Raw genomic sequence first — 55241 nt, 5'->3', positions numbered from 1 at the left:
GACTCTTACCGACGCCCGCGGCGCCGGAAATGACGACTCCGGACAGTTCCGGAACCTGGAGCGCCGCCCTGATTCTGCGCAGTTCCTCCGAGCGGCCGGTCAACGGCCACGACAGGTACACCTTCACACAGTAAAAGCGTTGCGCCTCCGCACGGGGTGAAGTCCGGTGATTGCTCGGCCCGGGTTTCCCTGGACCCGGACTATGCGACCCCGACGGTCACCGAGTCCGGAGCGGAGACGGTCGCCGAAGTCTCGGCCTGCACCCGGGTGTCCCACCAGTTGTCGGGCTGAGCGGTAGCCCAGCCGTTGACTGCCTCGAGCGCGGCGGCCAGCGACACCAGCAGCGGTTCGCTGTTCGCCGGTCCCATCAGCTGCACGCCAATCGGCAGTCCCTCGGCGGTGAAACCCGCAGGCACGTTGATCGACGGCCAGCCCAGCAGGTTCCACGGCCAGGTAGCGGGGCAGGCGCGAATCATCGCCCGATCGGTGGCCAGCCCGCTCAGACCGTCGAACGCGTCGACCCGCGGCGGCGGGAGCGCGGTGGTCGGCGCGAGGACCACGTCGGCGATGTTGAAGATCCAGCCGACCCGCTGCCGCGTGACGGCCTCGTGGGCGCGGGCCTTGCGCAGGATGTGCTCGGAGAGCACCCGGCCTGTCCGCGCGTTGGCCACCGTGCGGCTGTCCCAGCGCGAACCCGGTCCCAGCCGGTCCATCCACTGCGGGATGCCGGCGGTCGAGCGCGCCAGGAAGTTCCACGACATGCGCAGGTCGTAGTCGGGGTCCGCGGCGATGACCGTGTGGCCCAGCTCCTCGAGTTGCGCCGCGACCGACTTCATCGCCGCGCGGATCTCGGGGTGCAAGCGCGCGCGGAAGACGGTGAACGGGAATTTGGTCGAGAACGCGACGCGCAACGGGCCGGGGGCCCGTGACACGTAGTCGGAGACCCTCACCGGCGGCGGGGTGTGCAGGTCGCCGGGGGCGTTTCCCGACGCTGCGTCCAGCACCAGCGCGGCGTCGGCGACCGTGCGTGCCAGTACACCGTTGACGGTGATGCCGTTGAACGCCTCGGGCAACGGTGAGGTGGAGATCCGTCCGCGCTGAGGTTTGATGCCGACCAGGTGGGTCCACGCGGCGGGGATGCGCACACTGCCCGCCCCGTCCGAGCCGATCGCGGCGGCGACCAGGCCTGCCGCGACGGCCGCGGCGCTGCCTCCTGACGAACCTCCCGGCGTGTGCTCGCGTGACCACGGATTACGGGTGTGCCCGAACGCGGGCCCGCTGGTGAACGGCCACTGGCCCAGCTCGCAGGTGTTCGTCTTGCCGACGATGACGGCGCCGGCTGCGCGCAGTCGGCGGACCACCTCCGCGTCGGCCGAGGCGTCGACCACCTCGCCGTCGGCGCCGAACCGGGTCGGGACACCGGCGACGTCCACGTCGTCCTTGACCGCGATCGGGATGCCCAGCAGAGGCAGGGTCGAATGACCCTGTCCCGCAGCACGTTTGCGGTCGGCTTCAGCCGCCTCGGTGAGCGCGGATTCCCGTAGGACGACCCGGAACGCGTTCAGTGTCGGTTGGCTGGCTTCGATCGCGTCGAGAGACTGCCGAACCAGCTCGACCGACGTGATGCGGCCGCTGGCGAGGGCGAAGAGCTGGTTCCCGAGAGTCGGGAACCGGGTGTGCGGAGCAGGGGAAGCAGCCATCACTGACAAGAGTATCGGCGCTGCGAACCCGATATCCATCCCCAACAGTGGAAGACTGGACGGATGCGTCTGTACCGGGACCGAGCGGTGGTGCTCCGTCAGCACAAGCTCGGGGAAGCCGATCGCATCGTGAGCCTGCTCACGCGCGATCACGGGCTGGTGCGCGCGGTGGCCAAGGGGGTGCGGCGCACCCGCAGCAAGTTCGGGGCGCGGTTGGAACCGTTCGCGCACATCGACGTTCAGCTCTATCCCGGCCGCAATCTCGACATCGTCACCCAGGTGCAGGCGATCGACGCCTTCGCCTCCGACATCGTCAGCGACTACGGCCGCTACACCTGCGCGTGCGCGATGCTCGAGACCGCGGAGCGGATCGCCGGTGAGGAGCACGCCCCGGCGCCCGCGCTGCACCGTCTCACGGTCGCCGCCCTGCGCGCGGTGGCCGACGGAGCCCGACCGCGCGAACTCGTGCTCGACGCCTATCTGCTGCGCGCGATGGGGATCGCCGGGTGGGCGCCCGCGCTGACCGAATGCGCACGGTGCGCCGCGCCGGGTCCCCACCGGGCCTTCCACGTCGCCGCCGGCGGCAGCGTGTGCGTGCACTGTCGGCCCTCGGGTTCGGCCACCCCACCCCAAGGGGTGGTGGATCTGATGGCCGCGCTCTACGAGGGCGATTGGGAGCATGCGCAGACCTCCACGGCGGCGCACCGCAGCCAGGCCAGCGGACTGGTGGCCGCGCACCTGCAGTGGCATCTGGAGCGACAGTTGCGGACACTGCCGCTCGTGGAGCGGGTGGAGCGGAAGAGCGGGCAGACCATCAGGCAGGATGTGGCGCATGGCAACGGAACGGACCGGGAGGCGGAAGGGCAAGAACAGCTACCCACAGCTGCCCCCGGCGCCTGAGGATTATCCGACGTTTCCGGACAAGTCCGCCTGGCCGGTGGTCTTCCCCGAGCTGCCACCCCGCACCAACGGCAAATTCGCGCGCCCTCCGCAGCACACGTCCAAGGAGTCGGCTCCGCAGATCCCGGCCAACCAGGTGCCCCAGCACGTCGCGGTCGTGATGGACGGGAACGGCCGCTGGGCCACCCAGCGAGGGCTGGGGCGCACCGAGGGCCACAAGATGGGCGAAGCGGTGCTGATCGACATCACCTGCGGCGCGATCGAGCTGGGCATCAAGCACCTCACCGTGTACGCGTTTTCCACGGAGAACTGGAAGCGCAGCACCGAAGAGGTCCGATTCCTGATGGGGTTCAACCGCGAGGTGGTGCGCCGCCGTCGGGAGAACCTCAACGACATGGGCGTGCGGATGCGCTGGGTGGGCTCTCGGCCCCGGATGTGGCGCAGCGTGATCAAGGAGTTCGACATCGCCGAGGAGATGACCGTCGACAACGACGTCATCACGATCAACTACTGCGTCAACTACGGCGGGCGCACCGAGATCGTCGAAGCGGCCCGTCAACTGGCCCAGGAGGCCGTCGACGGCAAGATCAATCCGGGACGGATCACCGAGGCCGGGTTCGCCAAACATCTGCACCGCGCTGACATCCCCGACGTGGACCTGTTCATCCGGACCTCGGGGGAGCAGCGGGCCAGCAACTTCCTGCTGTGGCAGGCCGCCTACGCCGAATACGTGTTCCAGGACAAGCTGTGGCCGGACTACGACCGCCGCGACCTGTGGGCGGCGTGCGAGGAGTATGTCCAGCGCAACCGGCGTTTCGGCAGAGCCGAATGATGTACCTGAGCGGCAGGGCCTGATGGAACTCGTCGAACGGCTGCCGGTGGTGTTGGCCGAGATCCTGCCCGTGCAGCGTGAGGACGACGGCGCGCTGATGGTGCCGCACGAGCAGACGTTCGCGTCGCTGCGGGTGGTGACGATCGCCGAGGGTCTCGAGATGGTGTCGCTGACGCAGGTGCTGGCCTGGGATCTGCCGCTGACCGCGACAGTGCGGGCGGAGGTCGCCAAGCATGCGCAGGACACGTTGCTCGGCACGGTGTCGCTGGTCGAGAAGATCGGTGCGAAAGGGGCAGGCGGCCCGCGCAAGACCGGGGACGTGCTGCTGCGCTACAACTTCCCGGCGGCCGGGCTGACCGACGATGCCCTGCGCACCCTGGTCATGATGGTGCTGGCCACCGGCGCCGACGTCCGGCGCGCACTCGTGGCCTGAGCCCTGCGGATCAGGGATTGATGGTGTATTCACCCAGTTGTCGTCCCCAGATGTATTCACTCGCAGACGGTCGTCCCACGTCCAGGTGGTTGTAGGGCGCCAGGGATGCTCCTGTGTCCATCACGAGATAGGGCGCCGGGAACAGTTCGCGGGTGATGGGTTGCCAGCAGCCTGGCCGGCCCTCGGGACCGCCCCGCGCATTGACCCGCGGGAGATTGTCCGGGTACACGTACGGGTTGGACGGCCCGACGAGTATGTCGTGAAGTTTCAGGCTGTAGCCATTGGCGCCGCCGCCGAAACGACAGAATTTGGGTTCGCTGTCGTGGAAGTTCCGAATCGTGCAGAACAACGCCGGACTGTTTCTGTCGAGCGTTTCACTGGTCGGAATCAGATCCGTGACGGTTCGCCGCACGAATGGATCTGCACGCTCGATGACGTCGCCACCGGTGGCGCCGAATCCGACCGCGGCCATTAGGGTGCGGTTCAGATCTTCGCGCTGTGCAGTCAGTGTGCGCGCGGTGGTGACGGCTTTGTCGAGCCCGGTCAACACATCGGGCGCCGCGTGGGCATACTGGTCAGCGAGGTCGGCTAGCAGCTCGATATCCCGATCGACATCGTCCATTCTCGGATTGATCTCTGCGAGAACGGTATCCGCGTCATCGATGGCTGCGCCGATTCGATCGCCCCCGCCGTTGATCGCGCTGGCTGCTGCTGTCAGCGTCGCATTGAGTTTGACGGGATCAATCTGCTGGGCGATCGCAGTCGTGGTCTCGAACAGCGTGTTGAATTCGGTTGTCACCGACGTGACCCGGGTTTCTTCCGCATCGGCGAATCGAGCCGCGACAGGATGCTGCGGTGCGCTGATGGACACGTACTTGTTCCCGAATATCGTGCTCGAGACGATCTCGACGTCAGCATTGGCTGCGATCAGGTCGACGTAGGAGGGGTCGATGTCCAGCGTCAGTCTGGCAGCTGGAATTCCATGGTCGTCGATGTGGGCGACATCCCTCACGCGCCCCACCGTGACGCCGTTGTAGGTGACCCGCGCTCCGCTCTCCATCGCCAGACCTGAACGGTTCGTGATGAGCCCGACTGAGACGGCCGGGGTGAAGGCGCCCTTGAATTGCATCATCACCAAGGCGACCACGACCGTCGCGCACACCGCAGAAACGCCGGCCGCCGTCCGAACCGGGGGGTCTGTGCGCCACCGGACCAACCGACGTTGCCAGTAAGAACGCACGCGACGCCTCTCGTTGATGTAGTCGACGCTCATCAGATCCAACCGAGCTGAGCACTGAGCGATCAAGATCATTACATACAACCAACCGGTCGGTTGAGGGATGTGCTGAGGGTCACGAGCCACCGACGAGTTCCAGTCCGAGCTAGGGTCGCTTACGTGCGCATCGCCCTGATCTTCATCGGCATCGTGGTCGCGCTGTTCGGCACCCTGTTCACCCTGCAGGGTGTCGGTGTGGTCGGCGGCAGCCCGATGAGCAACACCACCACGTGGTCGATACTCGGCCCGATCATCGCGATCGTCGGGATCGCCGTCGCGGTCCCCGGGTGGCGCAGGGGCCGCTAGCTAATTGCCGGCCGCCCGGCAGCGGTCGCAGACGCCGAAGATCTCGATCGTGTGGGTGACATCGGAGAAGCCGTGCTTGCGTGCGATCTCGGCCGCCCACGTCTCGACTTCTCCGGCGGAGATCTCCACGGTGGAGCCGCACCGCCGGCACACGAGGTGGTGGTGATGGTGCTGCGAACACAACCGGTACACCGATTCGCCGGTGTCGGTGCGCAGTGTGTCGACCGCTCCGGCAGCGGCCATCTGCTGCAGTGTGCGATAGACCGTGGTCAGGCCGACGCCCTCGCCCCGTTTGCGGAGCTCGTCATGAAGCTCCTGAGCCGACCGGAAGTCGTCGAGGTTCTCCAGGAGAGCCGCGAGCGCGGCACGCTGGCGCGTCGAACGGACCGCCCCGGTCACGACGCCTCCTCGGCCGCGTGTGTCACTGCGGCAACGACGATCTCGGCCAGATGGTCGTCGACCAGGCGGTAGAGCACCTCCCGGCCGGACCGTTCGCCGGCCACCACGCCGGCGGCCTTGAGGATGCGCAGGTGCTGGCTCACCAGAGGCTGTGGCACGTCGAGCGCGTCGACGAGCTCGTGCACGCATCGTGCTTCCTCGCGCAGCTGCAACACGATCGCGATGCGCACCGGAGCCGCCAACGCCCGCAGCAGATCCCCGGCGGTGTCGAGGACCGGCCTCGAGGGCAGGTCCGAGGGTGGAGTCCCGGTGTGCGCGTGTGACTCGTCACCGATACTGGAAACGGTTTTCATTAGGGCTCACGATACATGCAGACCCGTGCATGTCAATCGACTCCCGTCGCGCAAGCTGGTCCGCCGACCTCGCTACGCTGTGAACCCGTGGCTCCGACTTCGATCATCGACACTGTTGCAAACCTGGCCAAGCGGCGCGGTCTGGTCTTCCAATCCGGTGAGATCTATGGCGGAACCAAATCGGCGTGGGACTACGGCCCGCTCGGTGTCGAACTGAAGGAGAACATCAAGCGGCAGTGGTGGAAGTCCGTCGTCACCGGCCGCGACGACGTCGTCGGTCTGGACAGCGCGATCATCCTGCCGCGCCAGGTCTGGGTGGCCTCCGGCCACGTCGAGGTGTTCAACGATCCGCTGGTGGAGTGCATGAACTGCCACAAGCGACACCGGCAGGACCACCTGCAGGAGGCATACGCGGCGAAGAAGGGTGGAGAACCCGACGCCGTCCCCATGGCGGAGATCGTCTGCCCCGACTGCGGAACCAAGGGGCAGTGGACCGAGCCCCGGGACTTCAACATGATGCTCAAGACCTACCTCGGCCCCATCGAGTCCGAAGAAGGTCTGCACTATCTGCGTCCGGAGACCGCGCAGGGCATCTTCGTCAACTTCGCCAACGTCGTCACGACCGCGCGCAAGAAGCCGCCGTTCGGTATCGGCCAGATCGGCAAGAGCTTCCGCAACGAGATCACCCCGGGCAACTTCATCTTCCGCACCCGCGAGTTCGAGCAGATGGAGATGGAGTTCTTCGTCGAGCCGTCGACGGCGCCCGAGTGGCACAAGTACTGGATCGAGACGCGCCTGCAGTGGTACATCGACCTCGGTATCCGGGCGGAGAACCTGCGCCTCTACGAGCATCCGCTGGAGAAGCTGTCGCACTACAGCGCGGGCACCACGGACATCGAGTACAAGTTCGGGTTCTCGGGCAACCCGTGGGGTGAGCTGGAAGGCGTGGCGAACCGGACTGATTTCGACTTGTCCACTCACGCAAAGCATTCCGGGGCCGATCTGACGTTCTACGATCAGGCGAGCGACACCCGGTACACCCCCTACGTCATCGAGCCGGCAGCCGGCCTGACCCGCTCGTTGATGGCGTTCCTCGTCGACGCCTACACCGAGGACGAGGCGCCGAATGCGAAGGGCGGTGTCGACAAGCGCACGGTGCTGCGGTTGGATCCGCGGTTGGCCCCGGTGAAGGTCGCGGTCCTGCCGCTGTCGCGGCATGCCGACCTCTCGCCCAAGGCGCGGGATCTGGCCGCGGAGTTGCGGCGTTCGTGGAACGTCGAATTCGACGACGCGGGTGCCATCGGCCGCCGGTACCGCCGTCAGGACGAGATCGGCACGCCGTACTGCGTGACCGTGGACTTCGACTCGCTGGAGGATCACGCCGTGACGATCCGAGAGCGCGACGCCATGACCCAGGAGCGCGTGGCGCTCTCCGAAGTGTCGGACTACCTCGCCGTCCGCCTCAAGGGCTGCTGAGTTCTCGCTTCAGGCTCGAGTGCGCGAAATCTGTTGCAGCGCCCAGCTGTTACCGTCCGGGTCGGCGAAATGCGCGTATTGCACGCCCCCGAGATCCTCGATCTCGGAGACGTCGACGCCACGATCGCAGAGTTGTCGGCGGGCGTCGACGACGTCGTCCACCACCAGGTGCAGGTTCTGCACGCGGGGGGCATCGGGGTCGGTCATTCCGATTCCGATCACGATGGAGCAGGCTGACCCGGGCGGGGTCAGCTGGACCACCCGAAACCCATTGCCGGGTTGCACATCGTGGTCCAGGACGAAACCCACCCGGTCGAGGTAGAACGCTTTGCTTCGTTCGACGTCGCGGGTGGGAAGCGGGATCAGCTCCAGACGCATGTCCATGGAGCTTCTTCCGTCAGGCGATGGATCATCGGCGAGGTGCTGGATGCGGTCGAAGCTGTGCGCGACGCCTTCTGACATGCCGGACTGCAGCGCCACATCACGGGCGTGGGTGCTGGGGAAGAGCATCCTCATGGTGAGCACGGTGCTGTCGCCGTCGGTTGCGAGCGTCAACGTGTTGACCGACTCGCCGTCGAAGCCTTCCATCCGCTCGGTGGTCACCAATGTCTGGGGTGCGATGATCTCGAGAAACTCGCCCTGAGAGCCGAATTCGTTGCCGTGGGTGTCGCGCCACCGGTAGTGGTAGGCACCTCCGATTCGCAGATCCACCTCGCAGCGCACCATCGTCCAGCCTGGCGGGCCCAGCATCCACCGCTCGATCAACGCGGGTTGGGTGTGGCAATCCCAGATCATCTCCTGCGTCGCGGTGAAGGCACGGGTCATCACGATCTCGCGGTCGGACGGAGTGGTCACCTGTACGGGGGTGGGCATCGTTGTCACTCCTGGGGTCTCATGTCGTCGAGCATTTCCTCGAGACGCGTGTAGTTGGCTTCCCACACCGTGCGGTACCGCTCGATCCACGCGTTGGCTTCCTGCAACGGGGCGGGCTGGATGCGGCAGGGCCGTCGTTGCCCGTCACGCCCGCGTTGGATCAAACCGGCATGCTCGAGAACTTTCAGGTGCTTGGAGATCGCCGGCTGGGTCATCGCAAAGGGCTTAGCGAGCTGACCCACGGTTGCCTCACCGGTCACCAATTGGGCGAGAATGGCCCGCCGTGTTGGGTCGGCAAGCGCGGCAAAGGTGGCATCGAGGCTTGGGAGCATCATCGGCTTCGATAACCGAACGGTTTCATAACCAACTAGTAATATATGCCGATCGGAATGTCAACGGGGCCATGCTGACGTAGGAGCTAGAAGCGGCCGCCGCCGCCGCTCATGCCGCCCCCGCCGCCGAACCCGCCACCTCCGCCGCCGCCGAAGCCGCCGCCGAAGCCTCCACCGCCGAAACCTCCACCGAAGCCGCCGCGCATGGCGCCGGAGAGCACATTGCCCAGGATGATGCCGCCGATCACCGCGCCCATCTGACTGCCGCTCCCGCCGCCGCCGTAGGGTCCGTTGAAGTGCTGCTGCGCGGCGACCACGTCGTTGTTGGCCAGCTGCTGCGCCTGGGCGGCCAGCATCGCCGCGCCGTTGGCGTGCGCGATCGCCTCGGTCAGATTGCTCGTCCGCTTGTCCTGCGCCGCCTGCAGTTGGCGCACGGCCTCAGACAGCCGGGTCCGGGCTTCGGGGCCGACGACGCCGCGTCGAGTGTCGATGTAGTCCGACACCGCCCGCACCCGCGACTGCGCGGTGAACAGCGCCTGGTCGTAGGTCCGCGTCAACCGCGCGATGGTTTCCCGCTCCTCGGCCACGTCGGCGAGTAACCGGTCGAGTTCAGCGTCGGCCTGGGTCAGCCGTGTGAAGGTGCCCAGCGGATCGCGGGCGCCGTCACTCTGCGCGTGCGCCACCGCAGCGACGGCCGCGTCGCGGGCCGCGCTGAGCTGCGTGGCGACGGCGATGTTGCCTTGCGCGAGCTGGGTTCCCGCGGCCGTGATCCCGTTCTGCGTGTCGGCGATCGCCGCGGGCAGCCCCGCCACCGCCCGGTTGATGTCGGTGGCGGCACTGTCCACCGCGTCGAGCATCGTTCGGGCCTGGCCCAGCGCGGCCTCGGCGGCGTGGATCGCGTCGACGAGCCCGCCCTGCCGATCTGCCGGTCGCGCGACCAGGGCGCGCCCCGTGTCGATGTTCTGTTCGGCGAAGGTCAGCCGTTGCCGCGCCTCGTCGATGTTGTCGGCCACCGAAACCAGAGCGGTTTCTGCGAATTGGGACTTCAGACGTGTGAGGGTCTGACTCGCCGGCTCGATGCGCGCCGTCAGGTCGACCACCTGCTGGGTGAGCCCATCGAGCCGGCTGGGCGCGTTGATGACCAGATCGCGCAGCTGTGCGAACGCCTCCCGCTGGGCTTCGAGTTCCCGGTCGGCCTTGGCCGCGGCCACGACGACGCGGGTCAGGAGATCGCGACGCTGCTGCGGCGTCTCGGGAATCGCGTCGTCCAGAATGTGACGCACGTTGAGGGACTGAGCCAGCGTGGTCTTGGCCGCGGCCACCGCAGTCGTGAACGCCTCGGTGTCCTTCTCACCGAATTCCTCCACCGCAAGCGCCAATTCGCTCTCGCTGGTGCGCACCGCATTGTCGACCTCGACCACCATGCGGCGCGACAGCGCGTCGAGAGCCTCCAGCGAGACACCGGCAAGCGCGGCCGGGTCGGACGGATCGACGCGCAGCGCGGCGGCGATCTCCGCCTCGCGGCGCTTGGCCCGTCGCCGGCGCTGCCAGATCAGCAGGACGATGACGCCGAGCGCGATCACGCCCAGCGCGATGACCAGACCCAGCCAGCTGCCCTTCGACGTGCTGGTGGACGCCAGCCCGTTCGCGGCGGCCACCGCGGCGCCCGCCCAGTCCTGTTTGCGCAGAAGCGGTTCCACGTCGTCACGACGCAGCGCGTCGATGTCCACGCTGCCGACCGCCTCGGTCGGTGCCAGCAACGCGTACGCCCGGTCGACGGTGGCGACGGCGAGGATGGCGTCCGAGGTGCCCAGATCGCTTTGCCGGTACGTGGCCTGCGCCCAGCTCTGCGCGTCCTGATTCGAGAAGCTGTCGACATAGACCACCCACAACCGGATCCGACGATCGTTGTATAGCGAGTCGATCGCGTTCTGCACCTGCGTGGTTTGCGCGGGATCGAGCGCGCCCGCCTGATCTGTCAGATACGTCGGCAGGCGCAGCGGCGGGGTCGCGGACGCCCCCGGCGCGAGCAGGCCCGCTGCGATCCACAAGACGGCGAGCAGGCCGAGCGATCGAGCAATGCGCATGCCCTCAATCTAGTGCTCGCGCGGCTGGCAGACTGTGCCTCGGTGAACCAACGAGAGCAGGCCGGCTACGACGCATGCGACCGCGAGCGGCGAGTGGCCGAACACGCGAAGAGCGCTGCGCTACCCGGGACCGGGGCCGAGCACCGCTCGGACTTCGCCAGGGATCGCGCACGCGTGCTGCATTGCGCTGCGCTGCGTCGGTTGGCCGACAAGACCCAGGTGGTCGGCCCCCGGGAGGGTGAGACGCCACGCACGCGCCTGACGCACTCCCTCGAGGTCGCGCAGATCGGCCGCGGCATGGCGATCGGGCTCGGCTGTGACCCCGACCTGGTCGACCTCGCCGGGCTGGCGCATGACATCGGTCATCCGCCGTACGGGCACAACGGGGAACGCGCGCTCGACGAGATCACCAAGGCCTTCGGCGGCTTCGAGGGCAACGCGCAGAACTTCCGGATCCTGACCCGGTTGGAACCCAAAGTCCTTGACGCGCAAGGTCGCAGCGCAGGTTTGAACCTGACACGCGCCGCCCTCGATGCGGTCGCCAAGTATCCGTGGCCGCGGATCGGGGAACGTCGCAAGTTCGGCTTCTACGGCGACGACATGGCCGCTGCCGATTGGGTGCGCGCGGGCGCACCCGCCGAGCGGCCCTGCCTGGAGGCCCAGGTCATGGATTGGGCCGACGACGTCGCCTACTCGGTGCACGACGTCGAAGACGGCGTGATGAGTGGGCGCATCGATCTGCGCGTGCTGGCCGACACCGATGCAGCCGCCTCGCTGGCCACCGTCGGCGCCCAGTCCTTTCCGACCCTGACCCCTGCGGATCTGATGGCCGCCGCCGAGCGGCTCTCCCGTGTCCCGGTGGTGGCGGCGGTCGGCAAGTTCGACGGCACGCTCGCCGCGTCGGTGGCACTCAAGACCCTCACCAGTGAGCTGGTCGGGCGGTTCGCGAACGCGGCGGTCACGGCCACGAGGGCGGCCGCAGGACCGGCACCGCTGCGGCGCTTCGACGCCGACCTCGAGGTGCCCGCACTGGTGCGGGCCGAGGTGGTCCTGCTGAAGACGCTTGCGCTGCAATTCATCATGTCGGACCACCGGCACCTGCAGATCCAGGCCGATCAGCGCATCCGGATCCAGGAGGTGGCGCTGGCCCTGTGGGGGCAGGCGCCGGGCAGCCTCGATCCGCAGTTCGCCGCCGAGTTCACCGCCGCCGCCGACGACGGCGCCCGGCTGCGGGTGGTGGTCGACCAGATCGCCTCGTACACCGAGGGACGGTTGGAACGAGTGCACGAAGCCCGGACGCCGCGCCCTCTAGACTGACCGCGTGGTGGGCGACGGTACGCGGGGACGGGGCAGGATCCCGGATCGCGACATCGCCGCCATCCGGGAGCGGGTCAACATCGACGACGTCGTCGGCGACTACGTGCAGCTGCGGCGCGCCGGCGCGGATTCCCTCAAGGGGCTGTGCCCTTTCCACGACGAGAAGTCGCCGTCGTTCCACGTCCGTCCCAACCACGGCCACTTCCACTGCTTCGGCTGTGGCGAGGGCGGCGACGTCTACGCGTTCCTGCAGAAGATCGAGCACGTCAGCTTCGTCGAGGCCGTGGAGCTGCTCGCCGATCGTGTCGGCTACACCGTCACCTACACGGGCTCATCGACCACCAACGTCCAGCGTGACCGGGGGAGTCGCAGCAGGCTGCTCGCCGCCAACTCCGCCGCGCAGGAGTTCTACGCCGAGGCGCTGCAGAGCGCTGAAGCTGCGCCGGCCCGGCAGTACCTGATCGATCGCAACTTCGACGCCGAGGCGGCAGCGAGGTTCGGTTGCGGGTTCGCCCCGTCGGGGTGGGACACGCTGACCAAACACCTGCTGCGCAAGGGTTTCGAGTTCAAGGAACTCGAAGCTGCCGGCCTGTCGCGTGAGGGGCGCCGCGGACCGATGGACCGGTTCCACCGCCGGCTGTTGTGGCCCATCCGAGCCAGCGGCGGAGAGGTGATCGGCTTCGGGGCGCGCCGGATCTTCGACGACGACCAGATGGAAGCGAAGTACGTCAACACCCCGGAGACCGTGCTCTACAAGAAGTCGGGGGTGCTGTTCGGGCTGGACCTGGCCAAGCGCGACATCGCCAAGTCGCACCGCGCCGTCGTCGTCGAGGGTTACACCGACGTGATGGCCATGCACCTGGCCGGGGAGACCACTGCGGTCGCCTCGTGCGGCACCGCCTTCGGTGACGGCCACCTCGGGTTGCTGCGCCGGCTGATGATGGACGACAACTGGTATCGCGGCGAGCTGATCTTCGTGTTCGACGGTGACGCGGCGGGGCAAGCGGCGGCGCTGAAGGCCTTCGACGGGGATCAGCAGGTGTCCGGAAAGTCTTTCGTCGCCGTGGCTTCCGACGGGATGGACCCCTGCGATCTGAGGCTGAAGTCCGGTGACACGGCGCTGCGGGACCTGGTGGCGCGCCGCATCCCGATGTTCGAATTCGCGATCCGCAGTCTGATCCCGGCTGGTGACGTGCTCGACAACGATCCGCAGGCTCAGGTCGACGCGCTGCGCAGGTGCGTCCCGCTCGTCGCGCGGATTCGGGACTACGCGTTGCGGGACGAATACGCACGACGGTTGGCAGGCTGGACCGGCTGGCGCGACGAAGCGCAGGTGCTGTCCCGGGTTCGCGAGGAAGCCGGCAAGCGCGGCATGCCGGACCGGTCACGCCGACGGGCGGCGGCCGATCAGGCGCAGGTGAGCAAGCCGCGCCCGGCCGACGATGCCAGCCGGCCCAACCCAGCCGATCCCGCGCTGTGGCCGCAGCGCGAGGCGCTGAAGTCGGGGCTCCAATACCCGGCGCTCGCCGGTCCGGTCTTCGACTCGTTGGCCGCCGAGAGCTTCACCCACCCCGGGTACGCCGCGGTACGCACGGCGATCGAGGCTGCGGGCGGCACCGCCGGCGGGCTGACCGGTGCGCAATGGATAGAAGCGGTCCGCGAACAGGCGGCCAGCCCGGCCACGGCGAGCTTGGTCAACGAACTCAGTGTGGAGGCGATCAACGCCGACGACGAGCGGCTGCCCCGCTACATCGGCAGTGTGCTGGCGCGCCTGCAGGAAGTGTGGATCGGCCGTCAGATCGCCGAGGTCAAGTCGAAGCTGCAGCGGATGTCGCCGGTGGAGCAGGGCGACGAGTATCACGCGCTGTTCGGGGACCTGGTCGCGATGGAGGCCTACCGGCGCAGCCTGCTCGAGCAGGCAAGTGGTGACGACCTGACTGCATGAATCGCCCTGCCGGGTTATGGTGTGTGCGTCAACAGTCGGGGAGAAGGCGAGTTGTCAGTGATGTCCGTGCCCACCATTCGCACCCATGCAGCGCGCCTGATCGTCGGCGCCGTCGCTGCGGCGGCTGTCGCCGTCCCGCTGTACGCCTCGTTGAGCAGCCCCGATGCCACCGCGCAGGCCGGCCCGAAGTGCCTTGCCTGGTTCGGCAATCAGGAAGACGGCCACTGCCTGGGCTACTCGAACGGTACCCCCGCGGCGATCGGCACCCCGGGCGTCGCGTTCGGCAACGGCGGCATCACCACCGGCCCGCTGCTGCCCGGCACGTCGTTCAACTCCAACTTCGGCTAGCGCTTCTCGCCGGCTGCCCGCCGTTCGACCTGCCCCGGCCCGAACACTTCGGTGCCGGCGTCGATCGGCGTCACTTCCACCATCGTCGGGTCGGGGGACACCCGTTCCGCGATCTTCCGTCGTCCTGCATCGATGACCGCCCGAGCGGCTGGGCTGCCCGTGACGGCACGGTAGGTGCCGGCGAGCTGTTCGTAGCGCTGGCGTCCGGCCTTGGTGCCCAACACATAGCCCACGGCCGCAACGGCGACATACCCGATCACAGGACTCCTCCACAGCGTTCTCGCGAGGCGGCGCAACCCGATCCCGCGCCACCCATCTGGTGTCCATCCTGCCTCACGCACGGGGCTGCGCGCCCGGCCGGCAACGCATTGGCAACCGCGTCCCGCCATAGGCTAGAGTGCTCTCTGGCCCGCGGCGCACAGTCTGCGGGAGTGCAATCCCCTGTAGCTCAATTGGCAGAGCATTCGGCTGTTAACCGAAGGGTTGCTGGTTCGAGTCCAGCCGGGGGAGCCACGCACGCGCACGATGAGTGTCGCGCCAGCGGGCAGTCTGATCTCCATGGGAAAACTCATCTACGGCTTCACCGTCTCGGTGGACGGCTACATCGCCGACGCGAAGGGTTCCATCGACTGGAGCGAGCCTAGCGACGAACTGCACCAGTACTGGAACGACTTCGAGCGCGAAACCGCACTGTCGTTCTACGGTCGGCGGCTCTACGAGCTGATGTCGGCCTACTGGCCGACTGCCGATGAGGCCCCGGATGCGACGCCGATGATCGTCGACTTCGCCCGCGTCTGGCGGAACATGCCCAAGGTGGTGTTCTCCCGCACCCTGGGGGCGGTCGACTGGAATTCCCGCCTGGAGCGTGGTGATCCCGTCGAGGTGGTCCGCGCTCTGAAGGCCGAGACCGACGGCCAACTCGAGATCGCCGGTGCGACGCTCGCCGCGCCGGTCGTGCAGGCCGGTCTGGTCGACGAGTACCGGGTCGTCCTGGCGCCCATCGCGGTGGGTGGTGGGATGCCTTTCTTCCCGACCCTGCCGTCGTGGATTTCGCTGCGGCTGGTGGAGAACCGGACGTTCCCGGGCGGCACGGTGCTGCTGCGCTACGAGGCCACCTGATGCCCTCTGTCAAAGCCCACACCTGAACCTGGCCGCACGATCTAATGGACTGGTCGTCCGTCTCCCGGCCTGAATTCAGCATTGAGGAAGCAAGCCATGACAGATATGTCGGAGCACCTACCCACACCCGAGGGCTTCCGGAGGAAGTCGGCTCACGTCGACCGGGAGTTCGCGGATGCTCGCCGGTACCTGTCGACGTTGCATGCCGACGACAATGACGGGTTGCGGGCGTTGATGCTCGAGATCCACGGCAGTGACCGAGGCATGAAGGTACTGGCAGCAATGGCGGTGTTGGCCCTCGATTTCGCCGAGCTGGCCGCCGAAGGTCTCGGAGGCGACGTGCAGAGGTGGCTCGACGAATCCACGTGGGCTGAGGACACCGCGGAGAACCTGCGCGACCAAACCGAACTCGGCGGCGAGGGCTGAGCGAAACGCTTCCCGCGCCTCCTGCTCATCGATCAGGGGTCGGAGTGTAGCCACGGCCTGCCTATTGTTGGACCCATGCGTTTTTCGCCTGCCCTCGCGGTGACGAGCACAGCGCTGGTGGCGGCGTGCGGGTGGAGCCCGCCGAGCCCAGCGCCGACAAGCACTCAAGCGTGCGGCCCCGGGCCCGGTGTGCAGGCGGTGTCCACCGAGATCTCGATGCTGCCGCCGGCCTCGTGGACGGAGACCGCGCGCGGGCACGCCGCCGACTGCCGCTTGAACTGGGTGGTGGTCAGTTCCGGCGCCGCCTCCGACAGCCCTGCGCAGGTGCTGTTCTTCGACGGCGAGAGAGGCATCGGATCGCCGACCCCGGACCCGCGGCCCTACATCAACGTCGTCGCCCAAGGCGACCACGACGCCAGCGTGCACTACCAGTGGCGGCAGGGTTCCGATCCGGCGTGCTGCCCCACCGGGGTGGGGTCGGCGCGCGTCACCCTCGAAGAGGGCAGGTTGACGATCCTCGACCCGATACCGGGGCCCTGACTCAGATCACGCCCGCGCTGGTCGCGTCCTGGCGGGTGTGATCGTCGGCGTCCGGAATGTGTTCGGGGTGCAGCATCTCGGCGTAGCGCAACCGCTCCGGGATGCCGAAGCCGTCGACGAGGAGCTCGGCGTAGGGCCGCAGTCGCTTGCAGCGGTCGTTGATCGCGCGTGTCACCGCTTTCGAGCGCTCCGTGGACAGGAAGCGGTGCTCGACGAACCACGACTTGTCTTCTTCGATCACCGTCAGCGCGTACAGATCGCACACCAGGCTGAGGATCTCGCGCGCCGTACGGTCGTGGCAGGAGTCGATGCCCGCGACGAACGCCTCGAAAACGATGCGGTCGATGTGGGACTGCGCGACGTGGAGCACATGGTCCTGCACCGAGTTGAACGCCTCGAACGCGCTCATCTCCTTGGACTTGCTCTGCAGCCTCCGCGCCACCGACGCGATCATGTACTCTTCGCGGTCTTCGAGCATCTTGGCCTGCGTGCCGCGGTTGAAGAGGCTGCCTTCTTCCTCGTTGTCCTGCCGGGAATCGATGACCGTCTGCATGATTGTCTGCGCTGCAGTGCGTTTCAGCACGCGCTCCCCGGCGAACCGAGCCGCGAAGCCGACCCATTCGACGGGACTCATGCCCTTGATGTCGTCGGCGTAGGCGGTCAGCAGCTCCTTGGCCACCAGCTGGAACAGCACGTGGTTGTCACCCTCGAAGGTGGTGAACACGTCGGTGTCGGCCTTGAGCGCGATGAGCCGGTTCTCCGCGAGATAGCCGGCGCCACCGCATGCTTCGCGCGCCTCCTGGATGGCCCGGGTGGCGTGCCAGGTGTTGGCAGCCTTCAGGCCCGCCGCCCGGGATTCCAGCTCGCGCTGCTCCTCGGGATCCGGATCGTCGGCGGTCTGCAGCTCGTGACACTTGGCCACCAGCTCGTTCTGTGCGAACTGCAGCGCATACGAGCGGGCGATCAACGGGAAGAGGCGACGCTGGTGGACCAGGTAGTCCATCAGCAGCACCTCGCCGCCGTCGGGGTCCGAGAACTGACGACGCTGCAGCGCATAGCGCGTCGCGATGTCGAGTGCGACGCGGGCGGCGGCGCCGGCGCTGCCGCCGACGGTCACCCGGCCGCGGATCAGCGTGCCGAGCATCGTGAAGAAGCGTCGGTTCGGGTTCTCGATCGGGGAGCTGTAGGTCCCGTCCGCGGCGACGTCGGCGTACTTGTTGAGCAGGTTCTCCCGCGGGACGCGGACGTTGTCGAACTGGATGCGGCCGTTGTCCACACCGGGGAGGCCGCCCTTGTAGTGACAGTCCGAGGTGATGACGCCGGGCAGGTCGTTGCCGTCCTCGTCACGGATGGGCACGACGAAGCAGTGCACGCCGTGACCCTGTCCGTCCGGAGTGATCAGCTGAGCGAAAACCGTTGCGAAGCGGGCAGTTTCGGCCGCGCCGCCGATGTAGTCCTTCCGCGAGGACGGGGTGGGGGAGTCGATGACGAACTCTTCGGTCGCCGGGTCGTAGGTGGCGGTCGTCTCCAGGGACTGGACGTCGCTGCCGTGACCCGTCTCGGTCATCGCGAAGCACCCGAGGACCTCGAGGTCGATGAGCTTCTTGACGTAGGCCTCGTGATGGCGTTCGGTGCCCAGGTTCTCGATCGCGCCGCCGAACAGGCCCCACTGCACACCGGCCTTGACCATCAGCGACAGATCGCTCATCGCGAGCATTTCGATCTGCGTGACGGCGGCGCCGACGTCGCCGTTGCCGCCGTGCTCCTTCTTGAAACCGTCCTCGGCGGCGCCTCGCGACGCCATGATGCGCATCTGCTCACCGACCTTGGTGCGCGCGATGACGGTGTTCGGGGTGTAATGCGGTCGGAAGATGTCGTTGCTGAGTTCCTTGCGCATCGCGTTCTTGGTGTCTCGCCAGCGGCCGTCGAGGCAGTTCCGCAGATACTCCGCAGTGGTGGTCATATATCGACGGTAGCCCGCGAAACCTCTCTACAAACTGTGATGTCACAAACCGGTCGGAACCTGCCGTGACGGGAGCCCGGGGCGCGGCGTTGAATGTCGCCATGACCGAGTCGCCGGGGGAATCACTGGGAGTTCACGTTCAGGATCATCGGCACGCCGATGTGACCGGCGGGTGGCTGCGCGCTGCCACGTTCGGGGCGATGGACGGCTTGGTCAGCAACACCGCGTTGATCGCCGGGGTGGCCGCCAGCGCCTCGGCGCAGACTGTCGTGATCAGCGGGGTGGCGGGGCTGCTCGCCGGGTCCTTCTCGATGGCTCTCGGTGAGTACACGTCGGTGACCACGGCCAACGAGCAGATCGATTCCGAGGTGCACGTCGAGCGCAAATCGTTTGCGCGACAACCGGAGGCGGAGCAGGCCGAGTTGGTGGCCAAGCTCGTCGAACTCGGGATGTCCGCCGAGACGGCGACCAAGGCGTCAGAGGAGATCCACCGAGACGATCACAAGGCGATCAACTTCCACCTGATCCAGGAGCTCGGGGTCGACCCCCGGGAGAAGCCGTCACCCTGGCTCGCCGCCGGATCGTCGTTCGTGATGTTCGCCGTCGGGGCGATCATCCCGCTGATCCCCTACCTGCTCGGCTACGAATCGCTGTGGGCCGGTCTGGCTTTCGGCGGGTTCGGGCTGATGCTCGCGGGTGCCGCGGCAGCCCGGATCACCCGCCGCTCACCGATCGCGGGATCGGCTCGGCAGCTGACGTTCGGGGCCGTCGCGATCGCCGCGACCTACCTCGTCGGGCACCTCATCGGCGTCTCCGTGAGCTGAGCGCTCAGCTCTCGTTTCCGACGGTGACGGCCTGCGCCTCGTCGCGCAGCTCCTCGAGCTCGGACTCCTCGTCGTCGATGTGGGTCAGGTGTGTCCGCGTGACCGTCAGGACGGCGGCAGCCAACAGGACCGCGCCCGCGCCGACCCAGAACGGCAGGTGCACGCTGACCTTTTCGCCGAGTACGCCGGCGAGCCACGGGGCGACAGCGGCGCCGGAGAACCGCATGAAGCTGTAGGCGGCCGAGGCGACACCCCGCTCCACGGGGGCGGCTTTCATCACGGTCTCGGTGATCAGCGTGTTGTTGATGCCGATCCACAGGCCGGCGACGACGACGCAGGCGGCGAGCACCGGCTTGCTGTCGGTCCACACCGCCATCGCGGCGAGCGTGACGGTCATCAGCAGCAGGTTGACCACCAGCGTGCGCACGGTGCCGAAGCGGTGCTGCAGTCGCGGAGCGACGAACACCGACGTGAATGCCAGGGCCAGACCCCAGCCGAAGAAGATCAGCCCGATCTCCTGAGCTCCCATGTCGAGGGGGAACGGCGTGAATGCCAGCAGCGTGAAGAAGCCGAAGTTGTAGAGCAGCGCGGTGACCGCGACGCCGAGCAGCCCGCGGTGCGCCAGCGCCCGGAACGGATCGGCGAGTGTGGTGGCCCGCGCCGCAGGCGGTGTGGCGGGCAACAGGAACGTCGTCACCAGCAGCGCGATGGCCATCAGAGCGGAGACGCCGAAAAAGGGCCCGCGCCAGGAGATCTCACCGAGTACACCACCCACCAGTGGGCCGACGGCGATGCCCAGCCCCAGGGCGGCTTCGTAAAGGATGATTGCCTGGGCGACCGACCCGCGCGCCGAACTGACGATCGTCGCGAGCGCGGTGGCGATGAAGAGCGCGTTGCCCAGTCCCCACAGCGCCCGCCAGCCGACGATGCCCATCACGGTGTCGGAGAATCCGGCGAGCCCCGCGCCGGCGATGATGATCACCAGGCCGATCAGCAGCGTGCGCTTGGGTCCGATACGACTGGACACCACGCCGGTGATCAGCATCGCCACGCCCATCACGGCCATGTAGCTGGTGAACAGCAGCGAGACCTGCGAGGGCGAGGCGTTCAGGTTGTCGGCGATCGGTTTGAGGATGGGGTCGACGAGACCGATTCCCATGAACGCGACGACGGACGCGAAGGCCACGGCCCAGACGGCCTTGGGTTGGCGCCACATCTGTGTGTCGGCAGACACCGGCGAACCACTCCTTTCGGTGGAAAACAGATTCAGTGCGACTTCTGTTCGGTGCGAGAGGCGGACGTGGCCTCGTCGATCAGGCGGTGCATCACGAGGACCGCCTCGGTCAGGCAGGCCCGGTCGGCCTCGCTGAGCCGGTCGAGATAGGGGTCGACGGCCGCGCCGCGATCGGCTCGCGCCTGACGCAGGGTGTCCTTGCCGCGCTCGGTGATGCGGATCAGGACGGCCCGCGCGTCGTGCGGGTCTGTGGTTCTCGTCACCATTCCGGCGTCCTCGAGACGCCGCACCTGCGTGGTCATCGTGGGCTGCGAGCAGTGATCGAGAGCGGCCAGATCGGAGATCCGTGCCTCGCCGCGGTCGTCGATCGTGGACAGCAGGCGGGCTTGGGCGAACGGGAGGGGGATGCGAACTCGCTGGTTGGCCATCCGGTTGAGCCGTGCCACCACCGAGAGCAGGTCGGAACCGAGCGTGGAGGACATGCCCTCCATGATTGCATAGAATCCCTATGCAATCCACCTGGGGTACCCGACTGGCAGAATCATGAGATGACCTCGGCCGCCTCGCAGCGCACGCCGCGACGGTCGGGCTCCCTACAACCGGTGGAGCTCGCACAGGCCGCGGTGATGGCGGCCCTGTGCGCCGCCATCGCCATCATCGCGGTGGTCGTGCCGTTCGCGGCCGGCCTGTCGCTGCTCGGCACGGTGCCGATGGGGCTGCTCGCCTACCGCTATCGCCTGCGGGTCGTGCTGACGGCAACGGTCGCCGGTGGGTTGGTGGCGTTCCTCATCGCCGGCATGGGCGGCTTCATGACCGTGGTGAACTGCGCGTACATCGGGGGACTGACCGGCATCGTCAAACGGCGCGGTCGTGGCACTCCCACCGTGGTGGCGTCCGCGCTCATCGCCGGCGCCGTGTTCGGCGTGTTCATCGTCGGGGCCCTGGCCCTGCTGAGCCGTCTGCGCACGCTGATCTTCGACTCGGTCACCGCCAACATCACGGGCGTGGCGGCGATCATGCGTCGCATCCCCCCACTCGAGGACGCTGCAGCGCGCCTCGAGCGCGACTTCGCCACCGCGCTGCACTACTGGCCGCTGCTGTTCTTCGTCATGGGTGTGTTCTCGATCGTCTGGGTGAGCCTGGTCGGCTGGTGGGCGCTGTCGCGGGTGATGGCGCGCCTGCTCGGCGTGCCCGATGTGCACAAGCTCGAGACGCCCGCCGACAACGGCCCCGTCGGCCCGGTTCCGCTGCAGCTGCGCGACGTCCGCTTCCGTTACCCCGCAACGCATCGCGACGCGCTCGGGCCGGTGTCACTGGATGTGCAACCCGGCGAACACGTCGCCGTCACCGGGGCCAACGGGTCGGGCAAGACGACGCTGATGCTCGTGCTCTCCGGGCGCGAACCCAGCGCAGGCGCGATCGAGCGTCCGGGCAGCGTCGGATTGGGCAAGCGCGGCGGCACCGCCGTGGTGATGCAGCATCCCGAGAGCCAGGTGCTCGGCACACGCGTCGCCGACGACGTGGTCTGGGGTCTGCCCCCGGGTACGAGCACCGACGTGGACCGTCTTCTCGGCGAGGTCGGCCTCGACGGTTTCGGCGAACGGGACACCGGCGGGTTGTCCGGCGGCGAACTGCAGCGGCTCGCCGTGGCTGCCGCGCTGGCCCGCGAACCGGCGCTGCTGATCGCCGACGAGGTGACCAGCATGGTGGACCAGCAGGGCCGCGACGGCCTGATGTCCGTCCTGTCCGGGCTCACCCGAGCACACGGAACCTCGCTGGTGCACATCACGCACTACAACGACGAGGCCGAGGCCGCCGACCGCACGGTGGCGCTGACCGGCAACGGCGCCAACGCCGACAACGTGACCGGACCGGACATGGTCGAGACCGCAGAGGTGCACGCACCCCGCCCCGAGGTCGACCCAGGTCATCGAGCCGGCCCGCCGGTGCTCGAGCTGCGCGACGTCGGCCACATCTACGGCGACGGCACCCCCTGGGCCAAGACCGCGCTGACCGGCATCGACTTCTCCGTGCACGAAGGCGACGGCGTGTTGATCCACGGGCTCAACGGTTCCGGGAAGTCCACGCTGGCCTGGATCATGGCCGGGCTCACCGTACCGAGCCAGGGCGAGTGCCTGCTCGACGGCAAGCCGGTGTCCGAACAGGTTGGCGCTGTGGCGATCTCGTTCCAGGCGGCCCGGCTGCAGCTGATGCGCAGCCATGTCGCGTTGGAGATCGCCTCGCTGGCCGGCTTCTCCAAGTACGACCAACAGAAGGTGACCGAGGCGCTGGCCACCGTGGGTCTGGACCCGACGCTGGCTTCTCGACGGATCGATCAGCTCAGCGGCGGCCAGATGCGCCGCGTCGTGCTCGCCGGCCTGCTGGCCCGGTCCCCGCGCGCACTGATCCTCGACGAACCGCTGGCCGGCCTCGACGCCGCCTCCGCCGTGGGGTTGGTACGTCTGCTCGAAGATCTGCGGAAGCGCAGAAGGCTGACCGTCGTGGTGATCTCCCACGACTTCGCCGGGCTGGAAGGTCTGTGCCCGCGCACGCTGCACCTGCGCGACGGAGAACTGGCGACCGTGCCCACCGCGGCCGGGGGTGTCGCATGAGCGCGACCCGTCCCCGTCGTCAGGTCGTGCTGCTTCGGCCGGTGCCGGGGCGCACCGTCATCCACGACCTGTGGGCGGGCGCGAAGCTGATCATCGTCGCCGGCATCGGGGTGCTCCTGACGTTCTATCCCGGCTGGTTACCGATCGCAGCGGTGGCCGTGCTGGTGCTGGTGTCGGCCAGGCTCGCCCGCATCCCGCGCGGCGTGCTGCCGTCCATCCCGCGGTGGCTGTGGTTCCTCGTGGCACTGGGCGGGTTGACCGCCACGTTCGCCGGTGGCAGTCCGGTGATGTCGGTGGGATCGATGGAGATCGGGTTCGGCGGGCTGCTGAACTTCCTGCGCATCACGGCGCTGTCGATCGTGCTGCTGGGGCTCGGGGCCATGGTCTCCTGGACCACCAACGTCGCTGAGATCGCCCCTGCCGTCGCCGCACTCGGGCGCCCGCTGCGACCGCTGCGCGTCCCCGTCGACGACTGGGCGGTGGCACTTGCGCTGTCGCTGAGGGCCTTTCCGATGCTGATCGACGAATTCACCGTGCTGTACGCGGCCCGTCGGTTGCGACCGCCCGATGTCGATGTGCACCGGCGCGGCCGACGCAAGCGGTGGGCCGCGGAGCTGATCGATCTGCTCGCCGCCGCGATCACTGTCGCGCTGCGACGAGCCGACGAGATGGGCGACGCGATCACCGCACGTGGTGGCGCGGGCCAGATCTCGGCCGCGCCATCGCGGCCGGCCCGCCGCGACTGGGTGGCTTTCGCGATCGTTGCCGTGGTGTGCGGCGCTGCGCTCGCGCTCGAGCTGATGGTCCTTCCCACGAGCAGCGCGCGTAACTGACCCACTACGGTGAAGGGCGTGAGCGCGCCCCGAACCATCGACGCCGATTTCCTGGCGCTGCCCCGGCAGGCACTCGCGGATGCGGCTCTGGCCGCGGCGGTCCAAGCCGGGGCCAGCTACGCCGATCTGCGCATCCACGCCATCACCACCGAGACGATCGGGCTGCGTGATCACGACGTGGAAACCGCCGTCGTCGACAGTGAGATCGGTCTTGCCGTCCGCGTGATCGTCGACGGCACCTGGGGTTTCGCCTCTCATGCCGAGCTGAGCGTCGAAGCGGCCGCGGACACCGCTCGCCGTGCCGTGCGCGTCGCGACCAGATTGGCCCCGCTGAACGCCGAACGCATCGAGCTCGCTCCCGAGCCGGTGTACCGGGACATGACGTGGGTGTCGAGTTACCGGATCGACCCGTTCGAGGTGCCGGTCGAGGACAAGGTCGCCGTGCTCGGTGACTACGCGGGCCGGCTGCTCGCCTCCGACGGTGTGGACCACGTGTCGGCACGGCTGCACGCGGCCAAGGAGCAGACGTTCTACGCGGACACGTTCGGCTCGTCGATCACGCAGCAGCGGGTGCGGGTGCTGCCCAACGTGGAGGCCGTGGCCGTCGACACCGCGGCCGGCACGTTCGAGACCATGTCCACGCTGGCCCCGCCGACCGCACGCGGGTGGGAAGCCGTTGCCGACGACGACATCTGGAACTGGTCCGACGAGCTCGCCGGGCTGCCCGCGCTGCTGGCCGAGAAGGTCAAGGCACCCAGCGTGGTGGCAGGCCCCACCGATCTGGTGATCGATCCGACCAACCTGTGGCTCACCATCCACGAATCGATCGGGCACGCCACCGAATACGACCGCGCCATCGGCTACGAAGCGGCTTATGCCGGCACCTCGTTCGCCACCCCCGACAAGCTGGGCCGCATGATCTACGGATCGCCGGTGATGACCGTGACGGCGGACCGGACCACCGAATACGGCTTGGCGACCGTCGGTTTCGACGACGAGGGAGTGCGTGCGCAGAGTTGGGACCTGGTCCGAGACGGACTCTTCGTGGGCTATCAACTGGACCGGGTGTTCGCTCCCCGGCTCGGCGTGGGCCGCTCCAACGGCTGCAGCTATGCCGACTCGGCGCACCACGTGCCCATCCAACGGATGGCCAACGTCTCGCTGCAGCCCGCTGCCGAGGACATCAGCACCGACGATCTGATCGCGCGGGTGAACGACGGGATCTACATCGTCGGCGACAAGAGCTGGTCGATCGACATGCAGCGCTACAACTTCCAGTTCACCGGGCAACGCTTCTTCCGGATTCGCGACGGAAAACTCGACGGGCAGGTCCGCGACGTCGCCTACCAGGCGACCACCACCGACTTCTGGGGTGCGATGGAAGCCGTTGGCGGACAGTCGACATGGCGTCTCGGCGGTGCGTTCAACTGCGGTAAGGCCCAACCCGGTCAGGTGGCGGCCGTCAGCCACGGCTGCCCGTCGGCTCTGTTCCGAGGAATCAACGTGCTCAACACCCGCGAGGAGGCGGGCCGATGAGCGCAGCGAAGAAGCCAATGGAGACGGGCCGATGATCAGCGCGCAGCAGGTGGTCGACGCCGTGTTGGCCGAAGCGACCCGCCTCGGCGGCGCCGACGAGACCGTCGTCGTCGTCACCGACCGCGTCGACGCGTCACTGCGGTGGGCCAACAACACCATGACCACCAACGGTGAATCCACCAGTCGCACCACCACGGTGATCTCGGTCGTGCGTCGCGGTGAGGACGCCCACGTCGGGTCGGTACGGTCCAGCGCCGTCGACCCGTCCGTCATCACCGCACTGGTGGCGGCCTCGCAGCAGGCGGCCGCTGCCGCGCCACCGGCACGGGACAGCGCCCCCGCGCTGGCCGCAACAGATGCGCCGCCCGACTGGGACGCACCCCTCCCCGGCACCAGCGCCGACGTCTTCGCCGGTGTCGCAAGCGATCTGGCCCGCGGATTCCGCGGGAGTGACACGCTCTTCGGGTACGGCCGCCATGTCGTCGAGACGACGTTCGTGGCCACCTCCGGCGGGGTGCGCCGCCGCTTCACTCAGCCCACCGGTTCGGTGGAGATCAACGCCAAGCGGGACGGGGCCAGTGCGTGGGCAGGGGTCGGCACCCCCGACTTCGCGAACGTCTCCACCGATGCCCTGCTCGCGGAACTGGACACCCGGCTGTCATGGGCGCATCGCACCATCGACCTGCCGGCGGGGCACTACGAAACCCTGCTGCCGCCCTCGACTGTGGCGGACCTGATGATCTACCTGACCTGGACGATGGGCGGTCGGGGAGCGCAGGAGGGCCGCTCGGCGCTGTCGGCGCCGGGTGGCGGAACGCGCGTGGGGGAGAAGCTGACCGATCTTCCGCTGACGCTCTACTCGGATCCGTATGCGCCGGGTCTGGAATGCGCCCCGTACGTGGCGGTCGCGACGTCGTCGGAGCGGGCATCGGTGTTCGACAACGGTATGGCGATCGACCGGGTCGACTGGCTGCGCGACGGCGTGATCAACGCGTTGGCCTACCCGCGCGCCGCGGCGGAAGAGTTCGGCGCCCCTGTCGCCGTGGGAGCCGACAACCTGCTGATGACCGGCGGCGCGAGCACACTGCAGCAGATGATCGCCGCGACCGAGCGCGGCTTGCTCCTCACCACCCTCTGGTACATCCGCGAGGTCGACCCGTCGGTGCTGCTGCTGACCGGCTTGACCCGAGACGGCGTGTACCTGGTCGAGGACGGCGAGGTCACCGCCGCGGTGAACAACTTCAGGTTCAACGAGAGCCCTCTGGACCTGCTGCGGCGGGCCACCGAGGCCGGCGTCAGCGAGGTGACGTTGCCCCGCGAGTGGGGCGACTGGGCCACGCGGGCGCAGATGCCGTCACTGCGAATTCCGGACTTTCACATGTCGTCGGTCAGTCAGGCGCAATAAGCTCACCAGCGTGAGCGATCGCGCACTGCCCGAACGGCTGGCCGAGCTCGTCGCGCTGTCCTCGGGGGACAGCCGCGCCGACGCGGTGATCCGGCTGACGTGCGGGCGGGCGCTGTCGCTGCCACCGTTGCCCATCCGGGTGGACCTGGTCGACGGGCGCACGGACGAGGAGGCGGTGCTGGCGGCGTTCGCGGAGCAGTTCAGCACCGACGTCACGGGGATCGGGGACAACCAGCGGCAATGTCTTCTGAACGCCTACGGAGACAAGGCGTTTCGCGTCGTCGTGGCGGTCTTCATCGCTGATTTCCTGCCCCGGGTGTGGGCGGGGTGCGACGCGCTGGGGCTCGGCAGGCCGGGCGTGGTGTCGGAGGTGGCGTGGGACGCCGACGGGGATCCGGTCGAGGCTCTGCTCGGCGAATTCGTCCCGGCGGTGGCGCGGCTGCGCGAACTCGACGCGGTGACCACCGAGGTGGTGCGGCTGCGCGGCGCGGCCGCACACAACTGCCGACTGTGCCGATCGCTGCGCGAATCGCATGCACTCGATGCGGGCGGGTCGGAGGACCTGTACCACCAGATCGAGGACTACGAGGCCGCCGCCGACCTGTCGAAGACGCACAAGGCGGCGCTGCGGTACGTGGATGCGCTGATCTGGACGCCCGCGGAGATCAGCGAGTCGGTGGTCCACGGCATCCACAAGTACTTCTCGGAGACACAAGCGTTCGAGCTGACCCTCGACGTGATGCGCAACGCGGCCAACAAGATCGCGGTGGCACTGGGTGCCGATGCGCCCCGGGTCACCGAGGGCACCGAGCGCTACGAGATCGACGAGGCGGGGCAGACCGTCTTCGCGTGACCGGCGATATGCGACCATGGTGGCCGCACGAGGGGCGGTAGCTCAGTCGGTTAGAGCCGTGGACTCATAATCCATTGGTCGCGGGTTCGAGCCCCGCCCGCCCTACTTCAGACGGTGTCACGGCGGGCGCCAGTAGGGTCGGCCATATGGACGACGCGGCGGCGCTGGCGAAACACCTGGGTGAGGCAGACTTCGTCTCACTGGTCACCTACAAGCGAGACGGAACTCCCGTCGGATCGGCGATGTGGATCGCCTCCGACGGTGACGACCTCGTCGTCTGGACACCGTCCGACGCCTGGAAGGTCAAACGCGTGCGACGCGACCCGCGCGTCGTGCTGATTCGCTCGAGCCGCATGGGCAAGGTCGATCCGGTCGACCCCGAACTGCTGTGTACCGCCGTCGTCGAGGAATCGCCAACCGCCGTGGCCGACGTCGAGCAGCTCATCCGCCGCAAGTACGGCCTTCAGTTCCACATCATCACCACCATCGAAGCGATCCTCGCCAGGGGGCGAAAGCCCAGGGTGGCACTCCGGATGACGCCGCAGCAGGTGAACTCCAAGTCGGGGTAATGCTCCCGACGGGTGTCTCGCGATCGGCGTCTCGACACCTGTCCTACACTCCGGCTGTGGACGTCAACGGAACCAGCGCAATTGTCACCGGCGGAGCCTCAGGCATCGGCGCCGCCACCTCCCGCCTCCTCGCCTCGCAGGGCGCGCGGGTCGTCATCGCCGACCTGCAGGCCGAGCGCGGCCAGGAACTGGCCCACGAGATCGGCGGCGCGTACGTCAGCGTCGACGTGACCGACACCTCCCAGATCGAAGACGCGGTGAACACCGCCGTCGACCTGGGACCGCTGCGCACCCTGGTCAACTCGGCCGGAATCGGTTGGGCGCAAAGGACAATCGGCAAGGACGGCGAGTTCGCCTCGGCGCACAACCTCGACGCGTACAAGAAGGTGCTCGCGATCAACCTGGTCGGCACCTTCGACTGCATCCGGCTCGCGGCCACGGCGATGAGCCGGCTCGACCTCACCGACTCCGGCGAGCGCGGCGCGATCGTCAACATGACCAGCGTGGCCGCGTTCGACGGCCAGATCGGCCAGGCGGCCTACTCCTCGTCGAAGGGCGGCGTCGTCGGACTGACCCTGCCGGTGGCCCGCGACCTCGCCGCGGTCGGCATCCGTGTCAACACCGTCGCCCCCGGCCTGATCGACACCCCGATCTATGGCGAAGGCCCGGACTCGGAGGCGTTCAAGGCCAAGCTCGGTGAATCCGTTCTCTACCCGCGCCGGCTCGGCAAGCCCGAAGAGCTCGCGTCGATGGTCGTCGAACTGATCACCAACTCCTACATGAACGCCGAGGTCGTCCGCGTCGACGGCGGCATCAGGATGCCGCCGAAGTAGGCGAGTCCTCCACCTGTAACGGCCCCGCTGCAAGGGCCGCCACGGCTGCCATGATCGCCGCGGCCGCGACGCATCCCACACCGAGCGTCGCCGCCGCGGCGACCGCGCCGACGAGCAACGGGCCGCCGGCGTCTCCGAGTTCACGGCCGACCTCTGCTGATCCCATGGTCTCGCCGAGTCTTTCGGGCGGCGCCGAGGCGGCCAGGGCGGCGAAGCCCAGTGGCGTCAGGACCCCCGCGCCCAATCCGATCGCGATGGCGCCGACGATCAGTCCCACCGGCCCGGCCAGGAGTCCGGCCAGCAGGAAGCCGGCGACGCACGCGGTGAGCCCCGCGATGGCGCCGGCGCGGTAGCTGAACCGGCGGCCATCGAGCGCGCGGCCGGCCCACGGTTGTGAGAGGGCCGCGCAGGCGGACAGCACGGAAACCATTGCCCCGCTGAGCAATGCGTTGGCGCCGGCCGACGCGGCGAGGATCGGGAAGAAGCCCACTCCGATGGACAACGCAGCGGTCGAGGCAGCGAGTACCAGGGTGGGAGCGAGGAATGCGCGCCGGGTGAGTCGACGGGCCAGGTCGACGACCGTCGAACGCCGCCGAGGCAGCGGCTCGACTCGGGGAACGACGCATGCGGCCCAGACGGCGACGATGACCGCGACCACCCCCAGCGTCGCGAACAGCGCGTTGTACCCGCCGATGGTCACCACGCCGCCACCCAGGAGCGGTCCGAGCGTGTATCCCAACCCTTTCCACGCTCCGTAGCTTCCGAACCGTCGTGCGTGGCCGCCGGGTGACTGGAGTCGAGCCACGAGTGTGGACGCTGCGGGGGAGAACGCTGCGGCGGCCGCACCTTGTGCAAAGCGGGCGACGCCCAGCAGGCTTGGATCGCCGGCGGCGACGAATCCAGCTGATGCGCAGGCGAATCCGATTAAGCCGCCGATGAGAACGGGACGTGGACCGACACGGTCCACGAGTGCGCCGAAGACAGGTTTGAGGATGACCTCGGCGGCGTCGTAGACGGCGAGCAGTAGTCCGATCGTGAGCAGGCTGGCGTGCTGTTCCTGGCCGTATGTGCCCAGATTGGCGGCGATCGAGTGCGCGCCGAAGGCGGTGACGAAGCCGGCGCCGTAGAGGGGCCAGTAGCGGTGGCGTGGATGGTCGACGGTGTTCACGATCCTGTGGTCTTCAGCGCTGCGCCGAGCTAGTGGCGGCGCAGCGTCTCCCAGTCGTGCTCGGCTTCCAGCTGGGCGATCAGACGCGACGTCCTTTCGCGCATCAGCAGTGTCGCGCCGATGCCGATCGCGATCGCCGCGACCAACGCGATCCAGGAGAACCGGGAGAGCCAGCGTTCGGCGGCCATACCGGCGTAGTAGATGACGGCGACGGTGCCGCCGGCCCACACCACGGCGCCGCTCGCATTGGCGGCGAGAAATCCTGGGTACCGCATCCGCATGGCACCGGCCAACGGGCCCGCGAAGATCCGCAGCAGCGCGATGAACCGGCCGAAGAACACCGCCCAACCGCCCCACCGCGCAAACAGCTGCTTCGCCAAAGCGACGTGTCCGGGGCCGAAGTGTTTCGGGAAGCGCCTGCCGAGCCGTTCGAACAGCGACATCCCGTAGCGCCGCCCGATCGAGTAGCCGATCGTGTCGCCGATGACGGCGCCGAGTGCGGCCGCCCCCGCGACGCCTATCGGGCTGATGTCGAGGCTGTGACGCGACGACAGCAGCGCCGCGCTCACCAGAGCGATCTCGCCGGGCAGCGGTATGCCGAGGCTCTCGACGCCGATGACGGCCCCGACGACCAGGTAAACCGCGATCGGCGGGATCGTCTGCAGGATGGCTTCGACGGTCATGCCGGCGCTACAGCTGCCAGTCGTTGGAGCCGTCGTGCCGCGAATACGTGCCGCCCCCGGAATTCTTCACCACGATGGGATCGCCGGCGCCGAAGTTGTCGTAGAACCATTGCGCGTTCGCCGGGCTGATGTTGATGCAGCCGTGGCTGACGTCTCGCTTGCCCTGATCGGCGACCGACCACGGCGCACTGTGCACGAAGTCGCCGCTGTCGTCGAAGCGGACGGCCAGCTCCACCGTGGTCTTGTACCCGTACGTCGAATCGACAGGCACACCATAGGTCGAGGAGTCCATCACCACCGAGGGCATCTTCTCCTGGACGTAGTAGGTGCCGTTCGGTGTCTGATGGCCGCCGGCGGTCATCCCCATCGACATCGGAATCGTCTTCTCCACCATTCCATTGCGGGTGACGGTCAGCTGGTGGGTGGCGTCGTCGGCCGTGGCGATGAGGGTGTCGCCGGTCTGAAAACTGGACGTCGCGCCACCGGCGTCGACGGTCACCGTGGTATGGGCAGGCCAGAAATCCAGTGGGCGCCAGCGCAGCTGCGTGGGCGTCATCCAGTAGAACTTGCCGGGCACCGGGGGGACCGAGGAGACGTGGATGGCGTTCTCGGCGGCGACGGAGTTGTCGACCAGCCCGGGGAAGTCGATGATGATCGGCTGGCCGACACCGACGGTGGATCCGTTGGCAGGAGCCACTTTCGGCGGAGCGAACGGCGCCGCGCCGACGAACGGCGTCGGGTCCTGCCCTGCGGGAGGCTGGGCGAGAGCGAGAGGGGACAGAGCAAGAGGGGACACCGTCATCACGACCAGGCCCACCAACGCGGCAGCACCGACCGCCGTGAGTGTTCTCCACATCCAAGAAGAGGTCCACGCAGACATACGCATCCTTCCGTCGCGGTGACAGTGTTCCACGGCGACCTGGGTTCCGCGGCGACCTGGGATTTCAGGGTGTGAGGCTGACCGAGGACACCGACTGGGTGCCGCGTAGCCCCTTGAGTTCGACCTCGACGGGATCGTCGAACGCGATCCCGTGGACGCCGTCCGCCGACTCCCGCACCTCATCGCTGACGAGGATCTCTCCGCCGGCTGCCAGATCGGCGATGCGCGCCGCCATCGCGACGTTGCGGCCGAACAGGTCGTCGCCGCGACGAACCGACGTACCGACGTGGACACCGATCCGGACCCGGATTCCGTCGTAGTGCTCGGCGTTCTCCCGCAGCGCCCGCTGGATCGCCAGGCTGCACCGCAGCGCATCGGTGGGTGCGGAGAAGGCGATCATGAAACCGTCTCCCTGGTTCTTGACGACGTAGCCGCGGTGGTCGGCGACCGTGCGCTCGACGAGGCGGTTGTGCCGGTCGAGCACCTTCATCCAGGCGCTGTCGCCGAGTGACTCGTTGCGTTCGGTGGACCCTTCGATGTCGGAGAACATCAGAACGACGCGACCGTCGGTGGTGAGGCGAGCCAAATCCGGACGCTCGACGCGCGCCCACGCCGCGAGGTCGTCGACCGAACTGCGCACGGAGCCGACGATGCCGTGCCGGATCAGCGCGTCGGCGCTTTTCAGCGTGTGGGTGACCGTTCTGACGGCCAGCGGAGCCACTCCGTGTCTCCGTCTGCGTACCCCTGCAGGAACACGTTCACGGTTGCGCCGCAACTCTTTCCGGGCGCCGGCCAGTTGGCGCCGTGACACGATGAGCAGCACGCCGAGGGTGATCACCGCCGCGAACAGGATCGGCGTGAGTACCAGCAGCGCGATGTCCACACCTCCAGTATCCCGGTGGTCTCACCGATGAGTTCAGCGCCGCCTCCCGGTCTGTCTTGTAGCCCACCGACAGAACCACGAGGAGCATCATGAGCGCGACCTACACCTTCGACGTCTTCTCCAGTCTCGACGGCTTCGGTGGAGCGGACGGCGGTGATTGGACCGGCTATTGGGGTAAGCAGGGACCTGAGTTGCTTGCCCGCCGCCTCGACCTCTACCGGAATGGCCAGCGAATGGTGTTCGGTGCCAACACCTATCGCCAGTTCGTTCAGATGCTCGGCGACAGCGACGAGGATTCCGAGGTCCGCGACCCGTGGGTCACCGCGATGCACCACCTGCCGGCGACGGTCATCTCCACGACCGTCGGGGAGCCGCTCGAGTGGCCGGATGCGACCGTGGCGCGTGGTGACGCTGTCGAGGTGGTCGCCCGGCTGAAGGACGAGTCGGACATCCCGTTGCGATCCCACGGCAGTTTGTCGATGAATCGGGCCCTGATGGCCGCCGGTCTCGTGGACTACCTGCAGGTCACGATCTTTCCCGTCATCACCGGGCAGACAGGTGCCGATCCGGTTTTCGCCGGCGCCGCTGACTTCGACCTCGAGCTCGTCGAGCGCCGCACCCTCGATGCCGACATCGCGGAACTGGTGTACCGGCCGAGGCTGCACTCAGCCGTGGTGTAACGCTTCGCGGGCGTTCGGACACTACCCACGGTGCGTTGGTTGACAGCGGCTACACAGGAAAACGCTCCTGCGCTGGTCGAGACGACGGCAAAATGTGAAGATCTAGTCGCGACCCAGGAATCTGGGACGGCATGCGGCTCGACGAACAGATGGGAACGCATTATGAGATCAAGGACCAGTCGCTTCTCGCTGGTTGCTGGCGGTGTCGCCCTCTCGGCGATGACGTGGCTGGCCGTGGGGTGTAGCTCGAACGAGGGCAACGCCCCGGAGACCTCCACCACCACGACGACCACGACGACCACCACGACCCCGCCGGCCACCACTCCGGCTACGCCGCCTCCGGCGTCGCCCACGGAGAACGTGCCTCGCACCGCCGGCGGTAACCCGTTCACCTCGATTCCGCCCAACGCGAACGACAACGGCAGGAACCCGGGAGCACCCCGCGCACCACAGTGACAGTGACGAGCCATCGTCACTGACGTTCGTGCGCCTGCGTTCCGCGTCGCGGGCTTGACGGCACTGGTGGTAGGGATCCTGATACTCCTCACCACCAGTGTCGCCCCGGTGCGGCCGACCTCTGCCGGTGGGCCTGGGCAGCTGATCGGCGGGCCGTACGCCGCCCTTCTGGCCCACGCGGTTGATCTCGGACCGTCGCACGACCGCTCTGCCCAGCTCGTCGTCGAACTGCGCGATGCTGTCGCCCCGGTGGGCTTGAGCCAATGGGCCGACAGTCATGCGCTGTCCGTTCAGTGGCAACCGGGTCAGCGCTGGGCTGTTGTCGAAGGTGGCGCACAAGCCATGGGCCGTGCGTTCGGTGTGGACGTCCACGACTACCGCGAACAGCACGGCACGGTGTTCTACGCCTCACGCCGTCAACCCGCCGTACCCGACGCGGTGACCGGGGAGGTCGATTCCGTCGGCCGGCTCCTCGGCTACACGCCCTTCCGGGACAACCAACCGCGGCAACTGCCTCTCGATGTGCCCGAATTCGGGCTCACGCCAATGGCGTTGCGCACCACCTACGAAGCCGACCGGCTCGTTGCCGACGGGTACACCGGCAAGGGGCAGACGGTCGCCATCTTCGCCTTCGGCGGCTTCCGTCAGTCCGATCTCGACGAGTTCGCCACGCGAAACGGCTTGCCGGCGTTCACGCCCACCATCATCGGCGGGACGTTCGACGAACCCAGCGCCGAGACCACGATGGACCTGTCCGTCGTGCACGCCATCGCCCCCGACGCCCGCAAGATCGTGATCAATGCGCGGCCCACCGTGGAAGGCGACGGCGCCTACGTCAAGATCGGGCAGATGATGGCCGACGTCGACCGGCAGTTCCCGGGTGCGGTGTGGAGCTTCTCCATCAGCTGGGGGTGCGACAAGCTGCTCACCGCAACCGATCTCGCGCCCGCGCAGTCGGCGCTGCTGGCCGCGACCGGTCGCGGAACCACTGCATTCATGGCCAACGGCGATCTCGCCGGGCTGGAATGCAAGAGCGGTGACGACTGGTCCTCGGCGCCCGCGCAGGACAGCATCGGCCTCAATTCTGTGGCGTCCCTTCCCGAAATGGTCAACGTCGGAGGCACTACGCTGTCCACCACGGCCGGCGGAGCCTGGCTGGACGAGCAGTCCTGGTACGACGTACCGCTGGGGCTGGGCACCAGCGGCGGAGTGTCGGAACTGTTCGACCTGCCCACGTGGCAGCGCGGAGTCGAAGGGGCCGTCCCCGCCGACCGCGGCACCGGGAAGCGGCTGACACCCGACGTGTCCGCGGTCGCCGATCCCTTCACCGGGGTGAGCTTCATCCTCGACGGCCAGCCGACGATCGGCGGCGGCACGTCCCAGGCGGCGCCCATCTGGGCGGGCCTGGCCGCGGTGATGAACGACTACCTGATCTCCACCGGCGGACGTCCGCTCGGAGATCTCAACCCGCTGCTCTATCGGATCGCCGCCGGCGCCCGGCTGCCGGCGTTCCGCGATGTGACGTTGGGTGGCAACGCCGTCGACGACGCCGCACCCGGCTACGACCTCGTCACCGGTCTGGGCACCCCGCGGGTGGGCAACCTCGTGCGCGACGTCGCCGATGTGCAACAGGAGAACTCATGAGCGACGACAGTCCCTTCCCGACCACCGAGTGTCGGATCTGCCGGGTCGATGTGCCCGACGGCGAGTTCTGCGGACTGTGCGGTTGCCATTTGACGGCCCGCAAGTGGGAGGGCCCGGACTGGTTGCGCATCAGGAACTTCGGTGCCGCACCCGGAGAGAGTGTGCTGTCCCCGTCGTTGCTGAGTTCGCTGTTCCCCCATCTTGCGCATCGCGGCGCGTTCCGGGTGGCGCTGGGGGCCATGGTGGTGGCGCTGGTGGCCTTCGCGCTGCTCCGGATGCCCGCGGCCCTGATCGCAGTCGGCGTGCTGGGGCTACCCGCACTGTTCCTCGTCTACATGCGCGAGGCCGACGGGCTGCGGGATCTGCCGACGCGCGCCCTTGCACTGACGGTCGGGCTCGGGGTGGTGCTCGGCGTCGGGTTCGTCCTCGTGGCCGGCGCGGCCTTCGACCGGACCTCCGGTGCGGCCGTGGGGGTGGGCATGAGCGGTTCGCAGATGGTCCAGCAGGGCGCCGCACTCCCGCTCGCCGGCGCGATCCTGATGCTGGTTCCCGTCATCGTGATCCGGCTGATGGGGCCGCCGACCCGGGAGTCTTTGGAAGGCTTCATGATCGGGGCACTCGGCGCGCTGAGCTTCACCGCCGCGGCGATGATGACCCGGCTGGTCCCACAGCTCGAGACCGGCCTGGTCAGTGATGCCCCGCTGACGTTCTATCTGGTCGAGGCGGGCATCCGGGGCGTCGCGGCACCGCTGATCGCCGCGGCCACCGGTGGGTTGGTGGGCGTGGCGCTGTGGTTCACCCGACCCGACAGCAAGAAGGATCAACGGCCGGGACTGGTCCGCTTCGTGATGGTGGCGTTCGCGGTCGCCGTGCTCGCGCTGTCCATCGCGCTGGGCATGGTCGACATCTCCCGCTCGCGGCAGTGGCTGATGCTCGCCCTGTACGCGGTGGTCGCCGCGGCGGCGCTGTTCCTGCTGCGGCTCAGTCTGCACCTGGCGCTGCTGCACGAGGCTCACGACGAGACGATCGCGGACCAACCGGTGCTGTGCCAGCACTGTGGCCATGTGGTGCCCGACATGGCGTTCTGCCCGGTGTGCGGGGTGGCCGCGCGTGCGTCGTCGAGGTCATCGCGCGCCCAGCGCCGGGCTGAGCGCCCCCGGCGTGCCGACACCGATGGCGACCGGTCTTGACGACCACCACGTTCTTCCCCGGCTACACCGTCGGCGAGAGCCACGCGCCGTCGGTGAGTCGACCGTCGCACCGAATGGTGTTGTTGCTGTGGATCATTCCGGTCATCCTGGTGGCCGGCGTGCTCGCCGTGATCTCCTCACGGGTGACCTCGCCGCCGGTGCGTTTCGTGTGCCCGCCGGACTGCGGGCGGCCACCCATCGGCACACCGGTGGCGATCAACCCGCGGTTCACCGCGCCCAACGGCTCCTTCTCGGTGTCCTACCCGGCCGCCGGTTCGTCGTACCGCATCACCACCGCAGACGACGGCGTCGTTGCCGATTTCACCGGCGGCGAGGGTGGTACGTTGCGGCTCTTCAGCGAGCCCGCGGCGGGCAGGCCGGCCCGTCAGGTCGTCGCCGACCTGAAGGCCCAGCACGTCCCCGACGGGCGCGTCGCCTACGAGATCCCCAACACGATGGTCGGGTACCAACCCGGCTTCGGTGAAGCGATCGACTACTACCCGCAGGGCTCGACGAGCAGTTTCACCCGAATGCGGGTGCTCGTGTTGGCCGCGGTGAAGAACGACCTCGCGCTCATCGCCTCCGTCGTCGGTCCCTACCACCAGTTCGGGCCGGACTTCGGGCCAGGCAAACCCTCAGGCGCGAATGTGCAGCTTGCCCTCGATATGGGCAAATACGTCAACAGTTTCGCGTGGCGTGGCGACCCACCACGCTGACGTCAATATCTGGTCAAGAGCGTTACCAGCGGTTACGTTCGAGGTGTGAACGCCCCGATCGAAGCCATGTGCGGCAGATGCGGTCACGCAGCCCCGGTCGTCTCGTCGCAGCCCACCTGGTCGGCCGGATCCGATCGGGTCACCCGCTGGTTCCTCGACGTGGACTGCACCGACTGCGGCCGTCAGTACGGCTGGCTCTCCGACAAATGAGCCCCCGCGGGGCGCTGCCCGCGGCATAGGATGTGCTCGACGACAGGGGGCTCGACAGTGAACCGATCGCGCATGGGTCTGAGTGTGGCCGCCTCGGTGGCAGCGTTGATGACATTGGCGGCGCCCGCCACGGCGGACACCGCCGGCTATCTCGAAGGTCTGGAACCGGTGTACACGGCGCTGACGCGCGACCAGTTGCTCAGCGCGGGTTCGATCGTCTGCGGCATTCTCGGCAGCGGGCAGCCGGCACCGGTCGCGGTGAATGCGCTCAACAAGCAGATGGGTATCTCGATGTCGGCCGGCAACAGCATCGTCACCGCCGCCGTCATCGACCTCGGTTGCTGAGAGTCTGGCTGCTGACCCCGTACCTCACCAGCCCATCGAGCCGGGAACACCTTTGAAGGGGCCGGCGATCCAGCTGTTGATCCAGCCGCCGTAGAACCCGCCGGGCTGCGGGACGGCCTCTTCACCGTTGACGATGCACCGATCGACGGCCGCGGCCATCACGGCCACAGCGCCGGTGATGGCGGCGAACCCCGGAGTGGGCCGACGGTACGTCCACGCCGCACGCGGCGCCACCGCCGTCGCGGTCACCAGATCGAAATAGCTTGCCTGACCTTTCCATTCGCACCACGAGGCCCCGTCGGCCTCCCGCAGCACCCCGTCGGCGAAGCTGCTCGCCGGCAGGTAGTACGTCGGGGGATGGCTGGTCTCGAGCACCCGCCACGCACGCTCGGTGGACGCGATGACCTGCCCGCCCAGTTCCACGGTGATCGACCCGGCGAAATCTTCGAGCCGGGGCGGGCGAGGGTAATCCCACACCGATTCCTGGCCTGGGCGCGGGGTATCAGGTATCGGCATGCAGCCGAGTGTAAGGGTGGTCCCATGACAATCCGAGAAGACAAGAGTCCGCGAACTCTCTTCGGGCACCCGATCGGGCTGACCAACCTGTTCGGAGTCGAACTGTGGGAACGGTTCTCCTACTACGGGATGCTCACCATCCTGGCCTACTACCTGTACTACTCCGTCACCGACGGGGGGCTCGAGCTGCCGAAGAGCACGGCCACCGGCATCGTCGGCGCCTACGGCGGTCTGGTGTACCTGTCCACGGTGCTGGGCGGCTGGGTGGCCGATCGGCTGCTCGGCATGGAGCGCACCGTGTTCTACGGCGGCGTGGTCGTGATGATCGGCCACATCGCGCTGGCGATCCTTCCGGGGCTGAGCGGCGTCGGCGTCGGCCTGGTGTTCGTCGCCCTGGGCTCGGGCGCGCTGAAGGCCAACGCCTCGTCGCTGCTCGGCACGCTCTACGACAAGGGCGACGCCCGCGCCGACGGCGGCTTCACGCTGTTCTATCTCGGCATCAATCTCGGCGCGTTCATCGGCCCGCTGATCACCGGGCTGCTGCAGACCCATGTCGGCTTCCACTACGGCTTCGGTGCGGCGGCGATCGGTATGGCGCTGGGTCTCGCGCAATACGTGGCGTTTCGCCGTAACCTCGGCGGGCACGGGCGCGAGGTGCCGAACCCGTTGCCGCGCAGCGCTGTTGCCAAGACCGCCGCGGTGATCGTGGCTGGCCTCGTGGTCGTCGGGGCAGCGATCGCACTGGGTCTCGTCACGCTGGCCAACCTCTCGCAGGTGACCACCGGCGTCATCGTCGTCGCGTCGGTGGCGTACTTCGCGATCATGCTGCGCAGCCCGAAGGTGGACGGGGAGGAGCGGGTCCGGGTGCGGGCGTTCATCCCGTTGTTCGTCGCGAACGCGGTGTTCTGGTCGCTGTTCCAGCAGATCTTCACCGTCCTGGCCGTCTACTCCGACGAACGGATGAACTGGTCGATCTTCGGGTGGACGGCACCGTCGAGCTGGATCGGCTCGATCGAACCGGTGTGGATCATCCTGCTCTCCCCGCTGTTTGCGGTGCTCTGGACGCGGCTGGGTAACCGGGCGCCCACGACCCCACGCAAGTTCTCCTACGGCGTGATCGGGATGGGGCTGGCATTCTTGTGCTTCGTGCCGCTGGCCGGAGGCACCGGTCGTAGCACCCCGGCGCTACTGGTGATGGCGATCATGGCCGTGTTCGCGGTCTCCGAACTGCTGCTGTCGCCGATCGGCCTGTCGGTCACCACCAAGCTGGCCCCGGAGGCGTTCCGGGCGCAGATGATGGCGCTGTACTTCTTCTCGGTCGGCCTCGGCACGGCGATGTCCGGTGTGCTCGCCGGCTACTACGACACCTCCAACGAGACGGCGTACTTCGGCATCCTCGGTGCGGTTGCCGTCGTCGCGGGTGTGGTGGTGTTCGCGATCTCCCCGTGGGTCAGCCGCCAGATGGAAGGGGTGCACTGAGCGCACTGAGAACGACGGTCGCCGCTTCGGTGAGGGTGCCGTCGTCGCGGGGCTGTTCGAACACCACGTCGGCCCCGCGGCCGACGGCGATCAGCGAGGCGATCGTGTTGCCGAACAGCGGCCCGCTGAGGTTGCGCCACGACACCGGCAGCTCCGGTGACCCGGCCCGGCGCGCCCAGCGGCGGGTCAGCCGGGCCGCGGGCGCTGACCAGCCCAGCTTGAACGCGGGTTTGACGTAGGCGGGCACGTAGTTGTGCACCGGCGAGCAGACCAGTTGATGCACCCGGGCTCCGTCGGGTTCTCCGAAGTCGGCGCGCGCGGCGTAGCTGTGGTGCACGTCGCCGGAGAGCACCGAGATGGTCGCCGGCCCGTCGGCACTGGCGCGCGCCGCCCCGGCGATCATCGAGGAGAGTCGGACGAATGACGCGAAGAACGCCGGCCAGTGCTCGAGATCGGCGCCCTGCCTGATGGTTTCGCCCAGCCGCCCACGCAGTCCCGGACGCCTTGCGGCGATCTCGTTGACGATCTGCAGATCGCCGAGGGCCGGCGGCAGCAGCCACGGCAGTGACGATCCGATGATCAGGTGGTCGACGTCGGACAGGTCGCTGACTTGTTCCTCGACCCACGCGAACTCGCGGTCACCCAACATCTTTCGTTCACCGCCGTCGAGAATGCGGGCGTTGCGGGAGTCGACCATCACCAATCGGCTGCGCCCCAGATCCCAACGGAAGCTGAACCGCAGGCCCTTGTCTCCGTCGACCTCACTGTCGGCACGGTCGGCGAGTTCGGCCACCAGCGGCCAGCAGTCACCGTCGGCAGCGAGCACCTTCTGGTAGTCGTCGTCGCTGTCCAGCTCCGTCGGGCTGAGGTTGCCCAGATGCTGGTACACCCAGTAGGACGCCAGGCCCGCCCGGATCCGGTCTCGCCACCACGGCTGCTCGTTGATCTCGGCCCGCCACGTCGCCGAGGTGTTCCAGTCGTCTCGGATGTCGTGGTCGTCGAAGATCATCGCCGTCGGCAACGTCGAGAGAATCCACCGGATCTCCGGATCGCCCCAGGTGTGCCGGTACAGGCCCTCGTACTCGGAGAACGACACCACCTCGTCGGGCGGTCGGCGGTTGGCCGAACGCCGGCCCGACGAGCGGCGGCCGGACAGGTGACGGCGCGCTTCGGGGGTCAGCTCGTCCGCATAGACCTGATCGCCGAGCAGCAGCAGCGCATCCGGCCACTCCGAGACGGGCAGGTCGGTGAGCCGGGTGGCGTAGCAGTCCAGAGCGTCGAGTCCGAGCTTGCGGTCGAGCTTCTCCTCGCCCGTCTTCGGGTAGCGACACGAACCGAAGATGACCCGCAACCGGTCGGCGGTCTCCGGCCCACGCGTCCTGATGACGCTGGGTGGGAACTGCGAGTCCGGCTCCGGCCAGCACCTCTCGCCGTCGATGTGGACCTCATAGGCGGTGACGGTGTCGGGCGACAGCCGGCTGACCTGAACGAGGGCGTAGTGGCAACCGTGCACTTCGAAGGTGCGGGCCCGGCACCCGAGCACCTCCACCTCCGACGGCGCCTCGGTTTGCACCCACACCGTCGCGGTCGTCTCACCGACGTGGCGCAACACCGGGCCGAGCAGAAGACTCACCGTGTCAGCCTAATAGGCGCATCGCTTTATCGTCAGCGTCGTCAGATTTACCTTCGTCGGTGGTAAGTTCCGCCTCGAGCACCGTCGCCGAGGGGGTCACTGTGGCCAGTAGTTGTCGACCGCCTACAGGAGTGTGGACCGGTGTCGCGGTCCTGGGAGTCGGTATCGGCCTGATGATGGCGCCGGGCGTCGCATCGGCCGCACCCTCGGACACCTCGACCGAATCTTCGGCGGCTTCGGCGACGGATTCGTCGGCGCGTCCCGCGCAGCGGGAGCGCTCTCGGCGCGCCGGGCGGATCGAATCGCGGCGAGAGACGGTCCGTCAGCGTCGGTACACCTTCCGCAACCAGCGGCCGACGGCGACGCCGGACGCGGCGGAGCCAGCCGCCGACGGCACCGTGCGGGGCAGCCTCAACGCGACGGATCGTGACGACGCCGCCCTCACCTACAGCGTCAGCTCGGGCGCGGCCTGGGGTTCGGTGAGCATCGATGCCGACGGTGGCTTCGTCTACACCCCATCCGCCGGAAAGGCGGGCCGCGCAGACAGTTTCACCGTTGCGGTCGACGACAGGCCCCGCTGGCGGCCCACCGAGGTCACCATCGCCGTGCCGGCCGGTGACACCCTGACCGATACTGCCGCCGACGACGCGGTGCGCACCATCGACGGCCGGTTCGACGACCGTCTGGTGACCGGAGCTGCCGATGCGGCTGCGGTGATGAATGGGGTCGCACACAGGTTGGGCATCGACGAGGGGTTCGCCGATCCGGACGCGATCACGGTGTCGACCGCCGGCAGCGGGGACGGCGCCGAAACCTACTACCGCTTCGCCGAAACCGTTGCGGGCGTGCCCGTGCTGGGTAGCGACATCGTCCTGGTGACCGATGCGACCGGCGCGGTGACCGGGCTGTTCAATCATTACCGCGGGCTCTCCGAGTCTTTCGATGTCACGCCTGATGCGGCGACGCCGAGGTTGCGGCGGACGGCCGACCTGGTGGTCTACGCGCCGGACAACGGGTCGGTGCCGATCCTGGCCTGGCAGGTCGTCGGCGCCGTGCCCGGTATCCGCCTCTCCCGGCCGGGCACCGCCACCCTGATCGGTGCCGACGGTGCAGCCGTCGGCACCGTCGTCGCGGCACGCGCTACAGCGCAACCCGTGTCGGCCATCGACACCGCCAGGGACTGGCTCGGTCAGCGGCGGACCTTCATCATCGACGTCCGCTCCACGCCGTGGTCCACCGTGTCCCGGTTGATCGACAAGAGCCGCGACATCACGACCTACAAAACCTCCTTCCCGTATCTCGGCCTGCTGGGTGGCTTCCTGCCGGGCACGGTGGTCAAGCGGGGGTGGTTGGGGTGGAACAGCGGGGCCGTCTCCGCGCACGCCAACACCGCGGAGGTCTACGACTACTACCGAGACGTGCTGGGCCGGACATCGTTCGACGGCAGCGGTGCGCCTGTGATGGTGAGCATTCTCTACAACCCGGGAAGGCCGAACGGCGGATACCAGAACGCGTTCTGGGACCCCAGCATCAACCAGTTCGCGTTCGGCGACGGTGGCCACCTCGAGGCGGCGGTCGATGTCATCGGCCACGAATTCACCCACGCCGTGGTCACCTATGTCGTCGGCGGCCCGACGGGTGGTTCCCTGGTGCTCGATTCCGGTGAATCCGGTGCGCTCAACGAAGCGTTGGCCGACATCATGGGCGTGCTCATCGAGAACGATCCCGACGCGGACCGCTGGCTCCTCGGAGAGGATTCCGAGCTCGGCGCCATCCGCAACCTCGCCGATCCGACGTCGATCAGCACGTCGCTCGGTCCCCACCGCGCCACCTACGCAACCCGCTATCAGGGGACCCTCGACGACGGGGGTGAGCACGTCAACAGCACCATCTTCAGCCACGCCGCGTACCTGATGATGACCGATCCGGCCACCGCCGGCGTCTCGACGGACACCTGGGCCGAGGTGTACTACCGCGCGATGTTCCGGTTGAGCGCCGGGTCGGTGTTCAGCGACGGGCGCGCCGCGGTGCAGAGTGCGGCGCAGTCGGTGGGCCTGACCACCGCCCAGCAAGCCGCGATCAGCAAGGCGTTCGACGCTGTCGGAATCGTCAGTGCGGCAACGCTAACGGTGGTCTGACTGATCCACCAGCACCGCCCCGTCGGGCCGGTCGCCGAGGGTCTGCAGGGCGATGGCGCCCTCGGTCATGGTCAATCGGATGATCCGTGCGACCTCGGCCGGGGCGTCGCACTGCACATAGTGGTCGGCCCCCGGCACCACCCAGAAGCGGTTGCGGCCCGGCTTGGACCGCAGGTAGGTCTGCCATACGTGGGTGGCCACGCGCAGGGGAGCGACGCTGTCGTGCAACCCCCAGATCAGCGTGGTGTCGACGTCGATGCCCGACAGCCGCTCGAGCCAGCCCTGCTCGTCGGCGGTGCGCTCGTGCAGATAGCGGATGGTGTCGGGAAGAACCGCGATGCCGTCGTTGTGAGCGAAACACTATGCCAGCGAATGTATTTCGGGGTCATCCAGGTTTCGGCGCGGCATGAACGTGGTGGCGCCGAGCCCAGCCGCAAGCAACTCGGGCGTTGTCGCTGCCGCCGTGGCGCGGCCGGTCGCGTCGTCGAGCAGCGCCACCTGGAAGGCGGTCAGGTTGGCCAGCGGCAGGAAGATGTTGGCGTTGGTCAGGAACACCTCTCGCGGCATCGTGGCGTCGCGGTCGGCGAGCATCGCCAGCGCGATCATGCCGATGCTGCTGCCGCGGTCGTGGGTGATCATCCGGTAGTCGTCGAGCCCCCACACCTCGGTGATCACGTGGACCAGCAGCCGCGCGTCGTCGTAGAGGGAGTAGACGTACGGCGCGGGCGGCTTGTCCGAGAGTCCGTAGCCGGGGAAGTCGAGGGTGAAGGTCTCGACGTCACCGGACAGGTCGTCGGCGAGGGCGCGAAAGTCGATGCTCGCCGTGGGGAAACCGTGCACGCACACCAGCGCCGGCGCGCCGGTTGTGCCGGCCCGGCGCACGAACACCTCGACCTGCTGACCGTCGTTGGCGGGCGTGGTCGAGGCCCAGGTGAAACGTGTTCCGCCGCGTCGCCATTCATCGAAGACATCCACGCATGAAAAGCTAGCGTCTCGTCAGACGATCGGAGGAGGTGTTCGACGATGCGGCGTGTGCTGGCCCTGGTCGCGCCCCTCGGTCTGGCGTTCATCCCGCTGGGTATGGCGCTGGGCTTTCTGGTGGTGCATGCCGGGTTGGCCTGGTGGTGGGCGCCGGTGTTCGCCGGGGTGATCTATGCGGGATCGCTGGAGTTCCTGATGGTGGCGCTGGTGGCGGGCGGTGCTCCCGTCGCGACCGTCGCGCTCACCACGCTGGTGGTCAATTCCCGGCACATCTTCTATGCGCTGTCCTTCCCGCTGCACCGGGTGCGCGGGCTGGCGGCGAAGCTCTACAGCACCTACACGCTCTCCGACGAGGCGTATGCCGTCGCGGTCAGTCCGCAGGCGGCGGGGTGGACGACCCGTCCGATCCTGTTCATGCAGTTGATGTTTCATCTGTTGTGGGTGACCGGAGCGGCTCTGGGCGGTCTGCTGGGGGAGGTACTGCCGATCGATCGGCTCGTCGGCCTGGACTTCGCGCTGACCGCGCTGTTCATCGTCCTGGGCATCGAGGCCTACCGGCAGCGGCCCGATCCGGTCACGGCCGCTCTGGCGATGCTGTGCGCCGCGGGGGCGCGGCTGGTGGTGCCCGGCCAGATGCTGGTGTGCGCGTTCGCCGCATTCACCGTGATGTTGCTGCTGCGACGACGGACCAGGCATGCCTGACACCGGGTACATGGCCTTGCTCGTGGGCGTGAGCGCGGCGGTGACGTGGGCTCTGCGTGCGTTGCCGTTCGCGGCACTGGCGCCGATGCGGCACAGCGCCGTGGTGCGCTACCTCAGCGTGCACATGCCGGTGGGCGTGATGGTGATGTTGGCGCTGTACTCGGTGAAGACGGTGGTGGGGGACACCGCGCTGCAGCTGCTGTGGCTGGCCGTGGCGGTTGCAGTGACGGTAGGGCTGCAGCTGTGGCGCGGGCAGGCGCTGCTGAGCATCCTCGTCGGGACGGCGTGCTACGTGACGTTGATGACGGTGTGGGGCGGCTGAGCTCTCACCGCTGAGTTATCCACAGGCGCAAAACTTTGCGTCGAGGGGTGTCACCCCATCCCGGTAATATCGAACACATGTTCGACAATACTCCGGCGACGTTGATTGATGTGATGGCTTCGGCTGCGCGTGCGGAGTCGGCGGAGATCGCGCGGCGCTTGGGGGCGGTCGCGAGCTTGTATCGGCGGCGGTGCCGGGATTACGAGGAGGCTCAGTTCTGGTTCACCGATGTCTTCGAGGCGGTGGCTGCTGAGGTGTCGGCGGCGCAGAACATCAGTCGTGATCGGGCGATTCATCAGGTGCGGCAGGCGGTGTCGCTGTGGGAGCGGCTGCCGGAGGTGGCGGCGGTGTTCGCCCGTGGGGACATCGACTTCCGGATGGTGCAGATCATCATCACCCGCACCGACAATGTGCTCGACGAGGTGGTGGCCGACCTCGATCGCTCGTTGGCTGCTCAGGTGCACAAGTGGATGCGGCTGTCGAAGCCGAAACTGCGGGATCGCATAGATATGTGGGTCGCTGAGCATGATCGGGCGGGAGTGCGGGTTCCGCCGATTGTGGAGGAGAACCGCTATATCGAGGTGGAGCCGCATCCGAACGCGGCGGGGATGGCGGTGATCAGTGGGGTGCTGGGTGCTGCTGATGCCGATGCCATCGATCAGCGCCTGAACCTGATCGCGGATTCGGTGTGTCCGAATGATCCTCGGTCGAGGCGGCAGCGTCGAGCGGAAGCGGCCGGTGCGCTGGGGCGGCTCGAGGGGTCGTTGCCGTGTCAGTGCGGGTCGGCTGATTGCACTGCGGCGACGGTGCGGGAGTCGGCGGCGCAGGTGGTGATTCACGTGCTGGCTGAGCAGAAGACGCTCGACGGCGGCAGTGACCGGCCGGGGTATCTGTCGGGGTTCGGTGTGCTGCCCGCGGAGTCGGTGCGCACGATAGCGAAGACGGCGACGGTCAAGCCGGTGCGTGTTCCCGGCGCGGACGCCGAACCGGGGTATCGGCCATCGGCGGCGCTGCGGGATTTCCTGCAGTGGCGGGATTTGACGTGTCGTTTCCCGGGTTGCGATCGGCCGGTGGCGGGTTGCGATGTGGACCATACGACGCCGTGGCCGTTCGGGCTCACGCATCCCTCGGGGCTCAAACACTTTTGCCGGACACATCATTTGATCAAGACGTTCTACACCGGTGTCAACGGCTGGACCGATGGGCAGCGCCCTGATGGGTCGATCGTGCTCAGGTCGCCGACGGGTCACGTGTACGTCACCGAGGCGTTCGGGGGCCTGTTGTTCCCCGGGCTGGCCACACCGACGGCGACGATCACTACCGCGACGCCGACCGAATCCACCGATCGCGCCGCGATGATGCCGATGCGCACCAGAACCCGCGAACAGGATCGCCGAGCACGCATCAGACAAGAACGGCAACAGCGCCTCGACCTCGACGCCGAACTCGAACGACAACGACAAGCCAGGCTCGCCGAAACCTATGAGCCGGCCCCGTTCTGAACGGACAAGGTCAGCGCCTCCAGGCGCCGCACGAGCAGGCTGGGCAGCCACCGAGCCTGCCCCATGGCGCGCACATCATCCGTGCGCCTGAGCAGGTGTTCGAGCACGAGTCGAGTCTCGAGGCGCGCCAGTGCGGCACCGACGCAGAAGTGTGCCCCGCGGCCGAATGCGAGGTGGCTCTTGCTGTCTTGACGATCGATGCGGAACTCGCCGGGCGATTCGACATGGGCCGGGTCGCGGTTGGCCGCGCCCCACAGCAGAACCAATCGCGCGCCGGCACGCAGCCGATAGCCATGGAGTTCGCAGTCGCGTAGCACGTGCCGATAGTGGCCGCGGAATGGTGGCTCGACGCGCAGCACCTCTTCGATGAACGGCGTCATGAGCGCGGGATCGTCGCGGAGCCGCCGCTGCAAGTCGGGCCGGGTGGCCAGGATGTAGGTCGCCGAGCCGATCAATGACGCAGTCGATTCACCGCCCGCGCTGAACAACGTCACCATGATGACCTGTGCGGTGACGGCGTCGACATCGCCTGCCGCGCAGGCCGAAGCCAGGTCGGCCAGCAGCGTGCCCGCCGGTGCCGGCCGGTCGAGCAGGCCCGCGATGTACGTCGCGAGTTCGCCGACGGCTGCGCCGGCCGCGGCCAGTTCTTCGGGGCCGACCAGACCTTCCAGCAGCTGCGTGCTCGCATAGCCCCACGCCGTCAGCCGGTCGACGTCCGAGTCGGGGACTCCGATCAGCCGGCACACCACCATCATCGGTAACCGGTTGGCAATGGCCGACATCCACTCCATCCGGTCCCCGTCGAGCGCCGCATCCCACAACCGCGCGACCGTGGCAGTGACGAACGCTTCGAGCTCGCGGATGCGCTTGGCCGCCAGGTGGGGGACGAGCAGCTTGCGGTGGGCGGCGTGCACGGGATCGTCGGCGATCGCGAGCACCTGGGTCGGACCGCCGATCTCGTCCATGCCGAAGACGCCGACGGTCCCGTCCGGCTGATACAGCATCGTGCCGGTCAGATTCGACGAGAAGTCCTCGTGACGGCTCACCGCCTCGGTGACCGCGGCCCAGGAGCAGACGGCATGGAAGTCGGAGTTCCCGATGCGGTGCACCGGACCGGCGGCGTGCATCCGCGCATACAGCGAATACGGATCCTGGATCGCCTCCTCGCTGAACAGCTCCGCGCCGAGATCGCCGGTCACGACCGGAAACCCTGACTCAGCCCGCACCCTTGCCGTTGTCGACGCGGTAGACCGCGCCGTGGATCGCGGCGGCGTCGTCGCTGGCCAGGAACGCGATCACCTTCGCGACGTCTTCGGTGGCCATGAATCCACGTGGCGACGCGATGCGCATGATCAGGTCCCAATCCGCGTTCTCGGGCGCCTCGAACTCAGTGGCCTGAGCGGTCGGCATGCCGCCGGGGCACACCGCGTTGACGCGCAGCTTCTCCTTGGTGAACTCGATCGCCAGCGCCCGCGTCAGACCGACCAGTCCGTGCTTGGCCGCACAGTAGCCGGCGGAGTACACCTCGCCCTCGACGCCGGCGATCGACGACACGTTGACGATGTTGCCGCCCGATGCGAGCAGGTGCGGCAGCGCAGCCCGGCACAGCGCGAACGGCGCCGTCAGATTCACCGCGAGGTCGACGTCCCAGTCCTCGTCGGTCATCGACGCGGTGTGCCGCATCTTGTGAAATCCCGCGATGTTGGCGAGCACGTCGAGGCGGCCGAACCGCTCGACGCAGTTCGCGACCGCCGCCGCGCACGCCTCACGCGAGGAGATGTCCACCGAGGCGAACGCGCTGCCGGGCAGGTCGGCGAACACCTCGCCCATTCGCGTTGCGTCCCTGGCGATTCCGAACACCGTCGCACCCTGTTCGGCGAACAACCGGGCGGTCGTCGCGCCCAAGCCCGCTGACGCACCGGTGACCAACGCGACCTTGCCGCTGAGCTGACCCATGACTGCACCCTCTCACGGGCTCTCATACCGCAGCGCGCGGGCGCACCGGCGGCACCGCTGCCAGCAGCGCCCGGGTGTATTCGTGCTCGGGTTCGGTGAACAGCTGCTCGGCCGGTCGGTTCTCCACCACGGCGCCGCCCCGCATCACCGCGACGTCGTGGCTGAGCCTGCGGATGACCGCCAGGTCATGGCCGATCAGCAGATACGCCAGGCCCAGCTCCGCCTGCAGGCGGGCCAGTAGATCGAGCACACGCGCCTGCACCGACACGTCCAGGGCGGCGGTGGCCTCGTCGAGGATCAGCAGATCCGGTTCGGCGGCCAGCGCCCGGGCGATGCTCACCCGCTGCCGCTGCCCGCCGGACAGTTCGTGGGGATACCGCTGCGCGAACTCGGTCGGCAGTCCGACCAGGTCGAGCAGTTCGGCGACCCGCGTGCGCCGTGCCGCGGCTCCGTCGACCAGGTGGTGCACCGTCAGTGGCTCGGCGATCGACGTGTCCACGCGGGCACGGGGATTGAGCGACGAGAACGGATCCTGGAACACCAATCCGATCCGCCGGCGCAGCGCCTTGGCCTCGGAACGCTTCACGTTCAGGATGTCGGTGCCTGCGAGCGTCGCCGTGCCGCCATCGGGTGTCACCAGGCCGGTCAGCGCCGCGGCGACGGTCGATTTGCCCGATCCGGACTCACCGACCAGCCCCAGCGTGGTGCCGCGTCGGATGCGCAGCGACACGTCGTCGACGGCATGCACGGTGGACTTGCCCACCGGCGTGGTGACGGTGAACGACACGTCGAGACCGTCGACTTCGAGCAGCGTTTCGGCGTCCGGATTCACCTGCGGCCCAGCGACATCGAGTACGGGGCGGGCGGCCAGCAGGTCCCGCGTGTAGTCGTTGCGCGGCCGATCGAAGATGTCGAGGATCGGCGCCTGCTCCACGACCGCGCCCTCGCGCAGCACCGTCACGTCGTCGGCCACCTGCCCGATGACGCCCAGGTCATGGCTGATCCACACCACCGCCGTGCCGAAGTCCCGCTGCAACGCGCGCACCAACTCGAGGATCTGCGCCTGCGTCGTGACATCGAGCGCGGTGGTCGGCTCGTCGGCGATCAGCAGTTCCGGGTCGCACGCCAGCGCGATCGCGATCATCACGCGCTGCTTCTGACCGCCGGAGAGCTGATGCGGATAGGCGTGCAGACGCGTCGCCGGGTCGGGTAGCCCCACCGCCTCGAGCAGCTCCAACGCCCGCGACCGCGCCTCCCGGCGTGTCACCCGGCGATGCGTCTCGAGTGACTCGGTGATTTGACGTTCCAGCGTGAGCAGGGGATTGAGCGACGTGCCGGGATCCTGGAACACGAACCCGATTCGCGAACCGTGGACGCGGCGAAGGTCTTTGGGCCGCGCACCGATGAGCTGCACCTCCGGATCGCCCGCCAGCGTGCTCGATCCCGACACGCGCGCTCCCGGTGCGTCGAGCAAGCCGGTCGCCGCCAGAACCGTCATGGTCTTGCCCGACCCGGATTCCCCGACGATGCCCACGGTCTGGTCCCGGGCCACGGAGAACGAGACGCCGTCGACGATGGTGCGCGCGCCGATGCGCACCCCGAGATCGTCCACCGCGAGCACGGTCATCGCGTCACCCCGCGGGCCTCGGCGCTGGTGCGCTGTTTCGGGTCCAGGACGTCGCGCAGCCCGTCGCCCACCAGATTGAACGCCAGCACGATCACCACGATCGCGGCGCCGGGGAACACGGCCATCCACCACGCCATCGTCACGAACCCCTGGGAGTCGAAGATCATCCGGCCCAGCGACGGCTGCGGCGGTTGGATGCCCAACCCGAGGAACGACAGCGCCGCCTCGGACAGGATGGCGAACGCCAGGGACAGCGAGGTCTGGACGATCAGTGGGCCGGCGATGTTGGGCAGGATGTGCCGGCGCAGGATCATGTGATCGGGGGTGCCCATCGCATGCGACACCGCGACATAGGGTTCGGTGCGCACACCGAGCGTGCTGGCCCGCGCAACCCGGGCGAAGATCGGGGTGTAGACGATGCCGATCGCCAGGATCGTCGTCGTCAGCCCGGGGCCGAGGATGGCGACCACCGCCAGCGCGAGCAGCAGCACCGGGAACGCGAACATCACGTCAACGACGCGCATCAGCACGGTGTCCAGCCAGCCGCCGCGGTATCCGGCCAACACTCCGACCGTCACCCCGACCACGACGGCGAACGTGACGCTGATGACTGCGACGCGCATCGACGCCTGCGTGGCCACCAGGACGCGAGAGAGCACGTCGCGACCCAGCTCGTCGGTGCCGAACCAGTGCGCCCCACTGGGCGGTTGCAGCGCGTCGGGCACGTCGACGTCGTTGACACCATGCGGCGCAATGGCATTCGCGAATACCGCGATGACGGCGACGGCCAGCAGAACGAGCGCGCTGATCGCGGTGACCGGGTTGCGCGCCAGGATGCGCCAGGACGAGACGCGGGTGCTGTCGGTGGTCGTCATGCGAGCCGGATCCTCGGGTCGACCACCGCGTAGAGCACGTCGACGATCAGGTTGATCGCCAAGAAGAGCGCCGCGATCAGCAGGACCGCCCCCTGGATGACGGGATAGTCGCGCGCGGCGACGGCGTTGTAGACGAGCCGGCCAAGGCCCGGCCACGCGAAGACCACCTCGACGACGATGACACCGCCGAGCAGAGTGGCCAGCTGGATTCCGGTGATCGTCAGGATGGGCACCAGCGCGTTGCGCACCGTGTGCCTGAACGTGACGACGCGCGGGGACAGGCCCTTGGAGCGGGCGGTCCGCACGTAACCCATCGCGGCGACGTCCAGCACCGCGGCGCGCACGTACCGCGTCATGATGGCGGCCGCGACGACGCCGACCGTGAGACCCGGCAGGATGATGTGGCTCAACCAGCCCACCGGGTCGGTGAACAGGGGCCGATAGCCCGAGGTGGGCAGCCAGCCCAGCGTGGTCGAGAACAGCCCGATCAGCAGGATGCCCAGCCAGAAGTCGGGGATCGACACTCCGAACTGGCTGGTCACCCGCACGATGGCGTCGCTGAGCCGGCCCTCGCGCAGCGCCGAGTACGTGCCGGCGGGCAGTGCGATCAGCGCGGCGATGACGATGCCGGCCAGACCCAGCGACAGCGTGGCGGGCAGCCGTTCCATCAGCGTGACGGTCACCGGGTCGCCGTTGCGGAAACTCACGCCGAGATCACCGGTGAGCGCGGAGCCGACATAGCCGAAGAACTGCGTGAAGATGGGCCGGTCCAACCCGCTGGCGCTGCGCAGCGCCTCGTACGCCTCGGGTGTGTAACGCGTGCCGAGCGCGATGCGGACCGGGTCGCCGGGCACCAGGTGCACGAGCGCGAACACCACCACCGTGACGCCCAGCAGCACGATCAGCGAGTACAGCACCCGGCGGGCGACGAACCGGGTGATCGGGTGAGTCACGATGCTCGTCACGACGCATCCCCGCCCTTGTCCAGCGACGCGCCGCGGAACCGCACGGCGCCGTCACGGCGGGCCTCGTATCCCGTCAGCGCCGGATTCCACGCCTGGATCACCGACGAGTTGTACAGGTAGATGTAGCTGACCTTGTCGGCGATCAACGTTGCGGCACGGGCATAGTCGTCCTTGCGGGCGGCCGGGTCGGTTTCCACGCGGCCGGCGTCGAGCAGCCTGTCCACTTCCGGGTCGGAGAACTTCTGAGCGTTGCTCGAGCCGTCGGTGTGGTGCTGGGCGTAGTAGAAGTCGTCGGGGTCGATGTTGCCCAGCCAGCCGAGCATCAGCATGTCGAAGTTGCCCGAATTCTGTTCGTCGAGCCAGGTCGCGAAGTCGACGGTGCGGATGTTGACCGTGAACCCGAGCGGCGCCAGGTTGTCGGCGATGATCTGCGCCGCGGTCACGGTCTCCGGATACTCGGTGGTCACCAGCATGTCGAGAGCGCCCGGCGTGACACCGGCTTCGGTCAGCAGCTCGCGCGCCTTGTCCAGCCCGCCGGTGCGATAGCGGTGGTAGGGGGTGTACCAGGGGTTGCCCTCGGGGATCGCCAGTTCGTTGACCTTCGCGGTGCCGTAGCTCGTCGCGGCGACGATCGCGTCGCGGTCGATCGCATAGGCGATCGCCTGGCGTACCCGCACGTCGTTCCACGGCGCCTTGGCCTCGTTGAGCGCCAGGTACCAGTAGTCGTTACTCGGGGTGACCGCCAGACGTATCGAGTCGTCGTCGGAGAGTTGGCGGACACGTTGCGGTGGAATCGAATCCGTCCAGTCCACCTCGCCCGCCTGCAGTGCCGACAGCGCCGTCGACGGCTCTGAGATGAAGCGGAACGTCACCCCGGGCACGCCGGGCGGACCGCCCCAGTAATCGGGGTTGGCCACCAACGAGATCGAGTCACCACTCTTCTGGCCCGCGAAACGAAACGGGCCGGTGCCGATGGGATTCGTGGCGATCTGTCCGCTCTCCACGTTGCGCCGCGACACGATCGCCATGCCCTTGAAGCCGCCGATGTTGGTGAGCATGTTCGGCGTCGGCCGGCTGACGCGGATCACCACCGTCGCCGGATCGGGCGCCTCGACCGAGGTCACCGCGCTGAACTTGTCCGCATTGGCGAGCTTCTCGTCGATGATCCGACGATAGGAGAACACCACGTCGTCGGCGGTGAACGGGCTGCCGTCGTGGAACGTCACGCCGGGGCGCAGGTGGAACGTCCACGCCAGCTGATCGGGGGAGACCTCCCACGACGTCGCCAGAGCGGGGCGCATCTGCAGGTTCTCGTCGGGTTCGACGAGGGTGTCGAACACGTTTTCCAGTACCTCGAAGGAGAAGTAGGCGGTCGTCTTGTGCGGGTCGAGTTGGTCCGGCTCTCCGGCGATCGCGGCGATCAGCGATCCGGCCGCACCCTCACCCAGATCCACCCGACTGCCCGTCGAGCAGCCAGTCAGCGAGGCAACGAGCGCAAAGACGACGAGGACAGCGGTTGACACCGCCGTCCTCGCCATATTCACCACCCCGGTACTCGAGCCAGTAGTTTTTGCCTACCCGATGTCGCGAACGGGCAAACCCGTGACTTTGTCCGCGCCCGGCTGAAATACTCGGCGGCGTGACGATGATGCGCACCCTGGCCGCCCTCCTGCTCGGTGTCTGCGCAGCGGTGGGCGCCGCCGTCCCCGCCCACGCCGACCAGGTCATGGAGGGCGTCTTCACCGTCACTCAGGAGGGTGGCAAGTCCGGTACCTGGACAGTCTTCCCATCGTGCGTGCCGGTGGTCGGTGACCTGCGCGAGGCGTTGTACCTGCCCGTCGGCTGCCGGCTGCACGTGCAAGCAGGCGGGGACCTCGTCGGCGGCGACGCAGTGCTCACCGGCGGTCAGTGGGCCTTCACCACCCCCAAGGACCGGGGCATGCAGTGCCCGGACGGGTCGTGGGCGCCGACGGTGGAGGTCGTCAAGTTCGACGACGTGACGATGTCGGGTGTCCGCCAGACCCAGCACAACGGCAACTGCGGACTGCAGCCGGGCATCATCTACACGCCGTTCACGATGGCCTACAAGGGCCCGCTCTCGACACCGGTCGACCGATATCCGTTGATCTGCGAACCGGGTGGACTACGGCGCTGCTTCTAGGGGGATCGCCGTGACACGCACCGAAGCGAAGCGAATCGTCATCTGGGGCACCGGATTCGTCGGGAAGATGGTCATCGCCGAGGTCGTCGACCACCCCGGCTTCGATCTGGTCGGCGTCGGAGTCGGCAACCCCGACAAGGTGGGCCGCGACGTCGGGGAGATCTGCGGGCTGTCAGCTCCGCTGGGCATCACCGCCACCGACGAC

General features: G+C 68.0%; 57 protein-coding genes, 2 tRNA genes and 1 pseudogene (2 of these 60 running past the window's edge). 35 read left to right on the top strand and 25 right to left on the bottom strand.

Going from position 1 to position 55241, the window contains the following annotated elements; translation table 11 throughout:
- On the bottom strand, positions 1-121 hold the beginning of the coding sequence (locus tag ACZY1G_RS23070; protein WP_463823720.1) for a LuxR C-terminal-related transcriptional regulator. Its footprint begins 2498 nt before the window's first position; the window shows 121 of its 2619 coding nt (coding positions 1-121); the start codon lies at positions 119-121; its stop codon lies beyond the left edge, outside the window.
- 79 nt (positions 122-200) lie between these two features.
- Positions 201-1700 carry an amidase gene (locus ACZY1G_RS23065; RefSeq protein WP_463823719.1) on the bottom strand — a complete coding sequence of 500 codons (1500 nt, stop codon included), beginning with the start codon at positions 1698-1700 and terminating at the stop codon, positions 201-203.
- A 63-nt stretch (positions 1701-1763) separates the two neighbouring features.
- Here ACZY1G_RS23065 and recO point away from each other — a divergent pair, with 63 nt between their 5' ends.
- From recO to ACZY1G_RS23050, 3 genes are read left to right on the top strand one after another with little or no spacing between them, the layout of a single operon-like run.
- The gene (gene recO / locus ACZY1G_RS23060) at positions 1764-2600 is read left to right on the top strand and encodes a DNA repair protein RecO (RefSeq protein ID WP_463823717.1); all 837 of its coding nucleotides are present in this window, start codon (positions 1764-1766) and stop codon (positions 2598-2600) included.
- A complete protein-coding gene (locus ACZY1G_RS23055; RefSeq protein WP_463817400.1) occupies positions 2533-3432 on the top strand; it encodes a decaprenyl diphosphate synthase in 900 nt (299 codons plus the stop codon). Before recO ends, ACZY1G_RS23055 begins: the two co-directional genes overlap by 68 nt.
- 22 nt (positions 3433-3454) lie before the next feature.
- A complete protein-coding gene (locus tag ACZY1G_RS23050; RefSeq protein WP_463817763.1) occupies positions 3455-3865 on the top strand; it encodes a hypothetical protein in 411 nt (136 codons plus the stop codon).
- A gap of 10 nt (positions 3866-3875) precedes the next feature.
- On the opposite strand, the gene ACZY1G_RS23045 is transcribed toward ACZY1G_RS23050, so the two are convergent.
- Positions 3876-5138, bottom strand: coding sequence for an MCE family protein (locus ACZY1G_RS23045; RefSeq protein ID WP_463823716.1), 1263 nt, complete (start codon positions 5136-5138; stop codon positions 3876-3878).
- Positions 5139-5261: 123 nt separating this feature from the next.
- Between ACZY1G_RS23045 and ACZY1G_RS23040 the strand changes: the two genes are divergently transcribed.
- On the top strand, positions 5262-5447 hold the full coding sequence (locus ACZY1G_RS23040; protein ID WP_463823715.1) for a hypothetical protein: 186 nt from the start codon (positions 5262-5264) through the stop codon (positions 5445-5447).
- Here ACZY1G_RS23040 and ACZY1G_RS23035 read toward each other — a convergent pair whose 3' ends face one another.
- Positions 5448-5846 carry a Fur family transcriptional regulator gene (locus ACZY1G_RS23035; protein ID WP_463817397.1) on the bottom strand — a complete coding sequence of 133 codons (399 nt, stop codon included), beginning with the start codon at positions 5844-5846 and terminating at the stop codon, positions 5448-5450.
- On the bottom strand, positions 5843-6199 hold the full coding sequence (locus tag ACZY1G_RS23030) for an ArsR/SmtB family transcription factor (protein ID WP_463817396.1): 357 nt from the start codon (positions 6197-6199) through the stop codon (positions 5843-5845). The genes ACZY1G_RS23035 and ACZY1G_RS23030 overlap by 4 nt, the downstream gene beginning before the upstream one ends.
- An 87-nt stretch (positions 6200-6286) precedes the next feature.
- Here ACZY1G_RS23030 and ACZY1G_RS23025 point away from each other — a divergent pair, with 87 nt between their 5' ends.
- Positions 6287-7675: a glycine--tRNA ligase gene (locus tag ACZY1G_RS23025; protein ID WP_463823714.1), complete on the top strand. Its 1389-nt coding sequence runs from the start codon at positions 6287-6289 to the stop codon at positions 7673-7675.
- A gap of 9 nt (positions 7676-7684) precedes the next feature.
- Here the strand turns inward: ACZY1G_RS23025 and ACZY1G_RS23020 are convergent, their stop codons facing one another.
- The 3 genes from ACZY1G_RS23020 to ACZY1G_RS23010 all read right to left on the bottom strand — a co-directional run bounded on the left by ACZY1G_RS23020 (position 7685) and on the right by ACZY1G_RS23010 (position 10967).
- Complete coding sequence (locus ACZY1G_RS23020) at positions 7685-8548, bottom strand: SRPBCC domain-containing protein (protein WP_463823713.1); 864 nt, start codon at positions 8546-8548, stop codon at positions 7685-7687.
- A gap of 5 nt (positions 8549-8553) precedes the next feature.
- Positions 8554-8880 (bottom strand): ArsR/SmtB family transcription factor, encoded by a 327-nt coding sequence (locus ACZY1G_RS23015; protein ID WP_463823712.1) that lies wholly within the window; start codon positions 8878-8880, stop codon positions 8554-8556.
- An 86-nt stretch (positions 8881-8966) separates the two neighbouring features.
- Entirely contained in the window at positions 8967-10967 is a 2001-nt protein-coding gene (locus ACZY1G_RS23010) for a TPM domain-containing protein (protein ID WP_463823711.1), read from the bottom strand.
- A 42-nt stretch (positions 10968-11009) separates the two neighbouring features.
- Here ACZY1G_RS23010 and ACZY1G_RS23005 point away from each other — a divergent pair, with 42 nt between their 5' ends.
- Genes ACZY1G_RS23005 through ACZY1G_RS22995 form a run of 3 tightly spaced genes read left to right on the top strand, consistent with a single transcriptional unit; the run spans position 11010 to position 14577 of the window.
- On the top strand, positions 11010-12284 hold the full coding sequence (locus ACZY1G_RS23005) for a deoxyguanosinetriphosphate triphosphohydrolase (RefSeq protein ID WP_463817389.1): 1275 nt from the start codon (positions 11010-11012) through the stop codon (positions 12282-12284).
- Between the two features lie 7 nt (positions 12285-12291).
- Complete coding sequence (dnaG, locus tag ACZY1G_RS23000) at positions 12292-14229, top strand: DNA primase (protein ID WP_463823848.1); 1938 nt, start codon at positions 12292-12294, stop codon at positions 14227-14229.
- A gap of 60 nt (positions 14230-14289) precedes the next feature.
- Entirely contained in the window at positions 14290-14577 is a 288-nt protein-coding gene (locus ACZY1G_RS22995) for a DUF7155 family protein (protein ID WP_463817388.1), read from the top strand.
- Here ACZY1G_RS22995 and ACZY1G_RS22990 read toward each other — a convergent pair.
- Positions 14574-14837 carry a hypothetical protein gene (locus ACZY1G_RS22990; RefSeq protein ID WP_463817386.1) on the bottom strand — a complete coding sequence of 88 codons (264 nt, stop codon included), beginning with the start codon at positions 14835-14837 and terminating at the stop codon, positions 14574-14576. The genes ACZY1G_RS22995 and ACZY1G_RS22990 overlap by 4 nt on opposite strands.
- A 177-nt stretch (positions 14838-15014) precedes the next feature.
- Here ACZY1G_RS22990 and ACZY1G_RS22985 point away from each other — a divergent pair.
- The 4 genes from ACZY1G_RS22985 to ACZY1G_RS22970 all read left to right on the top strand — a co-directional run bounded on the left by ACZY1G_RS22985 (position 15015) and on the right by ACZY1G_RS22970 (position 16662).
- Positions 15015-15090: transfer RNA gene (locus ACZY1G_RS22985), tRNA-Asn, on the top strand.
- Positions 15091-15135: 45 nt separating this feature from the next.
- Positions 15136-15696 carry a dihydrofolate reductase family protein gene (locus tag ACZY1G_RS22980; RefSeq protein WP_463817385.1) on the top strand — a complete coding sequence of 187 codons (561 nt, stop codon included), beginning with the start codon at positions 15136-15138 and terminating at the stop codon, positions 15694-15696.
- A 96-nt stretch (positions 15697-15792) separates the two neighbouring features.
- A complete protein-coding gene (locus ACZY1G_RS22975) occupies positions 15793-16122 on the top strand; it encodes a hypothetical protein (RefSeq protein WP_463823710.1) in 330 nt (109 codons plus the stop codon).
- Positions 16123-16197: 75 nt separating this feature from the next.
- Positions 16198-16662 carry an LppP/LprE family lipoprotein gene (locus tag ACZY1G_RS22970; protein ID WP_463817382.1) on the top strand — a complete coding sequence of 155 codons (465 nt, stop codon included), beginning with the start codon at positions 16198-16200 and terminating at the stop codon, positions 16660-16662.
- A 1-nt stretch (position 16663) separates the two neighbouring features.
- Here ACZY1G_RS22970 and ACZY1G_RS22965 read toward each other — a convergent pair whose 3' ends face one another.
- Positions 16664-18625 (bottom strand): acyl-CoA dehydrogenase family protein, encoded by a 1962-nt coding sequence (locus tag ACZY1G_RS22965; protein ID WP_463823709.1) that lies wholly within the window; start codon positions 18623-18625, stop codon positions 16664-16666.
- Positions 18626-18726: 101 nt separating this feature from the next.
- Between ACZY1G_RS22965 and ACZY1G_RS22960 the strand changes: the two genes are divergently transcribed.
- Complete coding sequence (locus ACZY1G_RS22960) at positions 18727-19449, top strand: VIT1/CCC1 transporter family protein (RefSeq protein WP_463817380.1); 723 nt, start codon at positions 18727-18729, stop codon at positions 19447-19449.
- Between the two features lie 4 nt (positions 19450-19453).
- Here ACZY1G_RS22960 and ACZY1G_RS22955 read toward each other — a convergent pair whose 3' ends face one another.
- Together ACZY1G_RS22955 and ACZY1G_RS22950 are read right to left on the bottom strand one after the other, a co-directional pair.
- Positions 19454-20665: an MFS transporter gene (locus ACZY1G_RS22955; protein ID WP_463817761.1), complete on the bottom strand. Its 1212-nt coding sequence runs from the start codon at positions 20663-20665 to the stop codon at positions 19454-19456.
- A 50-nt stretch (positions 20666-20715) separates the two neighbouring features.
- Positions 20716-21165 carry a MarR family winged helix-turn-helix transcriptional regulator gene (locus ACZY1G_RS22950; RefSeq protein ID WP_463823708.1) on the bottom strand — a complete coding sequence of 150 codons (450 nt, stop codon included), beginning with the start codon at positions 21163-21165 and terminating at the stop codon, positions 20716-20718.
- A gap of 66 nt (positions 21166-21231) precedes the next feature.
- Here ACZY1G_RS22950 and ACZY1G_RS22945 point away from each other — a divergent pair, with 66 nt between their 5' ends.
- The 8 genes from ACZY1G_RS22945 (at position 21232) to ACZY1G_RS22910 (ending at position 29324) form a co-directional block, all read left to right on the top strand.
- Entirely contained in the window at positions 21232-23295 is a 2064-nt protein-coding gene (locus ACZY1G_RS22945; protein WP_463823707.1) for an ABC transporter ATP-binding protein, read from the top strand.
- Positions 23292-24128: a CbiQ family ECF transporter T component gene (locus tag ACZY1G_RS22940; RefSeq protein WP_463817375.1), complete on the top strand. Its 837-nt coding sequence runs from the start codon at positions 23292-23294 to the stop codon at positions 24126-24128. Before ACZY1G_RS22945 ends, ACZY1G_RS22940 begins: the two co-directional genes overlap by 4 nt.
- A gap of 18 nt (positions 24129-24146) precedes the next feature.
- Positions 24147-25664 (top strand): TldD/PmbA family protein, encoded by a 1518-nt coding sequence (locus tag ACZY1G_RS22935; RefSeq protein ID WP_463823706.1) that lies wholly within the window; start codon positions 24147-24149, stop codon positions 25662-25664.
- 31 nt (positions 25665-25695) lie between these two features.
- Complete coding sequence (locus ACZY1G_RS22930; protein WP_463823705.1) at positions 25696-27069, top strand: metallopeptidase TldD-related protein; 1374 nt, start codon at positions 25696-25698, stop codon at positions 27067-27069.
- Positions 27070-27079: 10 nt separating this feature from the next.
- The gene (locus ACZY1G_RS22925) at positions 27080-27922 is read left to right on the top strand and encodes a carboxymuconolactone decarboxylase family protein (RefSeq protein WP_463817371.1); all 843 of its coding nucleotides are present in this window, start codon (positions 27080-27082) and stop codon (positions 27920-27922) included.
- A 31-nt stretch (positions 27923-27953) separates the two neighbouring features.
- Positions 27954-28027, top strand: a tRNA-Ile gene (locus ACZY1G_RS22920).
- A gap of 41 nt (positions 28028-28068) precedes the next feature.
- Positions 28069-28491: a PPOX class F420-dependent oxidoreductase gene (locus tag ACZY1G_RS22915; protein ID WP_463817370.1), complete on the top strand. Its 423-nt coding sequence runs from the start codon at positions 28069-28071 to the stop codon at positions 28489-28491.
- A gap of 56 nt (positions 28492-28547) precedes the next feature.
- Positions 28548-29324, top strand: coding sequence for an SDR family NAD(P)-dependent oxidoreductase (locus ACZY1G_RS22910; protein ID WP_221362474.1), 777 nt, complete (start codon positions 28548-28550; stop codon positions 29322-29324).
- Here ACZY1G_RS22910 and ACZY1G_RS22905 read toward each other — a convergent pair.
- The 4 genes from ACZY1G_RS22905 to ACZY1G_RS22890 form a co-directional block, all read right to left on the bottom strand.
- Entirely contained in the window at positions 29305-30492 is a 1188-nt protein-coding gene (locus ACZY1G_RS22905; protein ID WP_463823704.1) for an MFS transporter, read from the bottom strand. The genes ACZY1G_RS22910 and ACZY1G_RS22905 overlap by 20 nt on opposite strands.
- A gap of 29 nt (positions 30493-30521) precedes the next feature.
- On the bottom strand, positions 30522-31175 hold the full coding sequence (locus tag ACZY1G_RS22900) for a DedA family protein (RefSeq protein WP_463817368.1): 654 nt from the start codon (positions 31173-31175) through the stop codon (positions 30522-30524).
- Positions 31176-31182: 7 nt separating this feature from the next.
- A complete protein-coding gene (locus ACZY1G_RS22895; protein ID WP_463823847.1) occupies positions 31183-31977 on the bottom strand; it encodes a L,D-transpeptidase in 795 nt (264 codons plus the stop codon).
- A gap of 142 nt (positions 31978-32119) precedes the next feature.
- Positions 32120-32938 carry an adenylate/guanylate cyclase domain-containing protein gene (locus ACZY1G_RS22890; protein ID WP_463823703.1) on the bottom strand — a complete coding sequence of 273 codons (819 nt, stop codon included), beginning with the start codon at positions 32936-32938 and terminating at the stop codon, positions 32120-32122.
- Between the two features lie 89 nt (positions 32939-33027).
- Here ACZY1G_RS22890 and ACZY1G_RS22885 point away from each other — a divergent pair, with 89 nt between their 5' ends.
- The 7 genes from ACZY1G_RS22885 to ACZY1G_RS22855 all read left to right on the top strand — a co-directional run bounded on the left by ACZY1G_RS22885 (position 33028) and on the right by ACZY1G_RS22855 (position 38179).
- On the top strand, positions 33028-33618 hold the full coding sequence (locus tag ACZY1G_RS22885; protein ID WP_463817366.1) for a dihydrofolate reductase family protein: 591 nt from the start codon (positions 33028-33030) through the stop codon (positions 33616-33618).
- A 162-nt stretch (positions 33619-33780) separates the two neighbouring features.
- The gene (locus tag ACZY1G_RS22880) at positions 33781-34074 is read left to right on the top strand and encodes a hypothetical protein (protein ID WP_458608219.1); all 294 of its coding nucleotides are present in this window, start codon (positions 33781-33783) and stop codon (positions 34072-34074) included.
- Positions 34075-34182: 108 nt separating this feature from the next.
- On the top strand, positions 34183-35718 hold the full coding sequence (locus ACZY1G_RS22875) for a S53 family peptidase (protein ID WP_463823701.1): 1536 nt from the start codon (positions 34183-34185) through the stop codon (positions 35716-35718).
- Positions 35715-36908 carry a zinc ribbon domain-containing protein gene (locus tag ACZY1G_RS22870; RefSeq protein ID WP_463817365.1) on the top strand — a complete coding sequence of 398 codons (1194 nt, stop codon included), beginning with the start codon at positions 35715-35717 and terminating at the stop codon, positions 36906-36908. The genes ACZY1G_RS22875 and ACZY1G_RS22870 overlap by 4 nt, the downstream gene beginning before the upstream one ends.
- Complete coding sequence (locus ACZY1G_RS22865) at positions 36905-37624, top strand: hypothetical protein (RefSeq protein WP_463823700.1); 720 nt, start codon at positions 36905-36907, stop codon at positions 37622-37624. Before ACZY1G_RS22870 ends, ACZY1G_RS22865 begins: the two co-directional genes overlap by 4 nt.
- Before the next feature lie 45 nt (positions 37625-37669).
- The gene (locus ACZY1G_RS22860) at positions 37670-37834 is read left to right on the top strand and encodes a DUF7160 family protein (RefSeq protein ID WP_463817362.1); all 165 of its coding nucleotides are present in this window, start codon (positions 37670-37672) and stop codon (positions 37832-37834) included.
- Between the two features lie 72 nt (positions 37835-37906).
- On the top strand, positions 37907-38179 hold the full coding sequence (locus ACZY1G_RS22855) for a DUF732 domain-containing protein (RefSeq protein WP_463817361.1): 273 nt from the start codon (positions 37907-37909) through the stop codon (positions 38177-38179).
- 24 nt (positions 38180-38203) lie between these two features.
- Here the strand turns inward: ACZY1G_RS22855 and ACZY1G_RS22850 are convergent, their stop codons facing one another.
- The gene (locus tag ACZY1G_RS22850; protein WP_463817359.1) at positions 38204-38695 is read right to left on the bottom strand and encodes a DUF427 domain-containing protein; all 492 of its coding nucleotides are present in this window, start codon (positions 38693-38695) and stop codon (positions 38204-38206) included.
- 24 nt (positions 38696-38719) lie between these two features.
- Here ACZY1G_RS22850 and ACZY1G_RS22845 point away from each other — a divergent pair, with 24 nt between their 5' ends.
- Positions 38720-40174 (top strand): peptide MFS transporter, encoded by a 1455-nt coding sequence (locus ACZY1G_RS22845; protein WP_463817358.1) that lies wholly within the window; start codon positions 38720-38722, stop codon positions 40172-40174.
- Here the strand turns inward: ACZY1G_RS22845 and ACZY1G_RS22840 are convergent.
- The gene (locus ACZY1G_RS22840; RefSeq protein WP_463823699.1) at positions 40146-41807 is read right to left on the bottom strand and encodes an alkaline phosphatase D family protein; all 1662 of its coding nucleotides are present in this window, start codon (positions 41805-41807) and stop codon (positions 40146-40148) included. The two genes, ACZY1G_RS22845 and ACZY1G_RS22840, sit on opposite strands and share 29 nt — an antisense overlap.
- A gap of 131 nt (positions 41808-41938) precedes the next feature.
- Between ACZY1G_RS22840 and ACZY1G_RS22835 the strand changes: the two genes are divergently transcribed.
- Complete coding sequence (locus tag ACZY1G_RS22835) at positions 41939-43945, top strand: M4 family metallopeptidase (protein ID WP_463823698.1); 2007 nt, start codon at positions 41939-41941, stop codon at positions 43943-43945.
- Here ACZY1G_RS22835 and ACZY1G_RS22830 read toward each other — a convergent pair.
- Positions 43931-44920, bottom strand: a pseudogene (locus tag ACZY1G_RS22830) (alpha/beta fold hydrolase). The gene ACZY1G_RS22835 and the pseudogene ACZY1G_RS22830 sit on opposite strands and share 15 nt — an antisense overlap.
- A 48-nt stretch (positions 44921-44968) precedes the next feature.
- On the opposite strand from ACZY1G_RS22830, the gene ACZY1G_RS22825 reads away from it, so the two are divergent.
- The 3 genes from ACZY1G_RS22825 to ACZY1G_RS22815 all read left to right on the top strand — a co-directional run bounded on the left by ACZY1G_RS22825 (position 44969) and on the right by ACZY1G_RS22815 (position 47452).
- A complete protein-coding gene (locus ACZY1G_RS22825; protein ID WP_463823697.1) occupies positions 44969-45628 on the top strand; it encodes an AzlC family ABC transporter permease in 660 nt (219 codons plus the stop codon).
- Positions 45621-45950, top strand: coding sequence for a branched-chain amino acid transporter permease (locus ACZY1G_RS22820; protein WP_463817352.1), 330 nt, complete (start codon positions 45621-45623; stop codon positions 45948-45950). The genes ACZY1G_RS22825 and ACZY1G_RS22820 overlap by 8 nt, the downstream gene beginning before the upstream one ends.
- A gap of 77 nt (positions 45951-46027) precedes the next feature.
- A complete protein-coding gene (locus tag ACZY1G_RS22815; protein ID WP_463823696.1) occupies positions 46028-47452 on the top strand; it encodes an HNH endonuclease signature motif containing protein in 1425 nt (474 codons plus the stop codon).
- Here ACZY1G_RS22815 and ACZY1G_RS22810 read toward each other — a convergent pair.
- From ACZY1G_RS22810 to ACZY1G_RS22785, 6 genes are read right to left on the bottom strand one after another with little or no spacing between them, the layout of a single operon-like run.
- On the bottom strand, positions 47431-48651 hold the full coding sequence (locus ACZY1G_RS22810) for a cytochrome P450 (protein ID WP_463817334.1): 1221 nt from the start codon (positions 48649-48651) through the stop codon (positions 47431-47433). The genes ACZY1G_RS22815 and ACZY1G_RS22810 overlap by 22 nt on opposite strands.
- Before the next feature lie 16 nt (positions 48652-48667).
- The gene (locus tag ACZY1G_RS22805) at positions 48668-49408 is read right to left on the bottom strand and encodes an SDR family NAD(P)-dependent oxidoreductase (RefSeq protein ID WP_463823694.1); all 741 of its coding nucleotides are present in this window, start codon (positions 49406-49408) and stop codon (positions 48668-48670) included.
- Between the two features lie 22 nt (positions 49409-49430).
- The gene (locus ACZY1G_RS22800) at positions 49431-51035 is read right to left on the bottom strand and encodes an ABC transporter ATP-binding protein (protein ID WP_463817332.1); all 1605 of its coding nucleotides are present in this window, start codon (positions 51033-51035) and stop codon (positions 49431-49433) included.
- Positions 51032-51910, bottom strand: coding sequence for an ABC transporter permease (locus ACZY1G_RS22795; protein WP_463817331.1), 879 nt, complete (start codon positions 51908-51910; stop codon positions 51032-51034). The genes ACZY1G_RS22800 and ACZY1G_RS22795 overlap by 4 nt, the downstream gene beginning before the upstream one ends.
- The gene (locus ACZY1G_RS22790; RefSeq protein WP_463823693.1) at positions 51907-52875 is read right to left on the bottom strand and encodes an ABC transporter permease; all 969 of its coding nucleotides are present in this window, start codon (positions 52873-52875) and stop codon (positions 51907-51909) included. Before ACZY1G_RS22790 ends, ACZY1G_RS22795 begins: the two co-directional genes overlap by 4 nt.
- On the bottom strand, positions 52872-54413 hold the full coding sequence (locus ACZY1G_RS22785) for an ABC transporter substrate-binding protein (RefSeq protein WP_463823692.1): 1542 nt from the start codon (positions 54411-54413) through the stop codon (positions 52872-52874). Before ACZY1G_RS22785 ends, ACZY1G_RS22790 begins: the two co-directional genes overlap by 4 nt.
- A 101-nt stretch (positions 54414-54514) precedes the next feature.
- Here ACZY1G_RS22785 and ACZY1G_RS22780 point away from each other — a divergent pair, with 101 nt between their 5' ends.
- Both ACZY1G_RS22780 and ACZY1G_RS22775 read left to right on the top strand, forming a co-directional pair.
- On the top strand, positions 54515-55036 hold the full coding sequence (locus tag ACZY1G_RS22780) for a hypothetical protein (RefSeq protein ID WP_463817328.1): 522 nt from the start codon (positions 54515-54517) through the stop codon (positions 55034-55036).
- 10 nt (positions 55037-55046) lie between these two features.
- Positions 55047-55241 carry the 5' end (the start) of an NAD(P)H-dependent amine dehydrogenase family protein gene (locus ACZY1G_RS22775; protein ID WP_463823691.1) on the top strand. It continues 891 nt past the right edge of the window, so the window shows 195 of its 1086 coding nt (coding positions 1-195); the start codon lies at positions 55047-55049; its stop codon lies beyond the right edge, outside the window.

This window comes from Mycobacterium sp. IDUB_5 (assembly GCF_055419565.1).
The sequence above is the reverse complement of the archived record's forward strand: the minus strand, read 5'-3'. Positions and strand labels throughout refer to the sequence as shown.

What these genes read in the sequence shown, in the direction of transcription:
- recO (WP_463823717.1), top strand. Translation starts at nt 1,764, where the DNA reads ATGCGTCTGTACCGGGACCGAGCGGTGGTGCTCCGTCAGCACAAGCTC.
- ACZY1G_RS22880 (WP_458608219.1), top strand. Translation starts at nt 33,781, where the DNA reads ATGAGATCAAGGACCAGTCGCTTCTCGCTGGTTGCTGGCGGTGTCGCC.
- ACZY1G_RS22820 (WP_463817352.1), top strand. Translation starts at nt 45,621, where the DNA reads ATGCCTGACACCGGGTACATGGCCTTGCTCGTGGGCGTGAGCGCGGCG.
- ACZY1G_RS22965 (WP_463823709.1), bottom strand. Translation starts at nt 18,625, where the DNA reads ATGACCACCACTGCGGAGTATCTGCGGAACTGCCTCGACGGCCGCTGG.
- ACZY1G_RS22785 (WP_463823692.1), bottom strand. Translation starts at nt 54,413, where the DNA reads ATGGCGAGGACGGCGGTGTCAACCGCTGTCCTCGTCGTCTTTGCGCTC.
- ACZY1G_RS23050 (WP_463817763.1), top strand. Translation starts at nt 3,455, where the DNA reads ATGGAACTCGTCGAACGGCTGCCGGTGGTGTTGGCCGAGATCCTGCCC.
- ACZY1G_RS22995 (WP_463817388.1), top strand. Translation starts at nt 14,290, where the DNA reads ATGTCCGTGCCCACCATTCGCACCCATGCAGCGCGCCTGATCGTCGGC.
- ACZY1G_RS22895 (WP_463823847.1), bottom strand. Translation starts at nt 31,977, where the DNA reads ATGACGGTGTCCCCTCTTGCTCTGTCCCCTCTCGCTCTCGCCCAGCCT.
- ACZY1G_RS22805 (WP_463823694.1), bottom strand. Translation starts at nt 49,408, where the DNA reads ATGGGTCAGCTCAGCGGCAAGGTCGCGTTGGTCACCGGTGCGTCAGCG.
- ACZY1G_RS23065 (WP_463823719.1), bottom strand. Translation starts at nt 1,700, where the DNA reads ATGGCTGCTTCCCCTGCTCCGCACACCCGGTTCCCGACTCTCGGGAAC.
- ACZY1G_RS22970 (WP_463817382.1), top strand. Translation starts at nt 16,198, where the DNA reads ATGCGTTTTTCGCCTGCCCTCGCGGTGACGAGCACAGCGCTGGTGGCG.
- ACZY1G_RS22960 (WP_463817380.1), top strand. Translation starts at nt 18,727, where the DNA reads ATGACCGAGTCGCCGGGGGAATCACTGGGAGTTCACGTTCAGGATCAT.
- ACZY1G_RS22940 (WP_463817375.1), top strand. Translation starts at nt 23,292, where the DNA reads ATGAGCGCGACCCGTCCCCGTCGTCAGGTCGTGCTGCTTCGGCCGGTG.
- ACZY1G_RS22955 (WP_463817761.1), bottom strand. Translation starts at nt 20,665, where the DNA reads ATGTGGCGCCAACCCAAGGCCGTCTGGGCCGTGGCCTTCGCGTCCGTC.
- ACZY1G_RS22825 (WP_463823697.1), top strand. Translation starts at nt 44,969, where the DNA reads ATGCGGCGTGTGCTGGCCCTGGTCGCGCCCCTCGGTCTGGCGTTCATC.
- ACZY1G_RS22870 (WP_463817365.1), top strand. Translation starts at nt 35,715, where the DNA reads ATGAGCGACGACAGTCCCTTCCCGACCACCGAGTGTCGGATCTGCCGG.
- ACZY1G_RS22815 (WP_463823696.1), top strand. Translation starts at nt 46,028, where the DNA reads ATGTTCGACAATACTCCGGCGACGTTGATTGATGTGATGGCTTCGGCT.
- ACZY1G_RS22945 (WP_463823707.1), top strand. Translation starts at nt 21,232, where the DNA reads ATGACCTCGGCCGCCTCGCAGCGCACGCCGCGACGGTCGGGCTCCCTA.
- ACZY1G_RS23045 (WP_463823716.1), bottom strand. Translation starts at nt 5,138, where the DNA reads ATGAGCGTCGACTACATCAACGAGAGGCGTCGCGTGCGTTCTTACTGG.
- ACZY1G_RS22800 (WP_463817332.1), bottom strand. Translation starts at nt 51,035, where the DNA reads ATGACCGTGCTCGCGGTGGACGATCTCGGGGTGCGCATCGGCGCGCGC.
- ACZY1G_RS23030 (WP_463817396.1), bottom strand. Translation starts at nt 6,199, where the DNA reads ATGAAAACCGTTTCCAGTATCGGTGACGAGTCACACGCGCACACCGGG.
- ACZY1G_RS22795 (WP_463817331.1), bottom strand. Translation starts at nt 51,910, where the DNA reads ATGACGACCACCGACAGCACCCGCGTCTCGTCCTGGCGCATCCTGGCG.
- ACZY1G_RS23020 (WP_463823713.1), bottom strand. Translation starts at nt 8,548, where the DNA reads ATGCCCACCCCCGTACAGGTGACCACTCCGTCCGACCGCGAGATCGTG.
- ACZY1G_RS23010 (WP_463823711.1), bottom strand. Translation starts at nt 10,967, where the DNA reads ATGCGCATTGCTCGATCGCTCGGCCTGCTCGCCGTCTTGTGGATCGCA.
- ACZY1G_RS22980 (WP_463817385.1), top strand. Translation starts at nt 15,136, where the DNA reads ATGGGAAAACTCATCTACGGCTTCACCGTCTCGGTGGACGGCTACATC.
- ACZY1G_RS23015 (WP_463823712.1), bottom strand. Translation starts at nt 8,880, where the DNA reads ATGCTCCCAAGCCTCGATGCCACCTTTGCCGCGCTTGCCGACCCAACA.
- ACZY1G_RS22855 (WP_463817361.1), top strand. Translation starts at nt 37,907, where the DNA reads ATGGGTCTGAGTGTGGCCGCCTCGGTGGCAGCGTTGATGACATTGGCG.
- ACZY1G_RS22915 (WP_463817370.1), top strand. Translation starts at nt 28,069, where the DNA reads ATGGACGACGCGGCGGCGCTGGCGAAACACCTGGGTGAGGCAGACTTC.
- ACZY1G_RS22885 (WP_463817366.1), top strand. Translation starts at nt 33,028, where the DNA reads ATGAGCGCGACCTACACCTTCGACGTCTTCTCCAGTCTCGACGGCTTC.
- ACZY1G_RS23055 (WP_463817400.1), top strand. Translation starts at nt 2,533, where the DNA reads ATGGCAACGGAACGGACCGGGAGGCGGAAGGGCAAGAACAGCTACCCA.
- ACZY1G_RS22930 (WP_463823705.1), top strand. Translation starts at nt 25,696, where the DNA reads ATGATCAGCGCGCAGCAGGTGGTCGACGCCGTGTTGGCCGAAGCGACC.
- ACZY1G_RS22845 (WP_463817358.1), top strand. Translation starts at nt 38,720, where the DNA reads ATGACAATCCGAGAAGACAAGAGTCCGCGAACTCTCTTCGGGCACCCG.
- ACZY1G_RS22900 (WP_463817368.1), bottom strand. Translation starts at nt 31,175, where the DNA reads ATGACCGTCGAAGCCATCCTGCAGACGATCCCGCCGATCGCGGTTTAC.
- ACZY1G_RS22850 (WP_463817359.1), bottom strand. Translation starts at nt 38,695, where the DNA reads ATGCCGATACCTGATACCCCGCGCCCAGGCCAGGAATCGGTGTGGGAT.
- ACZY1G_RS22950 (WP_463823708.1), bottom strand. Translation starts at nt 21,165, where the DNA reads ATGTCCTCCACGCTCGGTTCCGACCTGCTCTCGGTGGTGGCACGGCTC.
- ACZY1G_RS22975 (WP_463823710.1), top strand. Translation starts at nt 15,793, where the DNA reads ATGACAGATATGTCGGAGCACCTACCCACACCCGAGGGCTTCCGGAGG.